The sequence below is a fragment of the Longimicrobium sp. genome, from assembly GCA_036387335.1.
Lineage (GTDB): Bacteria > Gemmatimonadota > Gemmatimonadetes > Longimicrobiales > Longimicrobiaceae > Longimicrobium.
The window spans coordinates 1-43,602 of sequence record DASVTZ010000083.1; the positions used below are offsets into that span (position 1 = coordinate 1).

Consider the following 43,602-nt stretch of genomic DNA (forward strand, 5'->3'; position numbering starts at 1 on the left):
GGGGGGGGTGGGGGGTGGGGGGCGGGGGCCCTCTGCGTAACCCCTTACCCCGCAACGGGATTGACACCCTCCGCCAGGCCGGTTAGATTACCTGCGTTGACAATTCGGGTCTGGGGATGACTGGCTTCGACGTGTGTGGTGAAGCCATGGCTGCGTGCCGAGGTCTCCGAGTGCCTCGTTAAATAAGCGGTAAAACCTGTAATTGCGAACGATAACTTCGCCCTGGCTGCGTAAGTAGAGTTCCCCTCGGGGAAATCCTTACCGCCCTTCTGCTGATCAGACCCGCTTGAGCCGGGTCAGCAGTTGTCGCAAATTCAAGCTGGCTTGCCTGAGCGTCGTGGTAGGGTAAGCGAGATCGCACGACTGGTCTGGGATGGGCCTTCCACTGGCCGATGACCGGGCGAGGAGAAAAGAACAGTGGAATACGCACGTAGAAGTCGTGGGGGATCTGCAGGCGGACCCGGGTTCGATTCCCGGCATCTCCACTGAAAATCAGTAGCACGAAGGCCCGGAATTCCTTGCGGATTCTGGGCCTTCGTCGTTTGTTTTCTCCTCCCCAGCCCCCAGCACAACCTCGCCCATGTTTGCACTGAGCAACTGCGGACCCGTGGCCAGGCGGGCGGCGATGGCCGCGGCCATCAGTCTGACGCTCGCCTGCGCGGGAGGGACAACCGGTTCCCCGACTCCGCGGCGGGGGGTGCTCGATGCGCCGGAGCGCTTCAGCATCCTGTTTCGTCCGAACGGATCGCACTCCAGCGACGTCGTGGCCGCGCCGATCGAGCAGGTCTGGCAGCTTCTGCCGGAGGCGTACCGCGTGATCGGCTTTCCCGGGAGGCCCGCCTCGGCAGGGGGAGGGGAGCAGCTTTTCGCTACGCCCCACATGGAGATCAGCGGCCCGATGTATCCCGGGGAACGAACCTCCGATTACATCGACTGCGGAGTGTCGCCGACGACGGGGAATCGTTCGGACGAGTACCTGGTCACCTTTGTGATCATCACGCGCCTCGAACCCGCCGCGCAGGGCGGGACGCGCATCATGACCCTCATCGACGGCCATGCCCGCGATCGCACCCTGGGCGGCAATTCGGTTCCCTGCCACGGCACGGGGAAGATGGAGGGGCAGATCGCGGAGCTCGTCAAGCGCGGCATCACCGGGGGAGTCGCGGACCGGCCATGACCTCCGCCTGAAAAGCCGCTCCGGCACGTGCCGGGGCGGCTTTTTCGCGTGGTGCCACCCTCGGCTACATGGTGATGGCAGCCAGCAGCATCGTTGCCGCGGCACCGAGGCCCACGCCGAAGACGACGTAGGCGAAGCCCAGCGCGAGGAATTTGGTGAAGGTGCGCACGATCCCCTGGCCGTAGACGCGCTTCATCGCCATGAAGACGTACCCGAGCTGCCAGAGGCCCAGCGTCAGCAGGAGCAGGGGGAACTGGAAGAGCATCCCCACGGTGGAGAGCACGAACGCGAGAGAGTGCACGTGCAGCGCGAAGACGAAGTGCTCCACGAAGAACCGCTTCTGTCGGAAGTACAGCACCTTGAGGAAGAAGGCGAAGAGCGGCATCATGAGGAACACGCCCTTGGGCGCGTTCTCCTCCATCGCCGCGATCAGCGTCCGCATCGCCTCGCCGGGAGGCATGCTCTTGAGGCGCTCGCCGGTGCGGGTGAGGCGGCGGTTCAGCGGCTTCAGCCAGGCGGGCACCGCCGCCGTGTCCTTGTACGCGATGCTGATGTCCATCCCCTCGCGCGGCCGTTCGGGCGGCGGGGGCGGGGCCGGAAGCCCGCCCGTGTTCGCGGGCGCCGGGGCGGCCTCGCGCCTCGCCTGTACCGCATTGTCGCGGGCGACCTGGTCCGCGATGATGTTGGCGTCGGCGGCGAGCGGAAGGAGGACGAAGAAGAGGACCGAGCTGACCAGGTACAGCCGGAACGGCGGCACGTAGCGCACGATGCGTCCCTTCACGTACTCGGTGGTGAGATGGCCGGGGCGAAAGAGGAGCGCGCCCACCGTGCGCGGTAGCGTCGCGTTGACGGCGAGCTGGTCCTCGAGCAGCTCGAGGAGCATCCGCCGGAGCGAGACCCTCACCTCCACCTTGCGCTGCCCGCAGGTGGGGCAGAAGGCGCTCACGGTGGGGTCGCCGCAGTTGAGGCAGGGCCGCGCGGGGGTGCGACGCGTGTCCGACGACCACCAGCGCGCCTTTCGCTGCGGCGCGATCGGCGGCTCACCGCGCGGGCGATCGGCGACGGCGCTGCCGGAGGGGACGGGTGGATCGGGCATGTGCCGGGGATCGCGAGGGCGGAGGCTGATCCGTCGACGTTGCTGCTCAGCTCTTCAGGGTACGTCCTGCAAGTATTCCGCCCTTGCGCATCACGCACGAAGAGGCCCGGCCAGCAGTGCGCTGGCCGGGCCTCTCGTTTCCGTGTGCCTGGATCAGCTCATGGCGAATAGGAGAACGCGCGATTGCCCAGGATCACGGCGCGCCCCATACACGAGTCGGTCCCCACCGGCGAAAAGGTGGTCTGCGTGCCCGTCGTCCTCCAGGTGTACGACGCGGCCACGTTGCAGGCGTACGGCCCCGTTTCGCCCGTCCCGAAGGAGAGCCGGCCGTCGCTGACCTGGTAGTGCCCCTGCAGCATCTGCGCTCCGTTGCGCATCACGATGAAGTGGTTCCCTTCGTGGAACTGGATCTCCCACGCGCCCGCCAGCTCGTCCGCCGGCGCACCCGCCGGGAGATTGGCGGCCGTGACGGTCGCGCTGTAGTTGCCCGTTCTCCAGGCGGCGGGCGCCGCGGTCGGGGCCGCGGGTGCCGGCGCGGGGCTGTCGGTGGTCGTCGTCGTCGCCGCGGGGGCGCACGCGGCGGCGAGGGACAGCAGAAGCACGGAAACGTTTCGCATCGGACCTCGAGGGGAACGGGTGGGATATCGCATGGCGTACGATGGCCAATCTACCTCGCGCATCCGCATCCACAACAATCTTGTTGCGCGCACCGTCGCGCTACAGCCAGCCCTTCTCCCTCGCCATCCGCGCCGCCTCCACGCGATTGGCCGCTCCCAGCTTGGAGATGGCGTCTGAGAGGTAGTTGCGGACGGTGCCCTCGGAGAGGAAGAGCTTCGCCGCGATGGCCGCGCCGGTGGCCCCGTCGGCGGCGAGGCGCAGGACCTGGCGCTCGCGGTCGCTGAGCGGGTCGCGCTCGGTCCACGCCTCGCGGGCGAGCTCGGGGTCGATGGCGCGGCCGCCCGCGTGCACCTGGCGTACCGCGTTCGCCAGCTCCTCCGAGGGGCTGTCCTTGAGCAGGTACCCCGCGGCGCCGGCGTCGAGCGCCCGGCGCAGGTAGCCCGCGCGGGCGAACGTCGTGAGGATGACGACGCGCGTGGGGAGCTTGCGGCGCGCCACCTCGGCGGCCACCTCCAGCCCCGTCATCTCCGGCATCTCGATGTCGGTGAGGAGCACGTCTGGGCGATGCGCCTCCACTTCGTCCAGCGCCTCGCGGCCGTTCTGGGCGCGGGCCACCACCTGGATGTCGCTCTCGATCTCCAGCAGCGCGGCGAGGGCGCCCAGCACCATGGTCTGGTCCTCCGCGATCACCACGCGGATCATGGCGCTGCCTCCGCCGGCTGCCGCGCGGGGACCATCACCTCCAGCCGCGTGCCGCGCCCTTCTGCTCCCCGCGCGCGCAGCATCACGCCGTCCAGCGCCGCCACGCGCTCGCGCATCCCGCGCAGGCCGCTTCCCTCCGGCGCGCTGCCACCCCGCCCGTCGTCCTCCACCTCCAGGATGCACCATCCGCCCTTGGCGCGCAGCGACACGCGGCACGACTGGGCGCGCGAGTGGCGCACGACGTTGGTGACGGCCTCGCGAAGGGCCAGCGCGAGCGCCTCCTCCGCCGCCCTGTCGAGCTCCGCGGGCTCGGTATGGAAGGCGGAGCGGATCCCCGCCGCGTCCAGCAGGGTGTGCGACTGCGCCACCTCGTCCGCCAGGGTGGCGCGGTAGCCGCGGATCGTCTCGCGCACCTGCTGGAGCGCCTTGCGGGAGACCTCTTCCACGTCGCGCATCTCGCGCGCGGCGCGGTCGGCGTCGCGCGGGGCCAGCTTGGCGGCGAGCTCGGACTTGAGGACGATAAGCGACAGGGTGTGCCCCAGGACGTCGTGGAGGTCGCGGGCGATGCGCTCGCGCTCGGCGACGGCGGCGAGGCGCTGCACCTGGTCGCGGGCGATGAGGAGGCTCTCGTTGGCGCGCCTCACCTGCGCCTGCTGCAGGTTCGCGGCCCCGATGATGATGGCCAGCCCCGGCCCCGCGATCATGTAGGCGAGCGGGGCGCCGGAAAGGACCGCCGCCGCGAGCGCGATGCCCGCTATCGCGCCGATGCCGCGAACCGCGGCGCGGTCGCTGCCCAGCCGCGACGCGAAGCTTGCCGCGTACACGAAGAAGACGAAGGCGCTCGGGTTCAGCGGCATCATCACCGCCCCGAGCAGCACCTGCATCCCGATGACGCGCAGGATCTCGGGGCCGTTCACCCAGAATCCGCGGAAGTACGACAGGAGGAAGAGCGCCAGCGCCGCCGCGGTCATCAGCGCTTCGGCGAATCCGAGGCGGTCCGTGCGCCAGCGCATCACCGGCTGGGCCAGGAAGCTGCCCAGGTACACCAGCCACACGTACGGCAGCCAGCCGATCTGTCCATCCGCGGGCAGGAGCCGCCATCGCCGCATCTTCATCTTCTACTCTGGAGTGTGTACCGTCATCCGAACCGCGGCCTCACGCGGAGACGCGGAGACGCAGAGAGAACTTCGCGTGCTCTCCCCGCGTCTCCGCGCCTCCGCGTGAGATCACTTGAGGCGCAGGTCATCGATGAGGAAGCCGAAGGGGCCCGGCTGGGGGCCGCCCGCGATCACCACGCCCATCACGTCGTGGCCGTCGGTGCCGAAGTCGGACCAGGCGAACGAGACCTCGCTCCACGCGGGGCCGGCCACAAAGGTGCGGATCAGCGGCGCCATCCCCTTGCTGCGCGCGAACACCATTACGCGGTACGTCTTGCCGTCGCCGCGCGTCTGGAAGGCGATGCCCTGCCTGGCGGAGAGGTCCGCGGGGGCCATGGGCTGCGCGCCTGGGCTCCACATGGCGCCGTACCAGGGCTGAGGAATCGTGGTGGTGATGGTGCCGGAGATCGACAGCGCGTGTCCCGTGCCGCCCGCGCCGCCCTCCACCACCTTGACCTCGCCCGTGGAGGTGCCGCCGCCGAAGCTGTCCGGGGATGGGAACCAGTTCCCGGGCGCGGATGTCATCCCGTTCTCGAAGTCGCTCACCAGCCCGTTCCCGGCGATGCGCATGGGACGGCCGGCGTTGGCGACCTGGTCGGCCACGGCGCGGGCAAAGGACGCGCGGTCCACCGGCACGCCGCCCTTCCACACGCCCGCGATGTCGCGCGTGGCGGTGATGTCGCGCGTAGGGTCGCCGTTCACGAGAAGCAGGTCCGCCCGCTGCCCCGGCGCGATGCGGCCGCGGTCCGCCAGGCGGAAGGCGCGCGCCGGGCCGGCCGTGGCGGCGGTGAGCGCCTCCAGCGGGCTGAGGCCGGCGCCCACCAGCAGCTCCATCTCGCGGTGCATGGCCGCGCCATGCGCGGTGCCAGGGTTCCCCGCATCGGTGCCCGCCAGGATCGGGACGCCCGCCGCACGAAGCTGGCGCACGGTGGCCTGCGCCGCGGCGTAGCTCGTCGCGGGGGTGCCCGCGCGGCGCGGGAAGCCCTGCGCGAGGATCGCGCGCACCGGCGGCGTCAGGTACGGCATCAGACGCGCATCCTGCACCAGCGGAGCGCCGCCGCCCGTGCCGGTGATGCTCATCAGCACCGTCAGCGTGGGGACGACGAACGCATGCCGCCGCGCCGTCAAAGCCGCGAATCCGGCGTCCGCCTGCCGGTCCACGAAGAGGTGCGCCAGCCCGTCCGCCCCGGCCGCGATCGCCGTGCGGGCGCCCGCCGCGTCGCCCACGTGCACCACGGCCAGCTTCCCGCGCCGGTGCGCCGCGGCGATGGCCGCGTGCAGGGTGGCGCTGTCCAGCGTCGCTATCTTGATCCCGTACGTGCGGCCGTCGTCGTACACCAGCTTGATGTAGTCCGAGCCCTCCGCGATGCGCGCGTCCACGAACGCCTGCGCCGAGTCCGGCGACGACAGCGTGGGGATCGTCATCCCGTACTCGGTGCCGTGCCCGCGCGGCGCCGTCACCAGCGTGCCGGCGGAGAAGAGGTCCGCGCGCGCGCTGGCCCGTCCGGACGCCTGCTCGGCGCGCGCCGTGGCGGCCATGCGGTGGTCCGTGAACATGTCCAGCTCGGTGGTCACGCCGAAGACGAGGGCCTCGCGCAGCGCGTCGCCGAAGCTGTGCGTGTGCGCGTCGATCAGGCCGGGGAGGAGCGTCTTGCCGCTCGCGTCCACCACCGCGGCTCCCGCGGGCGCCGCGAGGCCGCGGCCCACGCGCGTGATGCGCCCGCCCTCAGCCAGCACGTCCGTGCGCTCCAGCACCCGCGTGCCGTCGAACACGCGCGCGTTGCGGAAAAGCGTGGCCGGCTGCTGCGCCGCCAGCGGGACCGAAAGCGCCGCCAGCAGCGGGATGGTTCGCAGGGTTTTTCTCAGAATGGACATGGGATTCCAGGGACGCGTGGTGAAGGGAAGTGCGTGAGTGCGTGAGTGCGTGAGTGCGTGGTCACCCCCAATCTGTCATCCTGAGCGACGCGCGGCACCAACCTCCGTACGGCTCCGAACTCTGGCGCGGAGCGAAGGATCTACTGCGCGTGTCGAGGGCTCCGTCGTGGCGCGCCGGCCTCTTGCCTCGCCGGCTAGATCCTTCGGTCGCCGCAGGAGTACGGCGCACCGTCAACATCCGCCGGGCGGCTCCCTCAGGATGACAAAGTTGGGCCGTCCCGCGTTCATGCACCGATGCACTAAGGCACTGGTCTGAAGATGCGCCCCGCGCGCGGCGCCGTACAATCCCGCACGTCACCACTTTGGTATGACAGACGTCATGTGAGCCCCAGCTCCCTGCCGTCTGGCCCGCAGCGTGCTCAACGTGCCGCGCAATGATTCCGGTCAGCAAGGGGGAGCGATGGGGGATGGTGCGGAGGTGCGCGGGGTGGACCCGGGGGGCGACCCGCCGGAGTGGGCGCTGGAGTACGATGCGCGCGAATATCCGCGCCACGCCGTCACGGGTGACGCGGTCGCCCTGGCGCTGGGCCGCGAAGGGGGCGCCACGCAGCTCCAGGCGCTCGTGGTGGTGCGCGGCGGCGAGCCGTTCGCGGGGCTGGATGCGTGGCCCGGCGGCTTCATGGACTGGGCCGGCGACCGCGACTCGCGCGAGGCCGCCCTTCGCGAGCTGCGCGAGGAGACCGGGTGCCCGGCGCCCGAGCACGTGGAGCCGCTCGGCAGCTACAGCACCAACGGCCGCGACCCGCGCCAGTTCGCCGGCGCGCGCGATCCCGAGACGGGCGAGTGGGTCTCGCGTGGCTCACGCGTCACCACGAACGCCTATCTGATGCTGGTGCGGCGTGACGGCGGCGGCTTCGACCCCCAGCACGGCGACGACGCCACGGACGCGCGCTGGGAGGACGTCTACACGTATTTCCCCTGGGAAGACCTGCGCTCCGCGGACGGCCGGGCCGCGGCGCAATCCGCGTTGCGCGCGCTCGATGAATGGGCGCGCGGCCAGGGCGGCGACCGGGCGGAGCGGGTGGAGTTCGCCTGGGGTTTCGGGCTGCGCGAGTGGAACGAGGAGCGCGTCTCCGAGCGCCTCGCCTTGCTGCGGGAGGCGGGGCTGGTGGAGGAGGCGCATCGCGACACCTGGGGCCGCGTCACTGGTGACGGCGCGAAGGCGTTCGGCCGGCCGATGGCGTTCGACCACCGCGAGATCATGGCCGACGCGCTGGGTCGTCTGCGCGGCAAGATCAAGTACCTCCCCGCGGCGCTGATGGCGTTGCTGGGCGCCGAGTTCACGCTCGACGAGCTTCAAGCGGGCTGCGAAGTCATCGCGGGCCGTCCGCTGCACCGAGCCAACTTCCGGCGCGCCGTGGCCGCCGCCAAGGATGACCGCGCCACGCGCGCCCCGCGCATTGTACAGGGCACGGGAAAGCGGCGCACGCGCGACACGGGCGGTCCCGGCGTCCCGCCCGAGCTCTTCCGCTTCCGCGAAGACACGCTGCGCGCGCGCCTGGAGACCTCGATCCGCTTCCCCTGGCTGCCTCTGGAGGGCGGGGAAGACTCATCCGCCGCGACCGGGGAAGCTTGACAGTGCGTAGCGGGAGCATTATTCTCGTTTTCAGAACGTTGCGGCGTTCGCTTTTTCGGGTGCATTCGTTCTCGTCACGAGACACACGGCCGATATCATGACATCGCAATCACCCGCGGCGGAGCTCGATCGCCAGGCGGAGCTTCACGAGGGCCTCGCGCGCTTCCCGGCCGGGCTCTTCCAGTTCGACCCGCGCATGGCTTCGGGATGGCTCTCGGACCGCTACTTCGTGCGCACCACGGCCACGCTGCGCCACGCCGGGATCGATCCGGAGGTCACGCTCCAGGTCTTCGCCAAGAAGGGCGGCGTGCTGGCCGGCGTCTACGAGGCGCTCCGCCTGCTCCAGACGCAGCTCGCGGAGGGGTGCGACTACACCCGCCTCACCGTCGACACGCTCCTGGAAGGCGATTCGATCAACGCCGAAGGCTCGGAGTCGTGGGAGACGGTGATGCACATCACCGGGCCGTACCGCGCGTTCGGGCACCTGGAGACGCCGCTGCTGGGGGTGCTGGCGCGGCGATCGCTCGTGGCCACCAACACGCGCGCCGTGGTGGAGGCGGCGGCGGGAAAGCCGGTCATCTTCATGGCCCCGCGCCACGACGACTGGCGCGTGCAGACGCCGGACGGCTACGCGGCGCAGATCGGCGGCGCGCGCAGCGTGTCCAGCGACGCGGCCGGCTCGTGGTGGGGCTCTCCGGGGGTGGGGACGATGCCGCACGCCATGATCGCCACCTTTGGCGGCGACACCGTGGCCGCCACGCTCGCCTTCGCTCGCTACCTGCGCGCGGAGGAGCCGGAGGTGCAGGTGATGAGCCTTGTGGACTACGAGAACAACTCCGTCCGCACCGCGCTGGAGGTGGCGCGGGCGATGCGCGCCGAGTTCGGCCCGGGCTCGCTGGCAGCCGTTCGCGTGGACACCAGCGAGCGGCTGATCGACGATTCGCTGATCGGCGATCCGGAAGTGTGGGGGCGCGCGTCCCTAACCGGCGTCAACGCGCACCTCGTTCGAAAGATGCGCGCGGCGCTCGACGTGGAGGGCTTCCCCGAGGTCGGAATCGTGGTGAGCGGCGGCTTCAAACCGAACAAGATCCGCCAGTTCGAGGCGCAGCAGGTTCCCGTCGCGGCGTACGGCGTGGGGAGCAGCCTGCTGGGCCACAGCGACGGCACCGGAGGGCTCCTCAGCGACTTCGACTTCACCGCGGACGTGGTGCGGCTGGACGGCGCGGAGGCGGGGAAGGTGGGGCGGAGCTTCCGCCCGAATCCGAGGTTGGTGAGGCTGGATTGGGGGCGGGCGGGGTGAACCGAAGTGCCAAGTGCCTAGTGCCAAGTGCCTAGTACTAAAAGATGTGCGAGATGCAGTTCACAACGATGATGAACATCCCCCTGGACCATGGGAGATCGATATGACCGCAACGAACGCAGACTCCGCTACCCGTCGCGAGGTCCCCGCCACGCTCCGCATCGATGCGGAGGCGGAGCTGGCGGCGATGGCGGAGTGGCTGGCCGGCGTGGTGCGAGGGGCGGGGATGCGGCGGGTGGTGATGGGGCTCTCGGGGGGTGTGGACAGCGCCGTTGCGGCCATGGTGGCGGCGCGCGCGCTCGGCCCGGAGAACGTCGTGCTGCTGTCGATGCCGTACGGCAGCGGACGCCATGCGGCATCGGCGCCGGCGTCGCTCAACGATGCGCGCGCCGTGGCCGAGCGCCTGCCGGAGGCGGAGTGGCGGACGATCGACATCGCTGCGGCGGTGGATGCGTCGGCGGCGGCGTCGGGGCTGCACGAGGTGCTCGCGGCCGATCCGGCCAACGTGCGCGCGGTGCTGGCGCTGGGAAACCTCAAGGCCCGCCATCGCGCCGTCACGCTCTACACCTTCGCCAACATGGCAGGCGACACGCTCGTCCTGGGCACCGAGAACCGCACCGAGAACCTCCTGGGCTACTTCACCATCCACGGCGACGCGGCGAGTGACATCGAGGTCCTCTCGCCGTTCCTGAAGACGGAGGTGTGGCAGCTCGCGGAGGCGTCCGGCGTCCCATCCGTCGTAGTCAACAAGGCGCCCTCCGCCGACCTGTGGCCGGGGCAGACCGACGAGAGCGAGCTCGGCTTCACCTACGCAGAGGCGGACCAGGTGCTCGCGCACTACTGGCCGGCCTTCGGCGCCGCCCGCGCGCGCGGCGAGAGCACTCCCGAGGGCATCCCCGAGTCCGTCGTCGCGGCGGTGCTGGCGCGCGTGGACGCCACCGCGTGGAAGCGCGCCGCGAAGCCCGTGTACCCGGGCCGGAGCGCGCGATGAAGGCGCGCATCGGCTGGGTGGTGGACGCGCAGAACGACTTCCTTCTGCCGCCGGAGCAGGGAGGGCGCCTGTACGTCCACGACCTCTTCGACAACGGCCAGGACGCGGGCGCCACGCAGGCGATCCCCGCCATCGAGCGCGCGGTGGAGTGGATGCGCGCCCGCTGCGACGTCATGGTCTTCACGGGCGACTGGCACTCGTACGCGGACGAGGAGATCGACGCCGTCGCGCCCGATCCGTCGCGCGGCACCTATCCGCCGCACTGCATGGGCCTCTCCGACGACGCGGCCGAGCGGGAAGGCGCGCAGATCCTCGCCTCCATCCATCCCGAGGACCCGATCGTCCTCTCCCGCGCCGCCACCCCCGAAGACGCCAGGGCCGCGGCGCGCCGCGCGGTGGCGACGCGCAGGCCCATCTTCATCCACAAGAGCAAGTTCGACGTGTTCGAGGGGAACCGCGCCACCGACGACCTCATCCGCGCCCTTCGCGAGGAGCTGAAGAAGCCGGTGGAGGTGTTCGTGGCCGGCGTGGCGCGCGACGTGTGCGTCAAGCAGGCGGTGGAGGGGATGCTGGCGCCTCAGCGAGCCCTCCCCGTGACCCTGATCACCGACGCGACGTGGGGGCTGGGGATCGAAAAGGAAGAGGAGAGCCTGGCGCGATGGCTCGCGTCCGGAGCGGCCCTCATGACCACGGCGGGACTTGCCATGCGCGACTCATGACGCCCAAGGAGCGCATCCGCATCACAAACGGCGACATCACGAAGGTGGATGTGGACGCCATCGTGAACGCCGCCAACACCTCGCTGCTCGGTGGCGGCGGCGTGGACGGCGCCATTCATCGCGCGGCGGGACCGGAACTGGTCGCCGAGTGCCGCATGCTGCGCGGCTGCCGCACGGGGGAGGCCAAGATCACGCGCGGCTACAGGTTGCCCGCGCGCTGGGTGATCCACACCGTCGGGCCGGTATGGCAGGACGGGAGTCATGGTGAGGATGAATTATTGGCCTCCGCGTGGCGCAATTCTCTGGCGCTCGCCACGGAGCGGGGGCTGCGCACCATTGCATTCCCGTCGATCAGCACCGGCGCATATCGCTTCCCGCTGGCGCGAGCGGCGCGCATCGCAATGGCCACCGTGCTCACACATCTGCGCGAAAACGAGCTTCCGGAGGAGGTCACGGTGGTGTGCTTCGGCGACGAGGCATACCAGCACTACTTGACGGCACTGGCCGCCGCGGATTAAATGTTGCGTACCGGCAACATTGCGCGTCCACAGGACCGCAACCCGGCCCGCAACGTGGTGCTCCGCCCGCACGACCGTGCGCGCGAAAGCCCCAGAACATGACACCCTATGACCGACCTGCGTGAAGTCAGAGCGCTGCTCGACGAGATCAACGCGGCGATTTCCAGCTACGACCCCGTGCTCAAGGAGCACGCGCGCGACATCCTCCTGCAGCGCGCCTTCCAGGGCGGTGGCCGCTCGTCCGGCTCCTCCGCGGGCGCATCCTCCGAGGAAAGCACGGCCACCGAAGAGCCCGTCAAGCGACGTCCGGGCCGTCCCAAGGGCTCGGGAACGGGCCCGCGGCGGCCTGTCGCGCAGGTGGGCGCGCTGGTGGAACAGTGGCGTCCGGAGACGATGGCGGAGCGCGCGCTTCTGGGCGCCTACGTGCTCTCCAAGGGCCGCCCGGACCGCACCGTCACCAGCCAGGCGATCAACGCCGAGTTGAAGCGCAACGGCCTGCCGGTCCCCAACATCACGCGCGCCATCGAATCGAACCTGCGCTCGCGCCCGCCGCTGATGACGCAGAAGAAGAAGATGGGCACCACGCGTCAGGCGCGGAAGCAATACGCCATAACGCAGGAAGGCGTGGAGCACGTGCAGTCGCGCCTCGGTTCCTCGGGCGGCTCCAACGGCGCGGGCGACGAGGAATAGCGCCGCGCATGCACATCAACGCGCTCCGGCCTCCTCCCTGGCCGGAGCGCGTCTTTTTTCCCCTGATACCCGCCTCCTGATGAGCAGACGTGTTCTGGTGATCGACGACGAGGACGACATCCGCGAGGTGGCGCAGCTCGCTCTGGAGGCGGTCGCCGGCTGGGAGGTCTCCAGCGCCAGCTCCGGCGCCGAGGGCCTCCGCCTCGCCGCCGAGCACATGCCCGACGCGATCCTGCTGGACGTGATGATGCCGGAGATGGACGGCCCCTCCACCTTTCGGGCGTTGCGCGCGCAGCCCGCGACCGCGGAGATCCCCGTGATCCTCCTGACCGCCAAGGTGCAGGCCACGGACCGCACGCGGTTTCAGGATCTGGGGGTGAACGGCGTCCTCACCAAGCCGTTCGATCCGATGGAGCTGGCGCGGCAGATTGAGGAGGTGCTGGGGTGGTGAGAGGGGCCCCCTCCCCCGCTCGTTCCTCGCGGCCCCTCCCCCAAAACAACCTGGGGGAGGGGCGGTGGCGTGCATCTGGCCGCGTTGCGCACGCGGCCGTGCACGACGCTGCCCCGCGCCTGACCGCCGGCAGATGCCGTATGGGCGCGATTCATCGCGCCCGTGGCCGGCGCCGCACCGCCTCCCGTCCGTGCACACAGATGTCGTAGGCCCCCCGCACGTGTCTGCCCGCGTTCTGGACCTGCTCCCACCCGCGTGACGGCCGCCCGCCTCTCCGCGCGCCACCTGGATGACCGCCGCCCTGTGCAGATCCCGCCCGCGAGTCCGCGCAGGCGGACTTTGTGCTGTTGTTGCCGCGAGTTTACTCGCCCGGGCACAATGGCCGCAGGCATCGGTGGGCACCAGCAGGCCACGGCCCAGCACGGGGCACGGGCAGCCACGCGGGGCTGCCCCTACGAGGGTTCCGGCGCGCAACGCGTGAATTGGGGCGGGGGAGAGGGCGGGCAGACACGCAGGTCTGCCCCTACGGGTTCGGTGTGATATGGCGACGGTCAGGCCAGCGAGGCCAGGCGGTGGGGCCGCGTCGGGCACGGGCGCGATGAATCGCGCCCCTACGAGGCGTGGGTCCCCCATTCCCCATTCCCCATTCCCCGTCTTGTCTCCCCCCCACCGCCCGCCTACATTGGCGCTCCTTTTCCCGGCCCCGGGGCCCGGAAGCGTGCACTGAACGTCTGGGGCGGATGGAGCGGCTCACGCGGGCGCGGCTGGACGAGATCCTGGAGCGCGGGCGCGGCCTTCGCGTGGCGGTGGTCGGCGACCTGATGCTGGACGTGTACCTCGTAGGCGCCGTCAGCCGCATCTCGCCCGAGGCGCCGGTGCCGGTGGTGCACGTCACGGAGGAGCGGACGGCGCTGGGCGGGGCCGCCAACGTGGCCGCCAACGTGGCCGCGCTGGGCGCCGCGTGCGAGGTGGTGGGCTACGTGGGGATGGATGCCGCCGGGGCGCAGATCCGCCGCGAGCTGGCGGAGCTGGACGGCGGCAAGGTGCACGCGCGGCTCGTGGAGCGCCCCGACCGCCCCACCACCACCAAGACGCGCGTGGTGGCGCGGCAGCAGCAGGTGGTGCGCTTCGACCGCGAGCGCGACGACGACCTCCCGGACGAGTGCGCCGCCGAGCTGTGCGAGCACGTCCGCGCCGCCGTCGCCGCGTGCGACGCGCTGGTGCTGGAGGACTACAACAAGGGGGTCCTGGTGCCCTCCGTGATTCGCACGGCGCTCGACGCGGCGGAGGCGGCGGGGATCCCCAGCGTGGTGGACCCCAAGTTCCGCAACTTCTTCGCATTCGGCGGCGCCACCGTCTTCAAGCCCAACGCGGTCGAGCTGGGCACCGCCATGGCCACGCCCGTCCGCGCAGGCGACGACGACTGGCTGGAGAACGCTCGCACCCGGAGCGGCGCCCGCCACCTCCTCTTGACGCTGGGCGAGGACGGGATGGCGTTGCGCTCGGAGGGCGGCAGCTCGTTCCGCATCCCCACGCAGGCGCGGGAGGTCTACGACGTCTCCGGCGCGGGCGACACGGTGACGGCGTTCCTGGCCGTAGCCCTGGCCGCCGGCGCGACCATCGAGGAGGCCGCCGTCCTCGCCAATCTCGCCGCGGGGATCGAGGTGGGCAAACCCGGCGTCGCCACCGTCTCGCCGGACGAGCTACGCGCGATGCTCGACCCGCAGGCGCACTAACGCACTCACGCACTCACGCACTTCCAAGGCAGCCATGACGTCTCTCCAAAAGGTCCACACCGACCAGGCGCCCGCCGCCATCGGCCCGTACAGCCAGGCCATCGTGGCCCGCGGCTTCGTCTTCACCGCCGGGCAGATCGCGCTCGACCCCGTGAGCATGCAGCTCATCGAGGGCGACGTGGTGGCGCAGACGGAGCAGGTGATGAAGAACCTGGCCGCCGTGCTGCGGGAGGCCGGCTCCGACCTGTCGGCGGTGGTCAAGACGACGGTGTTCCTGCGCGACATGAACGACTTCACGGCCATGAACGAGGTGTACGGGCGCCACTTCGGCGACCACGCCCCGGCGCGGTCCACCGTGCAGGCCGCCGGCCTCCCGCGCAACTGCGCGGTGGAGATCGAGTGCGTGGCGCTGGTGCTCACCGCCTGAGGAGAGACATGGCCAATCCGCACATCTTCCGTCAGTACGACATCCGCGGCGTCGTAGGTCCCGACGTTACCGTGGAGGTGGCCGAGCAGATCGGCCGCGCCTTCGCCAGCCTCGCCATCCGCCGCCTGGGCAAGCCCCGGCCGACGCTGGCGCTGGGGCGCGACAACCGCCTCACCTCCGAAGACCTCGCCGCCGGCGTGCGCCGCGGGATGGTGGCCGCCGGCGTGCACGTGGTAGACGTGGGCCTGGTGCCCACCCCCGTGCACTCCTTCGCGGTCTACCACGGCGAGCTGGACGGCGGGCTGCAGGTGACGGGGTCGCACAACCCGCCTCAGTACAACGGCTTCAAGATGACGCTCGGCGGCTCCATCTACGGCGACTCCATCCAGGAGGTGCGCCGCATGATCGAGGAGAGCGACTACGAGAGCGGGGAAGGGAGCGTGGAGAACCGCGACGTGATGGACGACTACGTCCGCTACATCGCGGAGCGCTTCACCATCGGGCGCAAGCTCAAGGTGGTGGTGGACTGCGGCAACGGCACCGGCTCCATCGTGGCCGAGCGCCTGCTGACGGCGCTGGGCGGCAACGTGGAGGTGATCCCCATCTTCTGCGAGTCGGACGGAACCTTCCCCAACCACCACCCTGACCCGGTGGTGGACAAGAACCTGGTGGACATCATCGCCCGCGTGAAGGCGGAGGGCGCGGACCTGGGCGTGGCCTTCGACGGCGACGCGGACCGCATCGGCGCCATCGACGACCGCGGCGAGATCGTGCGCGGCGACACGCTCCTCCTGCTCTACGGCCTGGACCTGATCCAGCGCCGCGGGCCGGGGCAGAAGGTGGTGTTCGACGTGAAGTGCTCGCAACTCCTTCCCGAGATGCTGGAAAAGGTGGGCGGCGTGCCGGTGATGAACGCCACCGGCCACTCGCTGATCAAGAAGCGGATGAAGGAGGAGGGGTCGCTGCTCTCGGGCGAGCTTTCGGGCCACATCATGTTCGGCGACAACTACTTCGGCTACGACGACGCCCTCTACGGCGCCGTCCTGCTGATCGACATCGTCGCCCGTCAGGGTCGCCCGCTGAGCGAGTGGATCGCCGAGTTCCCGGTCTTCGTTTCCACCGCCGAGCTGCGCTACCCGGCCACCGAGGAGACCAAGTTCGCCATCGTAGCGCGCGCCACCGCGCACTTCCGCGCGAACCACGAGGTGATCGACGTGGACGGCGCCCGCGTCCTCTTCGGCGACGGGTGGGGGCTGATCCGCGCCTCCAACACGGAGCCGGTGCTGGTGGCCCGTTACGAGGCCAAGACCCCCGAGCGCCTCGAGCAGATCCGCTCCGAGATGGAAGGCTGGCTCGCCGGCGAGGGCATCGGCGGCCCCTCCGTCGGCCACTGACCGCCCGCCTGAACCGCTCCAACGCACGCGCCGTCCCACAAAGGGCGGCGCGTGAGAGAACCAATGGCCTCACGCAGAGGCGCAGAGGCGCAGGAAGAGAAAAGAAGAGACATTTTTCCCTCGTTGTTATCCTCTCCTGCGTCTCTGCGCCTCTGCGTGAGATTCCGTTGAGGGCCTTGGCGAACGCTCGATGACTCCACTCCGCATCCTGCTCGCGCTCGTGCTGCTGATTGCCGGCGGCGCGGTGGTGGCGTTTGGGGTGATGACGGTGATGTACGGCGACCCGGTCGTGACGAGTGCGCTCGTTCTCGCGATCGGGTTGCTGCTGCTGGGGGCGGGGGCGTGGCTGATGCGGAGGCGGTCCGCGTAAGAGCCCGCGCGCGCAAGACGTTGCCGCGAATAGATCCGCCCGCTATCATGCTGCGCCTTTTCGGCGGAAGTCCGGAGTGCGCGGCACGGCACTCTTTTTCATCACCCGAACCGGAACTGTCCCGGTGAACATCCACGAATACCAGGCCAAAGAGCTCCTGGCCGCGCAGGGGATCCCCGTCCCCATAGGCGAGGTGGCGACCACGCCGGAGCAGGCCGAAGAGATCGCGCGCCGCCTGGGCGGGGCCGTGGTGATCAAGGCCCAGGTGCACGCCGGCGGGCGCGGCAAGGCCGGCGGCGTAAAGCTCGCCAACACGCCCGAAGAGGCGCGCGAGAAGGCCGAGGCCATCCTCAAGCTGACCATCAAGGACCTCCCGGTGCAAAAGGTGCTCGTCGCGCCGGCCGAGGACATCGCGAGCGAGGCGTACGTCGGCATCATCCTGGACCGCGCCAGCCATGCGCCCGTCTTCATGGTGTCGGCGGCGGGCGGGGTGGACATCGAAGAGGTGGCGCACACCAACCCCGAAGCCATCATCAAGCTGCCGATCGACCCGCGCTACGGGCTCCTTCCGCACCAGGCGTACGAGCTTGCCACCAAACTGTACACCGACGTGAAGCAGCAGCGCGCCGCGGCCAAGATCCTCCAGCAGCTCTACAAGGCGTTCATGGAGGCGGGCGGCTCGCTGGCCGAGATCAACCCGCTGATCACTACGCCCTCGGGCGAGGTCAAGGCGATCGACGCCAAGTTCAACATCGACGACAACGAGCTCTTCCGCCTGCCGGCCATCGAGGCGCTGCGCGACGAGAGCTCCGAGGCGCCGGCCGAGGTGCAGGCGCGCGAGGCGGGGCTGACCTTCATCAAGCTGGACGGCAACGTCGGCTGCTGCGTGAACGGCGCCGGGCTGGCGATGGCCACCATGGACCTGGTGAAGTACTACGGCGGCGACCCGGCCAACTTCCTCGACATCGGCGGCTCGTCGAACCCGGAGAAGGTGGTGAACGCGTTGCGCATCATCACCAGCGACCCGGCGGTCAAGGTGATCCTGTTCAACATCTTCGGCGGCATCACGCGCACCGACGACGTGGCGAACGGCATCGTGACGGCCACGCGCCAGCTGGACATGCAGATCCCCATCGTGATCCGCCTGACCGGCACCAACGAAGAGATCGCGGTCAAGATCCTGAACGAAGCGGGATTCACCGCGCTGACCGACATGGACGAGGCCGTGCAGAAGGCGGTCGCTTTGGCCAACGGGGAGGCCCAGTGAGCATCTTCATCGACAACGACACGCGCCTGGTGGTGCAGGGGATCACGGGCCGCGACGGCTCGTTCCACACCAAGCAGATGATGGAGTACGGCACGAAAGTCGTGGCCGGCGTGACGCCCGGTAAGGGCGGGCAGAAGTTCGAGGGGCAGGTGCCCATCTTCAACACCGTCGCCGAGGCGGTGAAGGAAGGCGGCGCCAACACCTCCGTCATCTACGTGCCCCCGGCTTTCGCCGCGGACGCGATGTTCGAGGCCGCCGACGCAGGGATCGACTTCATCGTCTGCATCACCGAGGGCGTGCCGGTGCTGGACATGACCCGCGTGCGGCCCTACGTCCTCGAACAGGGCGCGCGGCTCCTGGGCCCCAACTGCCCCGGCCTCCTTTCGGCCGGCAAGAGCAAGGTGGGGATCATCCCGGGCCACATCACGCAGCCGGGTCCGGTCGGCCTCGTCTCCAAGAGCGGGACGCTGACCTACGAGGTCGTGTACAAGCTCAAGGGCGCGGGGATCGGCACCACGACGTGCGTGGGAATCGGCGGCGACCCGATCAACGGCACTTCGTTCATCGACTGCATCGCGGCGTTCGAGGCGGACCCGGAGACGAAGGCGATCGTGATGCTGGGCGAGATCGGCGGGACGGACGAGCAGGAAGCCGCCGCCTACATCAAAGCCAACGTCACCAAGCCGGTGGTGGGCTTCATCGCCGGGCAGACGGCGCCTCCGGGGCGGCGCATGGGGCACGCCGGGGCCATCATCAGCGGCTCGGCAGGGACCGCCGAGGAGAAGATCCAGGCGTTCCGCGACAACGGCATCGGCGTGGCGAAGCGCCCCGTGGACGTCGTGGGGCTCATCCAGGAGGTACTCTGAGCCCCATGGCTCGTGAAGGGGGGCGCGAGGTGCGGCTGACGGAGATCCTCCGCCCCGCGCACGTCGTCGCCCCCCTTGCGGCCTCAACGGTGCACGAGGCGGTATCCCAGCTCGCGCGCCGCCTGATCGAAACGGGGGACGTGGCGCAGCCGGAGCGATTGGAGCGCCTCTTCACCGACCAGCACGTGCGGGACCTGATCCACATCGGCGGGCGGGTGCTGCTGCCGCACCTGCGCACGGAGGCGGTGGAGCGGCTGGTGGTGGCGCTGGGGGTGACTCCGACGCCGCTCCGCATCAGCGCCGACGATCCCAGCGGCGACGCGCAGGTGATGGTGCTGGTGCTCGCCCCGCCCGCCGCCGCGGACCCGTACCTCCAGACGGTGGCCTCGCTGGCCCGCGCCCTTCGCGACGACGCCACGGTGGACCACCTGGTGGCGGCGCGCAGCGCGGAGGAGGTGCTGGCGATTCCGGAGATCCTCGCCATCACCATCCAGCCGCGCCTGACGGTCAAGGACGTGATGACGCAGCGCGTCTACCGCGTCTCGCCGGACGACAGCGTGCAGGAGGTGCTGGCCCTGGTCCGCGAGCACCACCTCAGCGCGATCCCGGTGGTGGGGGAGGGCAGGGAAGTGCTGGGGATGGTCACCGACCGCGACCTCCTGCGCCACTTCCTCCCCGGCGTGCAGAGCCGCGCCGTGAGCCCCTCTCCCGAGGAGATCCGCACCCTCCGCGTGCGCGACGTGATGTCGCGCTCCGTGATCTGCGTCTCCGAGGACCAGGCCCTCGCCGAGGTCACCTCCATCATGGTCTCCAAGGACCTGGAGCGACTGCCGGTTACGAACGAGGGCAAGCTGACGGGGTTTCTGACGCGGGGGGATATACTTCGCAAGTTGTTTGCATTCTGAAAAGCAGTGCGTTAGTGCGTTAGTGCGTAAGTGCGTAAGTGCGTAAGTGCGCTGATGGAATCCGTCTGATATGCCCCTTGTCATCCTGAGCGACGCGCCGCGCCGATGCAGCCCTTGCTCCATCCTTTGGCGCGGAGCGAAGGATCTACTGCGCGTGCCGAGGGGACCGCGGATACCCGCCGACCTCTTGCCCCGCCGGCTAGATCCTTCGATCGCCGCCGGAGTTCGGGGCTCGGCGGAGATCGGCGAGGCGGCTCTCTCAGGATGACAAAATGAAAGACGCGGCACGCACCAACGCACTAACGCACTAACGCACTAACGCACTAACGCACTTCCAAACCGACCTTTCACCTTCACGGATACCCGCCATGCCCCGTACCTTCGCCATGATCAAGCCCGACGCCGTGCAGGCCGGCAACGTCGGGAACATCGTCGCACACATCCAGACGGCCGGGTTCCGGATCGTGGGGATGAAGCTCGTGCAGATCAGCCTGCAGCAGGCGCAGCGCTTCTACGAGGTCCACGCCGCGCGCCCGTTCTACGGCGAGCTGGTGGAGTTCATGAGCAGCGGCCCCTCCGTCGTCCTCGCGCTCGATGCCGAGAACGCGGTGCAGAAGTGGCGCGACACCATCGGCTCCACCGACCCCGCCGAGGCCGCGGACGGCACCATCCGCAAGCTCTACGCGGAGAGCAAGGGCCGCAACGCCGTCCACGGCTCCGACGCCGACGACACCGCCGCCGCCGAGATCGCCTTCTTCTTCGCGGGCACCGAGCTGGTCGGCTGAGCCACGCCGCCGTGCCCCGCGGATGTGCCCCTTGCGCCAGCGGGGGGCACATCCGCATTTAGGGGGTACTGGGCACCGCACGCCATCCTTCACCGGCACCGATCGATGAACCTCCTCCTGCGCTGGATCGCGTCCGCACTGGCAGTGGCGGCCGCGGCGTATTTCGTCCCGGGGATCCGCGTGACCGGCGGGCTCCAGACGTACTTCGTGGTGGCCCTGATCCTGGGCATCGCCAACGCCGTCGCGCGCCCCATCGTCAAGGGGCTGGCGTGCGGGCTGATCGTGCTCACGCTGGGCCTCTTCCTGTTCGTCATCAACGCCGCCATGCTCTGGCTCACCTCGCTCGCGGCGCAGCACTTCGGCTACGGCTTCTACGTCGACGGCTTCGTCCCCGCCGTCGTGGGCTCAATCGTCATCAGCCTGGTGAGCTGGGTCCTCTCCATGTTCCTGACGGACGACGACTGACCGCGCCTTACCCGCTCAAACCCATGAGGGCTGGGACACGTCTACGTGGCCCAGCCCTCTTGTTTGCCACTCCGAAGGCGCAGTGGTATAGTAGTTGTAGGGTAGTTGTGTGTTGCTTGTAGGTATTAGGCCCTGTGATTGCCGGTCCACTACAACTATGGTGTGCTTTATGTCCGCTTCAGCCGTCTACGAGCTCCCGGTGGTGGGTCATCGAACGCCAGAGATCGAGGAGCTCGTAAGCGAGATTCGGCTACGGATGGCAGGCACATCTGCCCCGCCGGTGCGCAGGCCGAGGGCAAACCGGTCGCCGCAAGCACACAGCGACTTCGATCGGGGCGCTTCGCCATCGCATCCACGGGTGGAGCCTGGATTCGACCTCGACCTGGTCGTACTCGTGAACACTCTGAAGGAAGAGGGAAGCTCCACGCCCGGCGAGGTGACGCGGCTGGTCCACAAAGCCCGCACCCAGAAGCCGGAGCGAAGCGTGGTGGTGCTGCTCGACGAAGAGGATGCGGAGGCAGTGCGCGCCGCTCGCATAGCGGGAGCATTCGACTTCCTGGGGGCGGACGAGATCAGGAACGTCGAGGCTGTTTTCTGGCGCTTGCACAACGCGACGCTCCTGGCGCGCGTGTTTGCCTCGGACGAGGCTTCGGCACCAGAGACGCCGAAGACGGTTCGCCCCCTGACGGTGCGCAGATCGGTGCGACTGAGCGCGGCCCGGATCCGCGAGGCGGACGCGGCGATCGAGGCGGCGGTTGCTTCTCTGCCGGCCGCGGAAGAGCGGCGCGCCCGTTCCGCGGACCTGCTGAAGGTGATCACCCCCGAGTTCCGCGACGCGCAGTCTGGCAGGTTGGACGCCCGCAGAATCGCTGAAGACATGGAGATGTCCATCGCCGCGCTGGCGCGCGCGGCAGGCGTATCGCAGCAGGCGCTGTCGTCGAAGCCGGACTCGCCCGCCGCACAGGCGGGCCTGCTGCCGGTCGCGCGGCTCTCGAGCGTCCTGAATCAGCTGTTCGTGCCCGAGCACAAACGCGTCTGGCTGCAGACCCCGCATCCTCGCTTTGGAGACCGGAGCCCGATTCAGGCCATCGAAGCCGGTGAGGCGGAGCTGGTGCTCCTCAGCGTGGAGAGTGCGCAGGACGGGAGCCCTGACTGATGCCTCCAGCCGGACCGCTGACGCCGGAGCAGCGAGCGCAGCGGAGCCTGGCCCGCAAGATCGCACGCGCCCCGCTTGAAGAGATCGAGGCGACGCTGTGCCGCGCCATTCGCGAGGCCCATCTCCGAAGTGATCCTCCCCAGCCCCTGTACTACGACGGCACGTGGGGGTGGACGATCGCGTCCAGGCATACGACACCACGGGGAAGCTCTCGCAGCGGCTCGGCCCCTCTGCGCGGTAGCGCTTCGGCGCGCGGCCGTGTCTCCGTGAGATGCGCCGTTGGTGTCTCGGAACCGGTGCCCAACTTGCACACCGGGCGCCGACGCGAAAAACCCGGCCGTTGCTTGACACATCACGGCCTTTGGCATACTTTTACGGTTTATGTTGAAGCTGAACCTGGCGGCGATGGACCGCGAAGAAGTGGAGATCCACGAGCAGGTGGCGGCCGACGATCCCATGTGGGAAGGGTCGGACGTGCGGCTGGTGGAGCCTCTGCGAGTGGACCTTACCGCCCGCTCCGTGGGCGACGACGGCGTTCTGCTCCGCGGCCGCATCCAGGCGGTGGTGGAGCGCGAGTGCCGCCGCTGCCTCACTGCCGTCCGCCAGCCGGTGGACGACACGGTGGACCTGTTCTTCGCTCCCATCGGCGAGGACGAAGACGAGCTGGGGGGTGAAGTCTACCCCATGCCGGCGCGCGGGCAGGAGCTGGACGTGACCGAAGCGGTCCGCGAGCAGCTCCTCCTGCGTGCCCCACAGTACGTCGTGTGCGACGAGGCGTGCCGCGGGCTCTGCCCGCAGTGCGGCACCAACCTCAACGAAGCGGCGTGCGACTGCGTTTCCGAAGTGGCCCCGAGCCCGTGGGACGCGTTGAAGCAGGTAAAGTTCGACTAAACCCAGCACTCCGAGAGGGCTCCGATGGCCGTACCCAAGAGGCGCCAGTCCAAGCAGCGCCAGCGCAAGCGCCGCACCCACGTGAAGGCCAGCATGCCTTCCATCAACGCATGCCCGCAGTGCGGCGACCCGCACCTGCCGCACCGCGTCTGCTCGAACTGCGGCTACTACCGCAACGAGCAGCGAATCGAAGTGGAAGAGTTCTAGGCCCCGCCCGAGAGCTCCGACATATATGCGGATCGCGCTGGACGCGATGGGCTCCGATCGTGCCCCGGCCGTAGAGGTCGAGGGCGCGGTCGGAGCTTTGCTTGAGCGTACCGACCTGCACGTGGTGCTCGTGGGCGACCGCGGGCTCATAGAGGCCGAGCTCGCGCGCCACCCGGACGCCCCGCGCGACCGGGTGTCCGTCGTGCACACCACCGAAGTCATCGAGATGGGGGACTCGCCCGCGCAGGCCGTGCGGCGCAAGCAGGACTCCTCCATCGTGGTGGGCACGCGGCTGCACAAGGACGGCGAGGTGGACGCCTTCGTCAGCGCCGGCTCCACGGGCGCGGTGATGGCGGCCTCGCTCTTCATCCTGCGCCCTCTTTCCGGCGTGGACCGCCCTGCCATCGGCGCGGACCTGCCGTCCACCAGCGGGCGCTTCCTGCTGCTGGACATGGGCGCCAACGTGGACGTGAAGCCGCAGCACCTGCTGCAGTTCGCCCACCTGGGGCACATCTACGCGCAGGACCTGATGGGGATCGCCAGCCCGCGCGTGGGGCTGCTCAACATCGGCGAGGAAGAGGAGAAGGGGAACGAGCAGACGGTGGAGGCCTTCCAATTGCTCAAGGGCGACCCCAACCTGGACTTCGTGGGGAACATCGAGGGGCGCGACATCATCCGCGGCAAATGCGACGTGCTGGTGTGCGACGGCTTCGTGGGGAACGTGCTCCTCAAGTTCTACGAGTCGATGTCGGGGTTCATGAGCGGCTTCCTGCGCTCGGCGATCCAGGAGCAGGGGGTGCAGCTCGACCTGGAGCTGCTCTTCCGCACCCTGGACTACACCCAGTGGGGGGGAGCTCCCCTGCTGGGCGTCAACGGCGTCACCATCATCTGCCACGGCGGGTCGCCGCCCATCGCGCTTCGCAACGCGCTCCGCGCCGCCGCCTCCTGCGTGGAGAGCGGAATGGTGGAGCACATCGCGGGGCGCCTCAACCGTCTGGCGGAGACCACACCTGCACAATGACAGAAACCAAGCCGCGTTCGCGCCTGGTCTCCACGGGACGGTTCAACCCCGACCGCGTGATGACCAACCAGGAGATGGAGACGCTCGTAGAGACGAACGACGAGTGGATCCGCTCCCGCACCGGAATCCGTGAGCGGCGCATCGCCGACAAGGAGACCCACGCCTCCACCATGGCCGCGGCCGCGGGGCGCGTGGCCCTGGAGCGCGCCGGGCTGGCGGCGACGGACGTGGACCTGATCCTCCTCTCCACCGCCACCCCGGACCGGCTCCTCCCCTCCACCGCGTGCGACGTGCAGGCGCTGCTGGGAGCGCGCAACGCCGGCTCGTACGACTTCGCCACGGCGTGCAGCGGCTTCCTGTACGGGCTCTCCATGGCCGACGCGCACATCACCGCCGGGCAGGCGGAGACGGTGCTGGTGCTGGCCACGGAGAAGATGTCGTCCATCATCGACTGGACGGACCGCACCACCTGCGTGCTATTCGGCGACGGCGCCGGGGCGGCCGTGGTGCGGCGCGCGAGCGATGACGGGCGAGGTATCCTCAGCGGCTACATGAAGAGCGACGGCACGCTGGCCGAGCTGCTGTGGCGCCCGGGCGGCGGCTCGCGCGTGCCGCTGGACGTGATGGTGCTGGACGAGCGCTCGCACTACGTGAAGATGGCGGGGCCGGAGGTGTTCAAGTCCGCCGTGCGCGCCATGTGCGAAGCCGCCGAGACGGCGCTGAAGCGCGCCGGGGTCACGGCCGAGGAGATCGACCTCATGGTCCCGCACCAGGCGAACATGCGGATCATCGAGGCGACGGCCAAGTACGCCGGCATCCCGATGGACAAGGTGTTCGTGAACGTGGACCGCTACGGCAACATGAGCTCCGCGTCGATCCCGGTCGCGCTGGACGAGGCGGTGGAGCAGGGGCGCGCGGGTCCCGGGTCGCTGGTGCTGATGGTGGCGTTCGGCGCCGGCTTCACCTGGGCCGCCAACGTGGTGCGCCTGTGACGGGCGAGCGCATCGGCCTCCTCTTCCCGGGACAGGGGTCGCAGGCGGTCGGAATGGGGCGCGACCTGGCGGAGCGCTTTCCCGAGGCGCGCGCCGTCTTCCAGGAAGCGGACGAGGCGCTGGGCTTCGCGCTGACGCAGGTGATGTGGGAAGGGCCGGACGACGAGCTGACCCTCACGCGCAACACGCAGCCCGCCCTCCTCACGCACAGTGCGGCCGTGTGGGCCGTGCTCCGCGCGCAGGGCGTGGAGGCGGTGTGCGCCGCCGGCCACTCGCTGGGCGAGTTCAGCGCGTACCACGCCGCGGGCTCGCTCTCCTTCGCCGATGCCGTGCGCTCCGTGCGCAGGCGCGGCGAGCTGATGTACGAGGCCGGGCAGGCGCGGCCCGGGACGATGGCCGCCGTGCTGGGGCTGGATGACGACATCGTGGAAGGGGTCTGCCGCGAGGCGAGCAGCGAGGGCAGCGTAGTTGTCGCCGCCAACTTCAACGCGCCGGGCCAGGTGGTGGTATCGGGCGACGTGTCGGCGGTGGAGCGCGTGTCGCCGATGCTGGTGGCTGCCGGGGCGAAGAAGGTGGCCGCGCTCAACGTGAGCGGAGCCTTCCACTCGCCGCTCATGGCGCCGGCTGAGGCGGGGCTCACCGAGCAGCTGGAGGCCGCGGAGTTCGGCGCCCCGGCCTTTCCGGTGGCCTCCAACGTCGATGCCACGCCGGTGACCGACCCCGTGGAGGCGCGGTCGCTGCTGGTGAGGCAGCTGACCTCTTCGGTGCGCTGGACGCAGTGCGTGCGCACCATGCTGGGGCTGGGCGTGACGCAGTTCCTGGAGGTGGGCACCGGCAAGGTGCTCACCGGGATGCTGAAGCGGATCGATCCGGCGGCGTCGGGGCGGGGGACCGCCCTGGGGACCGCCGAGCAGATTGAGGCTTACCTGGGTACGGGGGCGTGATGGCGGAGCTTCAGGGACAGGTGGCGCTGGTCACCGGCGGGTCGCGCGGGATCGGGCTGGCGATCGCGCGCTCGCTGGCGGATGCCGGCGCGCGGGTGGCGGTGGTGGCGCGCGACGGCTCGCGTGCCGAGGCGGTGGCGGCCGAGCTGCCGGGCGAGGGACACCGCGGCTATGGCTGCGACGTGGCCGATCCGGAGGCGACCGCCGCGCTCATCAAGCGCGTGGAAGAGGAGCTGGGGTCGCTGGACGTGCTGGTGAACAACGCCGGCGTCACGCGCGACAACCTCCTGATGCGCATCAAGGACGACGACTGGACCGCCGTGCTGGACACCAACCTGCGGGGCGCCTTCAACCTCATCCGCGCCGCGTCGCGCGGGATGATGAAGCGCCGCGCCGGGCGGATCATCAACATCACCAGCGTGGTGGGGATCACGGGGAACAAGGGGCAGGCGAACTACGCCGCCTCCAAGGCCGGGCTCATCGGGCTCACCAAGTCGGTGGCCAAGGAGCTCGGATCGCGCGGGGTTCTGGTCAACGCCGTCGCGCCGGGGTACATTGAGACGGACATGACCTCCGACCTCCCCGAAGCGGCGCGCACCGCGCTCTCGTCGCAGATCGCGCTGGAGCGGCTGGGCCGGCCCGAGGACATCGCGCCGGTGGTACGCTTCCTGGCGGGGCCGGGCGCATCGTACATCACCGGGCAGGTGGTGGTGGTGGACGGCGGGATGGTGATGTAGGACCGGCGGGGTGGCGCCGACGCGCGCGGCCCGCGCGCCCGCCGCCCCAGATCGTGGAAACCCAACCTGGAGAGCCGAGCAATGGCCGACGTCGAACAGAAGGTCAAGGACATCATCATCAACGAGCTGGGTGTGGAGGCCGAGAAGGTCACCCCCGAGGCCCGGTTCGTGGACGATCTGGGCGCGGACTCGCTGGACACCGTCGAGCTCGTCATGGCGTTCGAGGAAGAGTTCGGGATGGAGATCCCGGACGAAGACGCCGAGAAGCTGCAGACCGTCGGCGACGCGATCAGCTACATCCAGAACAACAATCCGTCCTGACCGCTGTTCCGGAGCGCCGCGGGCCCCTCGCCGGGCCTGCGGCGCTCCCTTTCCGCCCGCGCGGCGGAGCTGACTTTCCGAGCGGCGGGCGCCCCGCGGGTGTCCGCCCTTCCACTATCCCAGTATGACCGGAGCGGTGATGAATCGCCGAGTCGTGATCACGGGGGCGGGGCTCGTCACGCCCGTGGGGCTGGACCTCCAGGAGAGCTGGGCGGGACTGCTCGCGGGGCGCAGCGGCGCCGGCCCGATCACCCAATTCGACGCCTCCAACCACGCCGTGCGCTTTGCCTGCGAGGTGAAGGGGTTCGACCCCACGCTGTACATCGACCGCAAGGAGGTGAAGCGCACCGACCGCTTCTCCCACTTCGCCATCGCGTCCGCCGTGCAGGCCATGCGGCACGCGGGCCTGGACGAGGACCGCGACGGGATCGACCACGAGCGCTTCGGCGTGGTGATCGGCAGCGGCATCGGCGGCATCCACACCTTCGAGGAGCAGCACGCCAAGCTGATCCAGCGCGGGCCGGACCGCGTGTCGCCCTTCTTCGTCCCGATGTTCATCTCGGACATCGCGGCGGGACTGGTGTCGATCCGCTACGGCGCCAAGGGCCCCAACTACTGCACCGTCTCCGCCTGCGCGTCGAGCGCGCACGCGCTGGGGAACGCCTTCCGCAGCATCAAGTGGGACGAGGCGGACCTGATGATCGCAGGCGGCACGGAGGCGACCGTTTCCGCGCAGACGGTGGCCGGCTTCGCGGCGATGAAGGCGCTCTCGGAGCGCAACGACTCCCCGGAGACCGCCAGCCGCCCCTTCGACGCCACGCGCGACGGCTTCGTGCTGGGCGAGGGCTCGGGGATGGTGGTGCTGGAGGAGCTGGAGCACGCCCGCGCGCGCGGCGCCACCATCATCGCCGAGATCGTCGGCTTCGGCCAGACGGCGGACGCCTACCACATCACCGCGCCGTCGGAAGGTGGCGAGGGCGCCGTGCGCGCGATGAAGCTGGCCCTCAAGGAAGCCGGCGCCGACGCGTCCCAAGTGGACTACGTCAACGCGCACGGCACCTCCACCCCCGCGAACGACAAGAACGAGTCGGCCGCCATTCGCACGCTGCTGGGCGAGCGCGCGCATGAGGTCATCGTCGGCTCCACCAAGAGCATGACGGGCCACACGCTGGGCGCGGCGGGTGCCATCGAGGGCGTCATCTGCGCGCTGGCGTGCCGGGAGGGGAAGATCCCGCCCACCATCAACTACACCACCCCCGACCCCGACTGCGACCTGAACTACGGCACGGGCGGCGTGACGGAGCGGCCGGTGGGGCTAGCGCTGAGCAACTCGTTCGGCTTCGGCGGCCACAACGTGTGCCTGGCGGTGCGGCGGTACTGAGGGCCCCACCCCCAGCGTCGCTCCGCGACGCATCCCCCTCCCCCATAACTGCCTGGGGGAGGGGGTTTGCGTGTTCCCGTGTTATGCGCCCGTGCTCGCCGCCCAACGGCACCGCACCGTCACCCGTCCGTGGTAGGGGCAGACCTGCGTGTCTGCCCACCCTCGCCGCCGCCCGATCCCTCCGCCTCCGGACCAGATCCTCGTAGGGGCAGCCCCGCGTGGCTGCCCGTGTCTCGCGCAACGCCGTCCTCCGCCACCCGGTCGAGATCCGCGCCACACGAGCCCCTTCAGTGGGCTTCCCGTAGTTCCAGCGGGGGGCTTTAGCCCCTCGCGCGCCGCTCAGATCTTCGCCCACCCCGTTTGTATCCACACCGCCCCACCGCTATTGTGTCAGCCTGACACCACGCGAGCACCTGAACTGAGGCGCGGATGAGGATTGGGCACGGGTACGACTCCCACCGTTTTGCGGAGGGGCGCAGGCTGATCCTCGGCGGGGTGGAGATCCCCTTCGAGCGCGGACTGACCGGGCACTCCGACGCGGACGCCGTGGCGCACGCCATCACCGACGCCATCCTCGGCGCGGCGGGGCTGGGGGACATCGGGAGGCACTTTCCGCCATCAGATCCGCAGTGGAAAGACGCGGACTCGCTGGGACTGCTGGCGCACGCGGTGCGGCTGCTGGCGGGGCGCAACTACCAAATCGTCAACGTGGACGTGACGGTCATCGCCGAGGCGCCCAGGATCGGGCCGCACGTGCCGGCGATGCAGGAGCGGCTGGCGTCGGTGCTGGGGATCGCGCCGGACCACATCTCGATCAAGGGAAAGACCAACGAGGGGATGGGGTGGATCGGGCGCGGCGAGGGGATCGCCACATTCGCCGTGGCGCTGATCGACGACCTGGAGGGGATCGACTCGCTCCATGCGCGCCACCGGCGCGACAGCCACCTGTAGAGCGGAGGACGCATGGCGGGGCTGATCGACCGGCTGATCGAGTGGATGCAGGGGCTCCCCGGGCCGCTGGTGTACGTGGTGATCGGCGCCTTCGCCGGGCTGGAGAACATCTTCCCCCCCGTGCCGGCGGACGTGATCGCGCTCACGGGCGGCTTCCTGGCGGGGCGCGGTACCATCTCGCCGGTCGGGGCGTTCCTGGTGGTCTGGGGCGCCAACGTGGGAACGGCGCTGCTGACGTACTGGATCGGCCGGCGCTACGGCGTGTCGTTCTTTCAGGGCCGCATCGGGCGGATGATCCTGCAGCCGCACCAGATGACGCGGCTCTCGGGGCTGTACGCGAAGCACGGCGCCAAGGTGATCTTCTTCAGCCGCTTCCTCCCCGGCTTCCGCGCGGTGGTGCCGGTGTTCGCGGGGACGAGCGGGATGGGATGGCTGCGCACCGCCACGCCCATCGCGCTAGCGTCGGGGCTGTGGTACGGGATGATCGTGTACCTGGGCGCCACCGCCGGGCGCAACTGGGAGCAGATCCGCGTGGCCGTGGAGGCGTCGGGGCGCTGGCTCGGGATCGCGGCTGCCATCCTCTTTGGGGTGGTGGCGTGGTGGTGGTGGCGCAGCCGCGGGGAGGCCGCCTGAGCACCGCCGATGCGCCGACTCCCGAGGAGTTGGACCGCACGGCGCGGCAGTTCGGGGTGGAGGGGTTCATCGACCACCTGCGTTTCGAGCGCAACCTGAGCGAGCAGACCATCGACGCCTACCGTCGCGACGTGGTCCGCATGTGCTCGCACGCGCGGACGCTGGGGCGCGCCCGCCCGTCCGAGGTCACCACCGACGACCTGCGCCGCTTCGTCCTCCTCCTCAAGGACCTGGGACTCGCGCCGGCCTCCATCGCGCGCAACATCTCCGCGTTGCGCACCTACTTCCGCTTCCTGCTGGGCGAGAACGAGGTGGTGGCGGACCCCAGCGAGGCCATCGACACCCCGACCGCCTGGAAGACGCTCCCGGGCGTGCTCACGGTGGCGGAGATCGAGCGCCTGCTCGAGGCGCCGGACATCATGCACCCGCTCGCCTGGCGCGACCGCGCGATGCTGGAGTTCGCGTACGCGAGCGGCGTGCGCGTGTCCGAGCTCACCGGCATCCGCGTGCGCGACCTGCACCTGGACGACGAGTTCGCCTCCGTCTTCGGCAAGGGCGCCAAGGAGCGGATGGTGCCGGTGGGGCGCCGGGCGATCGGCGCGCTCTCCATCTACCTGCGCGAGACGAGGCCGCGGCTGGAGCGCGGGAAGGGGGAGGGGCGCGTCTTCCTCAACGCGCGCGGCGGCCCGCTGACGCGCATGGGCGTGTGGAAGATCCTCCGGCAGCACGTGGAGACCGCGGGCATCGAGAAGACGGTGACGCCCCACACCCTGCGCCATTCGTTCGCGACGCACCTGCTCGAAGGCGGCGCCGATCTGGTGGCCGTGCAGGAGATGCTGGGCCACGCGGACATTTCCACGACGCAGATCTACACGCACGTGGACCGCACGTACCTGTCGCAGATTCACCGGCAGTTCCATCCGCGTGCGTGATGGGATCGTGGCGCGGCGGGGGAGGGCAGACACGCAGGTCTGCCCCTACGGGTTTCCGTGTGCGAACAACGGGGCGGCGGTGCCCGGGCGGGCACGGGCAGCCACGTGGGGCGGCCCCTACGAGATCGGTGCGCGGTCTCCCCCTCCCCCAGGCGGTTGTGGGGGAGGGGGATGCGTCGCGGAGCGACGCTGGGGGAGGGGGCCTCTCACGCCACCCGCAGCACCACGATCCCGCACACGATCAGCGCCACGCCCAGCAGGCGCCCGGCATCGCGCGGCTCGCCGAGGATGAGCATGCCGAGGAGGCTCGCCCCAACCGCGCCGATGCCGGTCCACACGGCGTAGCCGGTGCCGACAGGGATGGTGCGCAGGGAAGTGGCGAGCAGGTAGAAGCTCGCGCCCATCGCGCCCAGCGTCCCCACGCTCGGCCACAGGCGCGTGAAGCCCTCCGTGTACTTGAGGCCGATCGCCCACACCACCTCCAGCAGCCCCGCGACGAACAGGTACGCCCATGCCATTCCGCTCTCCGTTTTCTGCTCTGCTCCAGGCGCTCTACGACGTGCGGAGCGCGGGCCAAAGTTAGCACGGGGGCGGGCGCGGGGCACCGGCGACCGTTGCAAAGAGGGGCCGCCTGCGCCATCGTTCATCGGCCGTCGCCGATGCAGACTCGTGAGCCGCGGCGCGGAAGCAAGCGAGATCATCACACGGAAGTCATGATCCTGGTTATCGATAACTACGACAGCTTCACGTACAATCTAGTCCAGTATCTCGGCGAGCTGGGGGCGGAGATGGAGGTCGTGCGCAACGACCAGCTCACCGTGGACGAGATCGCGGAGCGCGCTCCGGAGCGCATCGTCATCTCCCCCGGCCCGTGCACGCCGACGGAGGCGGGGGTGTCGGTGGAGACGATCCGCGAGCTTGGTCCGAAGATCCCGATCCTCGGCGTCTGCCTGGGACACCAGTCGATCGGGCAGGCGTACGGCGGCGAAGTGGTGCGCGCCGCCAAGCCGATGCACGGCAAGACTTCGCCGATCCGCCACACGGGGGAGGGGATCTTTCGCGGCATCCCCGCGCCGTTCACCGTGGCGCGCTACCATTCGCTGGTGATCGAGCCGTCGTCGCTGCCGGCCGAACTGGAGGCGGTGGCGTGGACGGACGAGCCCGGGTCCGAGACGGAGATCCAGGCCGTTCGCCACCGCGAGCACCCGGTGTGGGGCGTCCAGTTCCACCCGGAATCCATCGCCAGCGAGCACGGGCACGCGCTGCTGCGCAACTTCCTGGAGCTCGGATGAAGCTTCGCCCCGCACTTCTCGCGGCACTCCTCCTCCTGGCCTTCGCGCTCCCCGCTGCCGCGCAGGGGGTGACGGTGCGCGGCGACGATCGGAGCCGCGCCGCCGAGATCGCGCGCGAGGTGCTCGCCCGCGGCAACTACCTGCGCATCGACCGCGACACCATCCTCCCGGCGACGTTCGCGGCGCCTGGAGACCTGGTGATCTACGATGCGGACGTGCGGCTCGAAGGCTCCGTCGCGGGTGCGGTGGCGGTGCTCGGCGGGCACTTCTACCTGCGACCCGGCTCGCGCGTCGGCGGCGAGATCGCGGTCATCGATGGCGGCGTCTACCGCTCCGCGAAGGCGCAGCACGGCGCGATCTCGGAATCCCATCCGTCGACCGTGATCGTGCGCGGCGATTCTACTGGCAGGGCGGGGGATTCGACGCTGGTCGCGACCGTGATCGGTCCGCCGCTGCCGAAATCCTTTCGCCCCCTCTTCCTGACGCCGACGTACGACCGGGTGAACGGGGCCACGGTGGCCGGGGGCGCGCAGTTCCGCTTCTCGCCGGATCCGGGTTCGGGGCTGGTGAGCGCGTTCCTGGCGTACCGGCACAAGCAGGACGACCACCTGGGCGGCCAGTTGCGGCTGGAGTACCCGCTGCGCATCCAGTCGCTGCGCGTGGAGGCGGAGCTGTCGCGCCAGACGCGCACCAACGACGCCTGGCACCATGGCGACATCGTCAACTCGGTGACCGCGGCGGTGGTGGGGCGCGACTACCGCGACTACTACGACGCGGACCGCGCGTCCGTGTTCGTGACGCGCCCCGTCGGGAAGCCGATTATCGCGGGGGAGTCGTGGCTCGGCCCGCGCGTCGGTGTGCAGGTGGAGCGCGCCCGCTCGCTGGAGACGGAGCCGGACCTCCCTTCGCTCCTGGGGAACGGCCTGGAGCGCGAGAACCCGCCGGTGCTGGAGGGGACGATCGTCTCCGCGATCGCGGGCGCCACGCTGCGCTGGCGCGGGCAGACGGTGCAGCTCGAGGGCCTGGCTCAGGTGGAGCAGGGCTTCGGCGATGCGACGTTCACGCAGGCGCTGGCATGGGCCGACTTCTACACCCTGACCTTCCGCCTGCAGTCGGTGCACGTCTACGCGCGCGCGATGCTCCCCATCGCCTCCGACGCGCCGCCGCAGCGGTTCGGCAACCTCGGCGGCCCGGGGACGCTGCCCACCACCGCGATCGCTGCTTTCCGTGGCGACCACCTGGTGTACGTGGGATCGGAGTACCTGATCCCGCTGTCGCCGAAGCTGAAGATCCCGTACCTGGGGCAGCCCTCGATCGAGTTGGTGCATTCGTCCGGTGCCGCGTGGACGGGGTCCGCGCCTGCGTTCGTGCAGAACGTGGGCGGCGGCGTCCGGTTCTTTCTGGCGCGCGCGGGTGTCGTCGTGAACCCTGCGGCGGATGATCTGGATCCGGCGGTGTACTGGTCGTTCTCGCTGCCGCGGTTCTGATTCGTCGGGGTTCGGAGCGGCGGCGGGCACGGGCAGCCACGTGGGGCTGCCCCTACGGGATCCGTGCGGAGGGGCGGGGGCGGGGGCATGGCGGGCGGTGGGCAGACACGCAGGTCTGCCCCTACGGGTATCGGTGTCAAAGGCGGGCGGCGGAGCAGCGGCGGGCACGGGCGCGATGAATCGCGCCCCTACCAGTCATCTGCGAGGGGTGGGCGAAGTTCTCCCCCTCACCCGCCCTGCGCCCCCGCAGGCGGGGGAGGGGGCCGGGGGGAGGGGGCCCTCCGCGACCCAAGCCCCCTCTCTCGATGACAGGAGGGCGCAGCCCTCTCCTGTTATCGGGAGAGGGGGCAGGCGAGTGTAACGAGCCGGGGGTGAGGGCTCCATTAGCCGCTTTGACAAACCGCCGCGCGGGCGCTAAGTTGAGTGGCGTGATTATTGCAAATGCGCGCGGCATCCCCGCACATTTTTCGGTTCGATGAGCGCCCGAGTACTGGGCGTCGTACCGGCACGTATCGGCTCGTCGCGCTTGCCGCGGAAGCCGCTCTTCCCCATCGCTGGCAGGCCACTCCTGGAGTGGGTCTGGCGCCGGGCGATGGGGATCGCTGTGTTCGACGCGGTCGTGATCGCCACGGATTCCGATGAGGTCGCGGACGCGTGCCATGGATTCGGGGCGGAGGTGCGGCTCACCGATCCGGCGCACCCCTCCGGCACCGACCGCGTGGCCGAGGTGGTCCGGGCCGAGGAGTACGCGGGGTACGAGGTGATCGTCAACGTGCAGGGCGACGAGCCATTTCTGCTGGCCGAGCACGCGGGCGCGGCGATCGGGCTGGTGCGCGACGGCGGGTGGGAGCTGGGGACGGTGGCGACGCCCATCCGCACCCGCGCCGAGTGGCTGGAGCCCGCCGTGGTCAAGGTGGTGCGCGGCGATGACGGTGGTGCGCTCCTCTTCACCCGGGCGCCCATCCCTCACCCCCGCGACGCCGAGCCTGACTTCAGCGGCGACACGTACCTGCGCCACGTGGGGCTCTACGCCTACCGCCGCGACGCGCTGCTGCGCTGGGTCGCGCTGCCGGAAGGGCGGCTGGAGCAGATCGAGAAGCTGGAGCAGCTCCGCCCGCTGGCGGCGGGGATGCGCATGGGCGTGGCCGTGGGCCCGCCGGCCGAAGGGGGGATCGACACTCCGGCCGACGCCGCGCGCGCGGAACGCCTCCTACGAAACGAGTCCACACCTCCGGAGCGAGCAGCCGAATGACCGCCCTGAACACGGCGCCCACCAAGTACATCTTCGTCACCGGCGGCGTCGTCTCGTCGCTCGGCAAGGGGATCGCGGCCGCGTCGCTGGGCCGGCTCCTGGTGGAGCGCGGGCTCCGCGTGACGATCCAGAAGTTCGATCCCTACATCAACGTGGACCCCGGCACGCTCTCGCCCTTCCAGCACGGCGAGGTCTTCGTGACCGACGACGGCGCGGAGACGGACCTGGACCTGGGCCACTACGAGCGCTTCGTGGGCGAGAGCCTGTCGCAGTCCAACAGCATCACCACCGGGCGCATCTACCAGGACGTCATCACCCGCGAGCGCCGTGGCGAGTACCTGGGCGCCACCGTTCAGGTGATCCCGCACATCACGGACGCCATCAAGGGGGCGATCCGCCGCCTGGCGCCCAACCACGACGTCGTCATCACCGAGATCGGCGGCACGGTGGGCGACATCGAGAGCCTTCCCTTCCTCGAGGCCATCCGCCAGTACCGGCAGGAGGTGGGGCGCGAGCACACGCTCTTCGTGCACCTCACGCTGCTGCCGTACATCGCGGCCGCCGGCGAGCTGAAGACGAAGCCGACGCAGCACTCCGTGCGCGAGCTGATGCAGATCGGCATTCAGCCGGATGTGCTGATCTGCCGCAGCGAGCGGGCCATCGAGCCGGACATGCGCCGCAAGATCGCGCTCTTCTGCAACGTCGACGTGGCGTCGGTGATCGAGGCGCGCGACGCGGAGACCATCTACGAGGTGCCGCTGGAGTACCACCGGCAGCGGCTGGACGAGCTGGTGGTCAACAAGCTGGGGCTCAACACCCCCAAGCCCGACCTGGCCGAGTGGCGCGAGCTGGTGAGCCGGCTCAAGAACCCCAGCAACGGCGAGGTGCGCATCGCCGTCGTGGGCAAGTACGTGGCGCTGATCGACTCGTACAAGTCGGTGCAGGAGGCGCTGATCCACGGCGGGATCGCGGCGGATGCCAAGGTCAGGATCGAGTGGCTCTCCTCGGAGGACTTCGAGAACGGCGAGGGCGCGGAGAAGCTGGCCGGCTACCACGGCCTGCTGATCCCCGGCGGCTTCGGCGTGCGCGGCGTGGAGGGAATGCTCTCCGCCATCCGCTGGGCGCGCGAGAACGGCCTTCCCTTCTTCGGCATCTGCCTGGGGATGCAGACCGCGATCATCGAGTTCTCGCGCACTGTGTGCGGCATCGAGGAGGCGCACTCGGCCGAGTGGGAGCGCGCCACCAGCGACCCCGTGATCTGCCTGATGGACTCGCAGCGCCAGATCACCGACCTGGGCGGCACCATGCGGCTGGGGGCGTACACCGCGCGGCTGCAGCCCGGCTCGCGCGCGGCGGACATCTACGGCGCGCTGGAGATCAGCGAGCGCCACCGCCACCGCTACGAGGTGAACAACGTGTACCGCGAGGCGCTGGGCGAGCAGGGGATGCACTTCAGCGGGCTGTCGCCGGACGGCAACCTGGTGGAGATGATCGAGCTTCCGTCGCACCCGTGGTTCGTGGCTACGCAGGCGCATCCGGAGCTCAAGTCGCGCCCGGACCAGCCGCACCCGCTCTTCGCCTCGTTCGTGACGGCGGCCGCGGCGTACCGCGACGGGCAGAACGCGCCCGCGCCCCAGCCCGAGCTGATGGCGGAGGCGTCGTCGTGAGCCAGGCGCTCGCGCGCGGCGGCGTCGGCGTCGCGGAGCTCTTTCGCGTCGGCGCGCCGTTCTTTCTGATTGCGGGGCCGTGCGTGCTGGAGGACGACCGGCTCAACCTTTCCATCGCCGAGGCGCTGGCGAGGATGGCGGACGACCTGTCGCTCCCGCTGCTCTTCAAGGCGTCGTTCGACAAGGCGAACCGCTCCTCCGCCGGCTCGCCGCGCGGGCCGGGGATGGAGGAGGGGCTGCGCAAGCTGGCGCGCGTGCGCGACGAGGTGGGGCTGCCGCTGATCACCGACGTGCACGAGCCGGCGCAGTGCGCAGCCGTCGCCGAGGTGGCGGACGCGCTCCAGATCCCCGCCTTCCTCTGCCGCCAGACCGACCTGCTGGTTGCGGCGGGGGCGACGGGGCGGCCGGTGAACGTGAAGAAGGGGCAGTGGATGGGGCCCCACGAGATGCGCGGCGCCGCGGACAAGCTGCGCGGCGCGGGCGCCGGCGGCGTGGCGGTGACGGAGCGCGGCACCTTTTTCGGCTACGGCAACCTGGTGGTGGACATGCGCTCCTTCGTGCAGATGCGCGAGGCGTGCGACGCTCCCACCGTGTTCGACGGCACCCACTCCGTGCAGCGTCCCGGTGAAGGTGCGGGCGTCAGCGGCGGCGAGCCTCGTTTCATCCCGCACCTGGTACGCGCCGCGGTGGCCGCAGGCGCCGACGCGCTCTTTCTGGAGACGCACCCCGACCCGGCCAACGCGCCGTCGGACTCCACCAACATGCTCCCCATCGAGCGGCTGCGCCCGCTGGTGGAAGAGGTGCTCGCCCTGCGCGCCGCTCTGGGCTTCGGCGGATGATGACGCCCGTGCGGGACCCGCCCGCCGCCATCCCGCGCGACGATGCGCGCCGCATCCGCCTCGTCATCCTGGACGTGGACGGCGTGATGACGGACGGCGGCATCTACCTGGGCGCGACGTCGAGCGGCGAGCGGGTGGAGCTGAAGCGCTTCGAGATCCAGGACGGCATCGGCACCCGGCTCCTGCACGAGGGCGGGATCAGGGTCGCCATCGTCACCGGGCGCGTGTCGAAGGCGGTGGCGATGCGCGCGGAGGAGCTGATGATCCTCGAGGTGCACCAGGACCGCACCGCCTCCAAGCTGCGCATCGTAACAACGATGCTGGAGCGGCTGGGGATCGGCTGGGAGGAGACCGCCTTCCTGGGCGACGACCTCCCCGACCTCCCCGTGATGCGGCGCGTGGGGCTCCCCGCGGCGGTGGGGAACGCGGCGAGCGACGTCCGCGCGGCGGCGCGGTGGCAGGGGACGCGGCACGGCGGCTACGGGGCCGTGCGCGAGTTCGCGGAGGCGCTGCTGGTGGCGCGCGGGCAGTGGAGCGCCCTTGTGGAAGCATACGTCCGCCAGCGCGAGGCGGGGCTGTGACGATGGCGGCGCCGGCGGGGATCGGCACGGACGAGATGCTGGAGCGTGCGCGCCACGTGATCCGCACCGAGGCCGCGTCGGTCGCCGCGCTGGAGGGCCGCATCGGCGCCGAGTTCGCGGCGGCGGTGGACGCGGTGCTGGAGGCGACGGGGCGCGTCATCGTGGCCGGGGTGGGGAAGAGCGGCATCGTGGGCCGCAAGCTCGCCGCCACCCTCACCTCCACCGGCACCCCGGCCGTCTTCCTCCACCCCGTCGAGGCGCTGCACGGCGATCTGGGCCTGGTGGGGAGCGGCGACGTCGCCATCCTCCTCTCCAAGAGCGGCGAGAGCGAGGAGCTGCGCGGCCTGCTGGAGTACCTGAAGCGGATGGATGTCGGCGTGGTCGCCCTCACCGGGCGCCGCGAGTCCGCGCTGGCGCGCCAGGCGGACTGGGTGCTGGACTGCTCGGTGGCCGAAGAGGCGTGCCCGCACGACCTCGCCCCCACCTCGTCCACCGCCGCCGCCATGGCGATGGGCGATGCGCTGGCGGTCGCCCTCCTCCTGCGCCGCGGCTTCGGGCGCGACGACTTCGCCCGCTTCCACCCCGGCGGTGCGCTCGGACGCCGGCTGCTGCTGCGCGTGCAGGACGTGATGGAGACGAGCGACCTGCCGCTGCTCCCCACCGGCGCCACCATGCGCCAGGCCCTCGTGCCCCTCGCCGAGCGCCGCGGAACGGTGGCGGTGGTGGATGACGAGGGGCGCCTGCTGGGCGTCGTCACCTCGGGGGATCTCACGCGGCTGATGGAGCGCGAGGAACACTTCTACGGAATCGCCGTATCCGAAGTCATGACTCGCGATCCCAAAACCGTAGAGCCGGGCGAGCTCGCCGCCGCGGCCGTGGGCGTCATGGAGCGTCACGGCGTCATGGCGCTCCCCGTGGTGGATGAGGGGCGCGTCGTGGGGATGGTGCACCTCCACGACCTGATGCGGGCGGGGGCGGTATGAGGATTTGGGGTCATTCTACCCGGGCGAGTGAACTCGCGGCAACAAAAGCACAAAGTCCGCCTTCGCGGACTCCGGGGCGGGCGTCGGTGTCAGCCCGGCGAGTCCCCGCAGGGGGACTTTGTGCGGTTGTTGCCGCGACTTTAGTCGCCGGGCTGATTGCCGGGTGCGGGAGGACCACCACCCCCATCGGCACGGCGGCGTTCGAGGCGGACGCGAACCAGGTGACGATCGGGATGAAGATGAAGATGACGGAGGAAGGCACCACCAAGGCCGACATCTTCGCCGACACCGCCATCACCATGCCCGGCCAGACGCGCACGAATCTCAAGGGGGTGCGGCTCCTCTTCACCACCCCGTCGGGCCAGCAGGGTACCCTCACGTCCAAGACGGGCGAGTACGACCCGGCGTCGCAGGTGATGGTGGCGCGGGGGAGCGTGGTGCTCATCATCCCCGGCGAGCAGGGGAAGGGGAAGCGCACCATCAAGAGCGAGGAGCTCCACTGGGACCAGCGCGGCGACCGCGTGTGGAGCGAAAAGGCGACGAGCCTCCTCGAGGACGGCAAGACGCTGTACACGCAGGGCTTCACCGCGGACAGCCGGTTCACGAACGTCCAGGGCACCAACGCCCGGACCGGCTCCGTGCAGGTGGGTGACGGAGGGATACGATTCTGATGCGCTACTTCATACTCGCGATCGCGGCGGCGCTTGCCGCCACGCCGGCGGCCCTGGCCGCGCAGGCGAATTCCTGCCTCCTGGAATACCAGAACGGGCCGTGGACCGCCGTGGGCGACCCCGCCAGCCGCGTCATCTCCGCGGACGGTCCGCTGCTGGTGAAGTGCGCCGGCGGCGAGGAGCTACGCGCGGACAGCGCCGTGATCTACCAGGCGATGAACGAGGTGCACCTCTTCGGGCAGGTGGACTTCCAGGATCCAACGCGCACGCTGACCGCCGACCGCGCCATCTACAACTCCGGCACCGGGCGGCTCTTCGCGCAGGGGAACGTCATCTTCACGGACAAGCAGCGCGGCTCCACCCTGCGCGGGCCGGAGCTGGAGTACTTCAAGGCGATGCCGGGGCGGCCGGACGCGCAGGCCATCGCCACGCAGCGCCCGCACCTGACGCTGGTGCCGCGCGGGAACAGCGGCCAGCGGCGCGACCCCATGGAGATCGACGGCGACCGCATCACGAGCACCGGCGACAAGTTCATGACCGCCGAGGGGAACGTGGTGATCGTCAGCAAGGACGTGAGATCCACGGCCGCCACCGCCTTCTACGACGCCACCGCCGAGCGGATGGAGCTGCGCACCGCCGCCCGCGTCCGTAATCCGAAGTACGAGCTGCAGGGCGAGTACATCGAGAGCAACCTGCGCGACGGCAAGCTGGCCCGCGTCCTGGCCCGCACCAACGCACGGCTGGACAGCGAGCGGCTGGACATCGACGGGCCGCAGCTCCTGATGTTCTTTGAGAACGACAAGCTGCAGCGCGTCGTCAGCGGCCGTGAGCCGCAGGCGGCGGCGCCGCGCGACAGCACGAAGGCCCTTCCGCGCTCGGTGGCGCTTGCGAGCGGGTTCCGGCTGGAGGCAGATTCGCTGGAGGCGATCATGCCTGGCCAGGAGCTGCGCGAGGTGCACGCGGTCGGCTCGGCACACGGGGTGGCGTGGGACACGGTGGCGGCGGCCGTGCCGGGCGACACCGCCGCGCGCCAGCGGGTGACCGCCCCGCCCGTGGCGCTGGAAGACCGCGACCTGATCCTGGCGGACACCATCATCGGCTACTTCACGCGCGACACCACGGCCCGCCGCCCCGCCCGCGACAGCGCGGACGCAAAGGTGAAGATCGAGCGGATGGTGGCCATCGGCAACGCGCGCTCCATTTACCGCGTGCGCAACGACAACGCGCCGGCGGGGCAGAAGCCCGCCATCAACTACCTGAACGCCGACCACGTGGACCTGGCGTTCCACGACGGCCAGGTGGACAACGCCCGCGCCCGGGGCGTGCACCGCGGCGTCTACCTGGACCCCGGCCAGCCCAAGGCGCCGGCGGACAGCGCGTCGGCAGGCACGCCGGCCGGTACGGCTGGAGCACGGCCGGCCCCGGGGAACACCGCCGCCCGCACGCCGACTCCCGGCCGCACCCCCGCGCCGGGCACACCGGCGGCAGCTACGGGAACGGCCGCGCAGACCCCCCGTCCCGCGCCCACGGGTGCGCCGGGCCGCGGCACGCGCATCCCCACCGCGCGTCCGGTTGCGCCCGCAATGCCGACGCCCGCCGCGCCCGCACCGCAGGGGGGGACGCGCCCGTGATGCAAGGCCGTCTGGCGCGGATGGTGGCGGAAGTACCCCCCACCGACGTATCTACCCTGATCGCGCTGCGCGCGCTGGTGGCGCGCGACGACGGCGGGCACGAGGTCGCCCGGCCCGAGTGGCACACGCGCATGCGCGAGGAGTACCGCCGCTGGTACGGCCCGCCCAGCGGCCACACGGAGGCGCACGGCGAGCTCGGCTCCTTTCAGGACGCGGAGACGGAGCACTACCTGGACGAGCAGGTGCTGGCACGCCTGCGCGCGGACGAGGTGGTGGAGCTGCTGGGCGGGGAAGGGGAGCCGCACGAGAACGGCGCCGGGTGGAGCACGATCCGCCTCTCCCCCTGGGTGCTGGCAGAGGTAGGGAACGGTCGCGACGAGGCGCTGGCCCTGCTCGACCACCACATCGGCGCCATCCTCACCCGCCAGGACGACGACTCCGCCGCCGTGCAGGCCGAAGCCACCGGAGCCGTACAGGACGAGGCCGCGCACGACGAGGAGTACTACGACTACCCGCGCGTACAGATCGTCGCCATGCCGGAGCCCGAGCCCGTGGCGGCGCCGGTGCGGCGGGGCCCCATCGTCGGCGGGATGACGCTGCGCGCGAAGGGGCTGGTCAAGAGCTACCGCAAGCGGCGCGTCGTCAACGAGGTGGACGTCGAGGTCACGCAAGGCGAGATCGTGGGGCTGCTGGGGCCCAACGGGGCGGGGAAGACCACCTCGTTCTACATGATGGTCGGTCTCATCAGCCCGGACAAAGGCGACGTCTACATCGGCGACCGGAAGCTCACGGGTGTCCCCATGTACCGCCGCGCGCGGGCGGGGATCGGGTACCTGGCGCAGGAGCCCTCCATCTTCCGCAAGCTGACGGTGGAGCAAAACGTCATGGCGATCCTGCAGACGCTCGGCATCCCCCGCGCGGAGCAGAAGCGCCGGCTGGAGGCGCTGCTGGACGAGCTGAGCATCAAGCACGTGCGGAAGTCGTACGCGTACTCCCTTTCCGGCGGCGAGCGGCGCCGGCTGGAGATCACGCGGGCGCTGGTGGGAAACCCCAAGTTCATGCTGCTGGACGAGCCGTTCGCGGGCGTGGACCCCATCGCCGTGCACGACATCCAGCAGATCGTGGCGGACCTGCGCCGCCGCGGGATCGGGGTGCTGATCTCCGACCACAACGTGGAGCAGACGCTGGACATCGTGGACCGCGCCTACATCATGTACGAAGGGCGCGTGCGCGTCTCCGGCACCGTGAGCGAGCTGGTGTGGAGCGACGAAGTGGCAGACCTTTACCTGGGACCCACGCTGGCGGCGCGCATGCGCGAGCGCTATCCCAACCCGTACGAAGCGCGCGCGGACGAGCCGGGCGAGCTGGACGCCCAGGAGCCGATGGCGTGAAAAGAAGTGCTAAGTGCTAAGTGCTAAGTGCTCAAGAGCTGTTTAGGACTTAGGACTTAGCACTTAGGACTCAAGCACTTAGGCTCCAGCGCCAGTTCGACGGTAAAGCGCGTTCCACGCGAACGTAATCCCCAACAGGACGAAGCGGCATGAAGACCGGTCTCTACCAGGGAACGACCCTCAAGCAGGAGATGAAGATCAACCCTCGCCTGTACCAGGCGATGGATCTTCTCTACATGCCGCTCCTGGACCTCCAGCAGCACCTCAAGCAGGAGCTGCTCAACAACCCGTTCCTGGACCTCGTGGAGAGCGACGTCGAGGACCAGGTGGAGCCCGAGCCGGAGGCCGAGAAGAAGACGGAGGACGACGAGATCGACTGGGAGGAGATCCTCCTGAACGGCTTCGAGACCGGCGGCCGCCGCGAGGAGTACGAGGAGCGGGAGTACTACGAGCCCGTGTCGGTGGACACCAAGGACCTGGGCGACCACCTGCACGAC

At 70.2% G+C, this 43,602-nt stretch carries 46 protein-coding genes and 1 other RNA gene; 41 read left to right on the forward strand and 6 right to left on the reverse strand.

The window, feature by feature from the left end:
- The first annotated feature begins 112 nt into the window (after nt 1-112).
- Nucleotides 113-488, forward strand: a transfer-messenger RNA (tmRNA) gene (gene ssrA / locus VF647_07350).
- Between the two features lie 137 nt (nt 489-625).
- Entirely contained in the window at nt 626-1,177 is a 552-nt protein-coding gene (locus VF647_07355; protein HEX8451894.1) for a hypothetical protein, read from the forward strand.
- A 64-nt stretch (nt 1,178-1,241) separates the two neighbouring features.
- Here the strand turns inward: VF647_07355 and VF647_07360 are convergent, their stop codons facing one another.
- The 5 genes from VF647_07360 to VF647_07380 all read right to left on the reverse strand — a co-directional run bounded on the left by VF647_07360 (nt 1,242) and on the right by VF647_07380 (nt 6,625).
- Nucleotides 1,242-2,273, reverse strand: coding sequence for a DUF3667 domain-containing protein (locus VF647_07360; GenBank protein HEX8451895.1), 1,032 nt, complete (start codon nt 2,271-2,273; stop codon nt 1,242-1,244).
- A 158-nt stretch (nt 2,274-2,431) separates the two neighbouring features.
- Nucleotides 2,432-2,890, reverse strand: a complete 459-nt coding sequence (locus VF647_07365) for a hypothetical protein (GenBank protein HEX8451896.1) — start codon at nt 2,888-2,890, stop codon at nt 2,432-2,434.
- A 100-nt stretch (nt 2,891-2,990) separates the two neighbouring features.
- The gene (locus VF647_07370; GenBank protein ID HEX8451897.1) at nt 2,991-3,593 is read right to left on the reverse strand and encodes a response regulator transcription factor; all 603 of its coding nucleotides are present in this window, start codon (nt 3,591-3,593) and stop codon (nt 2,991-2,993) included.
- Nucleotides 3,590-4,708 carry a sensor histidine kinase gene (locus VF647_07375; protein ID HEX8451898.1) on the reverse strand — a complete coding sequence of 373 codons (1,119 nt, stop codon included), beginning with the start codon at nt 4,706-4,708 and terminating at the stop codon, nt 3,590-3,592. Before VF647_07375 ends, VF647_07370 begins: the two co-directional genes overlap by 4 nt.
- Before the next feature lie 111 nt (nt 4,709-4,819).
- A complete protein-coding gene (locus VF647_07380) occupies nt 4,820-6,625 on the reverse strand; it encodes a CIA30 family protein (protein ID HEX8451899.1) in 1,806 nt (601 codons plus the stop codon).
- Between the two features lie 460 nt (nt 6,626-7,085).
- Here VF647_07380 and VF647_07385 point away from each other — a divergent pair, with 460 nt between their 5' ends.
- The 28 genes from VF647_07385 (at nt 7,086) to xerD (ending at nt 31,311) form a co-directional block, all read left to right on the forward strand.
- Nucleotides 7,086-8,261 carry an NUDIX domain-containing protein gene (locus VF647_07385; GenBank protein HEX8451900.1) on the forward strand — a complete coding sequence of 392 codons (1,176 nt, stop codon included), beginning with the start codon at nt 7,086-7,088 and terminating at the stop codon, nt 8,259-8,261.
- Between the two features lie 97 nt (nt 8,262-8,358).
- Nucleotides 8,359-9,561 (forward strand): hypothetical protein, encoded by a 1,203-nt coding sequence (locus VF647_07390; protein ID HEX8451901.1) that lies wholly within the window; start codon nt 8,359-8,361, stop codon nt 9,559-9,561.
- Nucleotides 9,562-9,664: 103 nt separating this feature from the next.
- Nucleotides 9,665-10,552 carry an NAD(+) synthase gene (nadE, locus tag VF647_07395; protein ID HEX8451902.1) on the forward strand — a complete coding sequence of 296 codons (888 nt, stop codon included), beginning with the start codon at nt 9,665-9,667 and terminating at the stop codon, nt 10,550-10,552.
- The gene (locus VF647_07400) at nt 10,549-11,271 is read left to right on the forward strand and encodes an isochorismatase family protein (protein ID HEX8451903.1); all 723 of its coding nucleotides are present in this window, start codon (nt 10,549-10,551) and stop codon (nt 11,269-11,271) included. Before nadE ends, VF647_07400 begins: the two co-directional genes overlap by 4 nt.
- Nucleotides 11,268-11,789 carry an O-acetyl-ADP-ribose deacetylase gene (locus VF647_07405; GenBank protein ID HEX8451904.1) on the forward strand — a complete coding sequence of 174 codons (522 nt, stop codon included), beginning with the start codon at nt 11,268-11,270 and terminating at the stop codon, nt 11,787-11,789. Before VF647_07400 ends, VF647_07405 begins: the two co-directional genes overlap by 4 nt.
- A 108-nt stretch (nt 11,790-11,897) precedes the next feature.
- Nucleotides 11,898-12,479 carry a hypothetical protein gene (locus VF647_07410; GenBank protein HEX8451905.1) on the forward strand — a complete coding sequence of 194 codons (582 nt, stop codon included), beginning with the start codon at nt 11,898-11,900 and terminating at the stop codon, nt 12,477-12,479.
- Between the two features lie 79 nt (nt 12,480-12,558).
- Nucleotides 12,559-12,930: a response regulator gene (locus VF647_07415; protein HEX8451906.1), complete on the forward strand. Its 372-nt coding sequence runs from the start codon at nt 12,559-12,561 to the stop codon at nt 12,928-12,930.
- Nucleotides 12,931-13,670: 740 nt separating this feature from the next.
- On the forward strand, nt 13,671-14,666 hold the full coding sequence (locus VF647_07420; protein ID HEX8451907.1) for a bifunctional ADP-heptose synthase: 996 nt from the start codon (nt 13,671-13,673) through the stop codon (nt 14,664-14,666).
- 34 nt (nt 14,667-14,700) lie between these two features.
- On the forward strand, nt 14,701-15,093 hold the full coding sequence (locus VF647_07425) for a RidA family protein (GenBank protein HEX8451908.1): 393 nt from the start codon (nt 14,701-14,703) through the stop codon (nt 15,091-15,093).
- Between the two features lie 8 nt (nt 15,094-15,101).
- Nucleotides 15,102-16,487 (forward strand): phosphomannomutase/phosphoglucomutase, encoded by a 1,386-nt coding sequence (locus VF647_07430; GenBank protein HEX8451909.1) that lies wholly within the window; start codon nt 15,102-15,104, stop codon nt 16,485-16,487.
- Between the two features lie 190 nt (nt 16,488-16,677).
- Nucleotides 16,678-16,857 carry a hypothetical protein gene (locus VF647_07435; protein ID HEX8451910.1) on the forward strand — a complete coding sequence of 60 codons (180 nt, stop codon included), beginning with the start codon at nt 16,678-16,680 and terminating at the stop codon, nt 16,855-16,857.
- Nucleotides 16,858-16,981: 124 nt separating this feature from the next.
- The gene (gene sucC, locus VF647_07440) at nt 16,982-18,124 is read left to right on the forward strand and encodes an ADP-forming succinate--CoA ligase subunit beta (protein HEX8451911.1); all 1,143 of its coding nucleotides are present in this window, start codon (nt 16,982-16,984) and stop codon (nt 18,122-18,124) included.
- Nucleotides 18,121-18,990, forward strand: a complete 870-nt coding sequence (sucD, locus tag VF647_07445; GenBank protein ID HEX8451912.1) for a succinate--CoA ligase subunit alpha — start codon at nt 18,121-18,123, stop codon at nt 18,988-18,990. Before sucC ends, sucD begins: the two co-directional genes overlap by 4 nt.
- Before the next feature lie 5 nt (nt 18,991-18,995).
- Nucleotides 18,996-19,895, forward strand: coding sequence for a CBS domain-containing protein (locus tag VF647_07450; GenBank protein HEX8451913.1), 900 nt, complete (start codon nt 18,996-18,998; stop codon nt 19,893-19,895).
- Between the two features lie 368 nt (nt 19,896-20,263).
- A complete protein-coding gene (ndk, locus tag VF647_07455) occupies nt 20,264-20,680 on the forward strand; it encodes a nucleoside-diphosphate kinase (GenBank protein ID HEX8451914.1) in 417 nt (138 codons plus the stop codon).
- 105 nt (nt 20,681-20,785) lie between these two features.
- Nucleotides 20,786-21,145 (forward strand): phage holin family protein, encoded by a 360-nt coding sequence (locus tag VF647_07460; GenBank protein HEX8451915.1) that lies wholly within the window; start codon nt 20,786-20,788, stop codon nt 21,143-21,145.
- A 394-nt stretch (nt 21,146-21,539) separates the two neighbouring features.
- Complete coding sequence (locus tag VF647_07465; GenBank protein HEX8451916.1) at nt 21,540-22,301, forward strand: hypothetical protein; 762 nt, start codon at nt 21,540-21,542, stop codon at nt 22,299-22,301.
- Between the two features lie 381 nt (nt 22,302-22,682).
- Nucleotides 22,683-23,192 carry a DUF177 domain-containing protein gene (locus VF647_07470; protein HEX8451917.1) on the forward strand — a complete coding sequence of 170 codons (510 nt, stop codon included), beginning with the start codon at nt 22,683-22,685 and terminating at the stop codon, nt 23,190-23,192.
- Nucleotides 23,193-23,216: 24 nt separating this feature from the next.
- Nucleotides 23,217-23,399 carry a 50S ribosomal protein L32 gene (rpmF, locus tag VF647_07475; GenBank protein HEX8451918.1) on the forward strand — a complete coding sequence of 61 codons (183 nt, stop codon included), beginning with the start codon at nt 23,217-23,219 and terminating at the stop codon, nt 23,397-23,399.
- 25 nt (nt 23,400-23,424) lie between these two features.
- Nucleotides 23,425-24,420: a phosphate acyltransferase PlsX gene (plsX, locus tag VF647_07480; GenBank protein HEX8451919.1), complete on the forward strand. Its 996-nt coding sequence runs from the start codon at nt 23,425-23,427 to the stop codon at nt 24,418-24,420.
- Nucleotides 24,417-25,412, forward strand: coding sequence for a beta-ketoacyl-ACP synthase III (locus VF647_07485; protein ID HEX8451920.1), 996 nt, complete (start codon nt 24,417-24,419; stop codon nt 25,410-25,412). Before plsX ends, VF647_07485 begins: the two co-directional genes overlap by 4 nt.
- Nucleotides 25,409-26,356, forward strand: coding sequence for an ACP S-malonyltransferase (gene fabD / locus VF647_07490; GenBank protein ID HEX8451921.1), 948 nt, complete (start codon nt 25,409-25,411; stop codon nt 26,354-26,356). The genes VF647_07485 and fabD overlap by 4 nt, the downstream gene beginning before the upstream one ends.
- Nucleotides 26,356-27,093: a 3-oxoacyl-ACP reductase FabG gene (fabG, locus tag VF647_07495; GenBank protein HEX8451922.1), complete on the forward strand. Its 738-nt coding sequence runs from the start codon at nt 26,356-26,358 to the stop codon at nt 27,091-27,093. The genes fabD and fabG overlap by 1 nt, the downstream gene beginning before the upstream one ends.
- Before the next feature lie 81 nt (nt 27,094-27,174).
- Nucleotides 27,175-27,414 (forward strand): acyl carrier protein, encoded by a 240-nt coding sequence (locus tag VF647_07500; protein HEX8451923.1) that lies wholly within the window; start codon nt 27,175-27,177, stop codon nt 27,412-27,414.
- 139 nt (nt 27,415-27,553) lie between these two features.
- Nucleotides 27,554-28,795 (forward strand): beta-ketoacyl-ACP synthase II, encoded by a 1,242-nt coding sequence (gene fabF, locus VF647_07505; GenBank protein HEX8451924.1) that lies wholly within the window; start codon nt 27,554-27,556, stop codon nt 28,793-28,795.
- Nucleotides 28,796-29,224: 429 nt separating this feature from the next.
- On the forward strand, nt 29,225-29,746 hold the full coding sequence (gene ispF, locus VF647_07510) for a 2-C-methyl-D-erythritol 2,4-cyclodiphosphate synthase (protein HEX8451925.1): 522 nt from the start codon (nt 29,225-29,227) through the stop codon (nt 29,744-29,746).
- A 12-nt stretch (nt 29,747-29,758) separates the two neighbouring features.
- Nucleotides 29,759-30,379 carry a DedA family protein gene (locus tag VF647_07515; protein HEX8451926.1) on the forward strand — a complete coding sequence of 207 codons (621 nt, stop codon included), beginning with the start codon at nt 29,759-29,761 and terminating at the stop codon, nt 30,377-30,379.
- Complete coding sequence (gene xerD, locus VF647_07520) at nt 30,352-31,311, forward strand: site-specific tyrosine recombinase XerD (GenBank protein ID HEX8451927.1); 960 nt, start codon at nt 30,352-30,354, stop codon at nt 31,309-31,311. The genes VF647_07515 and xerD overlap by 28 nt, the downstream gene beginning before the upstream one ends.
- A gap of 206 nt (nt 31,312-31,517) precedes the next feature.
- On the opposite strand, the gene VF647_07525 is transcribed toward xerD, so the two are convergent.
- A complete protein-coding gene (locus VF647_07525; GenBank protein ID HEX8451928.1) occupies nt 31,518-31,829 on the reverse strand; it encodes a multidrug efflux SMR transporter in 312 nt (103 codons plus the stop codon).
- A 195-nt stretch (nt 31,830-32,024) separates the two neighbouring features.
- Here VF647_07525 and VF647_07530 point away from each other — a divergent pair, with 195 nt between their 5' ends.
- The 11 genes from VF647_07530 to VF647_07580 all read left to right on the forward strand — a co-directional run.
- Nucleotides 32,025-32,603, forward strand: a complete 579-nt coding sequence (locus VF647_07530; protein ID HEX8451929.1) for an aminodeoxychorismate/anthranilate synthase component II — start codon at nt 32,025-32,027, stop codon at nt 32,601-32,603.
- On the forward strand, nt 32,600-34,090 hold the full coding sequence (locus tag VF647_07535) for a hypothetical protein (protein HEX8451930.1): 1,491 nt from the start codon (nt 32,600-32,602) through the stop codon (nt 34,088-34,090). Before VF647_07530 ends, VF647_07535 begins: the two co-directional genes overlap by 4 nt.
- A gap of 475 nt (nt 34,091-34,565) precedes the next feature.
- Nucleotides 34,566-35,342: a 3-deoxy-manno-octulosonate cytidylyltransferase gene (kdsB, locus tag VF647_07540; protein ID HEX8451931.1), complete on the forward strand. Its 777-nt coding sequence runs from the start codon at nt 34,566-34,568 to the stop codon at nt 35,340-35,342.
- The gene (locus tag VF647_07545) at nt 35,339-37,009 is read left to right on the forward strand and encodes a CTP synthase (GenBank protein HEX8451932.1); all 1,671 of its coding nucleotides are present in this window, start codon (nt 35,339-35,341) and stop codon (nt 37,007-37,009) included. Before kdsB ends, VF647_07545 begins: the two co-directional genes overlap by 4 nt.
- Nucleotides 37,006-37,848, forward strand: a complete 843-nt coding sequence (gene kdsA / locus VF647_07550; protein ID HEX8451933.1) for a 3-deoxy-8-phosphooctulonate synthase — start codon at nt 37,006-37,008, stop codon at nt 37,846-37,848. Before VF647_07545 ends, kdsA begins: the two co-directional genes overlap by 4 nt.
- Complete coding sequence (locus tag VF647_07555) at nt 37,845-38,429, forward strand: HAD hydrolase family protein (GenBank protein HEX8451934.1); 585 nt, start codon at nt 37,845-37,847, stop codon at nt 38,427-38,429. The genes kdsA and VF647_07555 overlap by 4 nt, the downstream gene beginning before the upstream one ends.
- A 2-nt stretch (nt 38,430-38,431) precedes the next feature.
- On the forward strand, nt 38,432-39,412 hold the full coding sequence (locus tag VF647_07560) for a KpsF/GutQ family sugar-phosphate isomerase (protein ID HEX8451935.1): 981 nt from the start codon (nt 38,432-38,434) through the stop codon (nt 39,410-39,412).
- Complete coding sequence (gene lptC, locus VF647_07565) at nt 39,409-40,083, forward strand: LPS export ABC transporter periplasmic protein LptC (GenBank protein ID HEX8451936.1); 675 nt, start codon at nt 39,409-39,411, stop codon at nt 40,081-40,083. Before VF647_07560 ends, lptC begins: the two co-directional genes overlap by 4 nt.
- Nucleotides 40,083-41,714 (forward strand): OstA-like protein, encoded by a 1,632-nt coding sequence (locus tag VF647_07570; protein HEX8451937.1) that lies wholly within the window; start codon nt 40,083-40,085, stop codon nt 41,712-41,714. Before lptC ends, VF647_07570 begins: the two co-directional genes overlap by 1 nt.
- On the forward strand, nt 41,714-43,105 hold the full coding sequence (gene lptB / locus VF647_07575; protein HEX8451938.1) for an LPS export ABC transporter ATP-binding protein: 1,392 nt from the start codon (nt 41,714-41,716) through the stop codon (nt 43,103-43,105). The genes VF647_07570 and lptB overlap by 1 nt, the downstream gene beginning before the upstream one ends.
- 149 nt (nt 43,106-43,254) lie before the next feature.
- A partial coding sequence (locus VF647_07580) for a hypothetical protein (protein ID HEX8451939.1) occupies nt 43,255-43,602 on the forward strand: 348 nt, incomplete at its 3' end.

Coding starts and splice junctions, on each gene's coding strand:
- VF647_07380 (HEX8451899.1), bottom strand. CDS start 6,625: ATGTCCATTCTGAGAAAAACCCTGCGAACCATCCCGCTGCTGGCGGCG.
- ndk (HEX8451914.1), top strand. CDS start 20,264: ATGCCCCGTACCTTCGCCATGATCAAGCCCGACGCCGTGCAGGCCGGC.
- rpmF (HEX8451918.1), top strand. CDS start 23,217: ATGGCCGTACCCAAGAGGCGCCAGTCCAAGCAGCGCCAGCGCAAGCGC.
- VF647_07515 (HEX8451926.1), top strand. CDS start 29,759: ATGGCGGGGCTGATCGACCGGCTGATCGAGTGGATGCAGGGGCTCCCC.
- fabF (HEX8451924.1), top strand. CDS start 27,554: ATGAATCGCCGAGTCGTGATCACGGGGGCGGGGCTCGTCACGCCCGTG.
- VF647_07370 (HEX8451897.1), bottom strand. CDS start 3,593: ATGATCCGCGTGGTGATCGCGGAGGACCAGACCATGGTGCTGGGCGCC.
- VF647_07535 (HEX8451930.1), top strand. CDS start 32,600: ATGAAGCTTCGCCCCGCACTTCTCGCGGCACTCCTCCTCCTGGCCTTC.
- VF647_07405 (HEX8451904.1), top strand. CDS start 11,268: ATGACGCCCAAGGAGCGCATCCGCATCACAAACGGCGACATCACGAAG.
- VF647_07360 (HEX8451895.1), bottom strand. CDS start 2,273: ATGCCCGATCCACCCGTCCCCTCCGGCAGCGCCGTCGCCGATCGCCCG.
- VF647_07500 (HEX8451923.1), top strand. CDS start 27,175: ATGGCCGACGTCGAACAGAAGGTCAAGGACATCATCATCAACGAGCTG.
- VF647_07355 (HEX8451894.1), top strand. CDS start 626: ATGGCCGCGGCCATCAGTCTGACGCTCGCCTGCGCGGGAGGGACAACC.
- VF647_07485 (HEX8451920.1), top strand. CDS start 24,417: ATGACAGAAACCAAGCCGCGTTCGCGCCTGGTCTCCACGGGACGGTTC.
- VF647_07570 (HEX8451937.1), top strand. CDS start 40,083: ATGCGCTACTTCATACTCGCGATCGCGGCGGCGCTTGCCGCCACGCCG.
- VF647_07400 (HEX8451903.1), top strand. CDS start 10,549: ATGAAGGCGCGCATCGGCTGGGTGGTGGACGCGCAGAACGACTTCCTT.
- VF647_07390 (HEX8451901.1), top strand. CDS start 8,359: ATGACATCGCAATCACCCGCGGCGGAGCTCGATCGCCAGGCGGAGCTT.
- VF647_07545 (HEX8451932.1), top strand. CDS start 35,339: ATGACCGCCCTGAACACGGCGCCCACCAAGTACATCTTCGTCACCGGC.
- VF647_07560 (HEX8451935.1), top strand. CDS start 38,432: ATGGCGGCGCCGGCGGGGATCGGCACGGACGAGATGCTGGAGCGTGCG.
- VF647_07410 (HEX8451905.1), top strand. CDS start 11,898: ATGACCGACCTGCGTGAAGTCAGAGCGCTGCTCGACGAGATCAACGCG.
- nadE (HEX8451902.1), top strand. CDS start 9,665: ATGACCGCAACGAACGCAGACTCCGCTACCCGTCGCGAGGTCCCCGCC.
- VF647_07420 (HEX8451907.1), top strand. CDS start 13,671: ATGGAGCGGCTCACGCGGGCGCGGCTGGACGAGATCCTGGAGCGCGGG.
- VF647_07425 (HEX8451908.1), top strand. CDS start 14,701: ATGACGTCTCTCCAAAAGGTCCACACCGACCAGGCGCCCGCCGCCATC.
- lptC (HEX8451936.1), top strand. CDS start 39,409: ATGAGGATTTGGGGTCATTCTACCCGGGCGAGTGAACTCGCGGCAACA.
- ispF (HEX8451925.1), top strand. CDS start 29,225: ATGAGGATTGGGCACGGGTACGACTCCCACCGTTTTGCGGAGGGGCGC.
- VF647_07530 (HEX8451929.1), top strand. CDS start 32,025: ATGATCCTGGTTATCGATAACTACGACAGCTTCACGTACAATCTAGTC.
- VF647_07525 (HEX8451928.1), bottom strand. CDS start 31,829: ATGGCATGGGCGTACCTGTTCGTCGCGGGGCTGCTGGAGGTGGTGTGG.
- VF647_07375 (HEX8451898.1), bottom strand. CDS start 4,708: ATGAAGATGCGGCGATGGCGGCTCCTGCCCGCGGATGGACAGATCGGC.
- VF647_07365 (HEX8451896.1), bottom strand. CDS start 2,890: ATGCGAAACGTTTCCGTGCTTCTGCTGTCCCTCGCCGCCGCGTGCGCC.
- fabG (HEX8451922.1), top strand. CDS start 26,356: ATGGCGGAGCTTCAGGGACAGGTGGCGCTGGTCACCGGCGGGTCGCGC.
- VF647_07415 (HEX8451906.1), top strand. CDS start 12,559: ATGAGCAGACGTGTTCTGGTGATCGACGACGAGGACGACATCCGCGAG.
- VF647_07555 (HEX8451934.1), top strand. CDS start 37,845: ATGATGACGCCCGTGCGGGACCCGCCCGCCGCCATCCCGCGCGACGAT.
- VF647_07435 (HEX8451910.1), top strand. CDS start 16,678: ATGACTCCACTCCGCATCCTGCTCGCGCTCGTGCTGCTGATTGCCGGC.
- VF647_07470 (HEX8451917.1), top strand. CDS start 22,683: ATGTTGAAGCTGAACCTGGCGGCGATGGACCGCGAAGAAGTGGAGATC.
- plsX (HEX8451919.1), top strand. CDS start 23,425: ATGCGGATCGCGCTGGACGCGATGGGCTCCGATCGTGCCCCGGCCGTA.
- lptB (HEX8451938.1), top strand. CDS start 41,714: ATGCAAGGCCGTCTGGCGCGGATGGTGGCGGAAGTACCCCCCACCGAC.
- VF647_07460 (HEX8451915.1), top strand. CDS start 20,786: ATGAACCTCCTCCTGCGCTGGATCGCGTCCGCACTGGCAGTGGCGGCC.
- kdsB (HEX8451931.1), top strand. CDS start 34,566: ATGAGCGCCCGAGTACTGGGCGTCGTACCGGCACGTATCGGCTCGTCG.
- VF647_07430 (HEX8451909.1), top strand. CDS start 15,102: ATGGCCAATCCGCACATCTTCCGTCAGTACGACATCCGCGGCGTCGTA.
- VF647_07450 (HEX8451913.1), top strand. CDS start 18,996: ATGGCTCGTGAAGGGGGGCGCGAGGTGCGGCTGACGGAGATCCTCCGC.
- VF647_07385 (HEX8451900.1), top strand. CDS start 7,086: ATGGGGGATGGTGCGGAGGTGCGCGGGGTGGACCCGGGGGGCGACCCG.